52 protein-coding genes (2 of these 52 only partly in view) are annotated in these 57,266 nt (G+C 65.5%); 31 read left to right on the top strand and 21 right to left on the bottom strand.

Annotation, left to right across the window (positions count from 1 at the left end):
- From EPN59_RS12545 to purN, 4 genes are all read right to left on the bottom strand, one after another.
- Positions 1-481, bottom strand: the start of a protein-coding gene (locus tag EPN59_RS12545) for an acyl-CoA desaturase (protein ID WP_293035982.1). The gene continues 716 nt to the left of window position 1, outside the view; only the first 481 of its 1,197 coding nucleotides appear in the window; the start codon lies at positions 479-481; the stop codon falls past the left edge of the window.
- A gap of 191 nt (positions 482-672) precedes the next feature.
- Complete coding sequence (locus EPN59_RS12540; protein ID WP_293036055.1) at positions 673-2,016, bottom strand: mechanosensitive ion channel domain-containing protein; 1,344 nt, start codon at positions 2,014-2,016, stop codon at positions 673-675.
- 201 nt (positions 2,017-2,217) lie between these two features.
- Positions 2,218-3,603 (bottom strand): RsmB/NOP family class I SAM-dependent RNA methyltransferase, encoded by a 1,386-nt coding sequence (locus EPN59_RS12535; RefSeq protein WP_293035984.1) that lies wholly within the window; start codon positions 3,601-3,603, stop codon positions 2,218-2,220.
- Complete coding sequence (gene purN / locus EPN59_RS12530) at positions 3,600-4,289, bottom strand: phosphoribosylglycinamide formyltransferase (protein ID WP_293035986.1); 690 nt, start codon at positions 4,287-4,289, stop codon at positions 3,600-3,602. The genes EPN59_RS12535 and purN overlap by 4 nt, the downstream gene beginning before the upstream one ends.
- 170 nt (positions 4,290-4,459) lie before the next feature.
- Here purN and EPN59_RS12525 point away from each other — a divergent pair, with 170 nt between their 5' ends.
- The 6 genes from EPN59_RS12525 (at position 4,460) to dut (ending at position 11,821) form a co-directional block, all read left to right on the top strand.
- Positions 4,460-5,449, top strand: coding sequence for a bifunctional riboflavin kinase/FAD synthetase (locus EPN59_RS12525; RefSeq protein WP_293035988.1), 990 nt, complete (start codon positions 4,460-4,462; stop codon positions 5,447-5,449).
- Between the two features lie 149 nt (positions 5,450-5,598).
- Positions 5,599-8,451 carry an isoleucine--tRNA ligase gene (gene ileS, locus EPN59_RS12520; protein ID WP_293035990.1) on the top strand — a complete coding sequence of 951 codons (2,853 nt, stop codon included), beginning with the start codon at positions 5,599-5,601 and terminating at the stop codon, positions 8,449-8,451.
- The gene (gene lspA / locus EPN59_RS12515) at positions 8,451-8,957 is read left to right on the top strand and encodes a signal peptidase II (protein ID WP_293035992.1); all 507 of its coding nucleotides are present in this window, start codon (positions 8,451-8,453) and stop codon (positions 8,955-8,957) included. The genes ileS and lspA overlap by 1 nt, the downstream gene beginning before the upstream one ends.
- 88 nt (positions 8,958-9,045) lie before the next feature.
- Positions 9,046-10,275 carry a bifunctional phosphopantothenoylcysteine decarboxylase/phosphopantothenate--cysteine ligase CoaBC gene (gene coaBC / locus EPN59_RS12510; RefSeq protein ID WP_293035994.1) on the top strand — a complete coding sequence of 410 codons (1,230 nt, stop codon included), beginning with the start codon at positions 9,046-9,048 and terminating at the stop codon, positions 10,273-10,275.
- Between the two features lie 68 nt (positions 10,276-10,343).
- Entirely contained in the window at positions 10,344-11,348 is a 1,005-nt protein-coding gene (locus tag EPN59_RS12505) for an LLM class flavin-dependent oxidoreductase (protein ID WP_293035996.1), read from the top strand.
- Positions 11,349-11,374: 26 nt separating this feature from the next.
- Positions 11,375-11,821, top strand: coding sequence for a dUTP diphosphatase (gene dut / locus EPN59_RS12500; protein WP_293035998.1), 447 nt, complete (start codon positions 11,375-11,377; stop codon positions 11,819-11,821).
- 119 nt (positions 11,822-11,940) lie between these two features.
- Here the strand turns inward: dut and EPN59_RS12495 are convergent, their stop codons facing one another.
- The 3 genes from EPN59_RS12495 to clpS form a co-directional block, all read right to left on the bottom strand.
- Positions 11,941-13,257: an amino acid permease gene (locus tag EPN59_RS12495; protein WP_293036057.1), complete on the bottom strand. Its 1,317-nt coding sequence runs from the start codon at positions 13,255-13,257 to the stop codon at positions 11,941-11,943.
- A gap of 218 nt (positions 13,258-13,475) precedes the next feature.
- Positions 13,476-15,773, bottom strand: a complete 2,298-nt coding sequence (clpA, locus tag EPN59_RS12490; RefSeq protein ID WP_293036000.1) for an ATP-dependent Clp protease ATP-binding subunit ClpA — start codon at positions 15,771-15,773, stop codon at positions 13,476-13,478.
- Positions 15,770-16,084: an ATP-dependent Clp protease adapter ClpS gene (gene clpS / locus EPN59_RS12485; protein ID WP_028213389.1), complete on the bottom strand. Its 315-nt coding sequence runs from the start codon at positions 16,082-16,084 to the stop codon at positions 15,770-15,772. Before clpS ends, clpA begins: the two co-directional genes overlap by 4 nt.
- Before the next feature lie 603 nt (positions 16,085-16,687).
- On the opposite strand from clpS, the gene cspD reads away from it, so the two are divergent.
- Entirely contained in the window at positions 16,688-16,894 is a 207-nt protein-coding gene (gene cspD, locus EPN59_RS12480) for a cold shock domain-containing protein CspD (RefSeq protein ID WP_017776809.1), read from the top strand.
- A gap of 469 nt (positions 16,895-17,363) precedes the next feature.
- Here the strand turns inward: cspD and icd are convergent, their stop codons facing one another.
- Positions 17,364-18,620: an NADP-dependent isocitrate dehydrogenase gene (icd, locus tag EPN59_RS12475; protein ID WP_293036043.1), complete on the bottom strand. Its 1,257-nt coding sequence runs from the start codon at positions 18,618-18,620 to the stop codon at positions 17,364-17,366.
- A 504-nt stretch (positions 18,621-19,124) separates the two neighbouring features.
- Here icd and EPN59_RS12470 point away from each other — a divergent pair.
- From EPN59_RS12470 to EPN59_RS12435, 8 genes are all read left to right on the top strand, one after another.
- The gene (locus EPN59_RS12470) at positions 19,125-19,712 is read left to right on the top strand and encodes a pseudouridine synthase (protein WP_293036046.1); all 588 of its coding nucleotides are present in this window, start codon (positions 19,125-19,127) and stop codon (positions 19,710-19,712) included.
- A 346-nt stretch (positions 19,713-20,058) separates the two neighbouring features.
- Complete coding sequence (locus tag EPN59_RS12465; RefSeq protein WP_293036048.1) at positions 20,059-20,256, top strand: hypothetical protein; 198 nt, start codon at positions 20,059-20,061, stop codon at positions 20,254-20,256.
- Positions 20,257-20,469: 213 nt separating this feature from the next.
- Positions 20,470-20,985 carry a DUF192 domain-containing protein gene (locus tag EPN59_RS12460; protein ID WP_293036050.1) on the top strand — a complete coding sequence of 172 codons (516 nt, stop codon included), beginning with the start codon at positions 20,470-20,472 and terminating at the stop codon, positions 20,983-20,985.
- A 387-nt stretch (positions 20,986-21,372) separates the two neighbouring features.
- On the top strand, positions 21,373-23,481 hold the full coding sequence (fusA, locus tag EPN59_RS12455) for an elongation factor G (RefSeq protein ID WP_293046104.1): 2,109 nt from the start codon (positions 21,373-21,375) through the stop codon (positions 23,479-23,481).
- 267 nt (positions 23,482-23,748) lie between these two features.
- Positions 23,749-25,413 (top strand): ABC transporter substrate-binding protein, encoded by a 1,665-nt coding sequence (locus EPN59_RS12450; protein WP_293042971.1) that lies wholly within the window; start codon positions 23,749-23,751, stop codon positions 25,411-25,413.
- Positions 25,414-25,455: 42 nt separating this feature from the next.
- Entirely contained in the window at positions 25,456-26,457 is a 1,002-nt protein-coding gene (locus EPN59_RS12445; RefSeq protein ID WP_293042974.1) for an ABC transporter permease, read from the top strand.
- A complete protein-coding gene (locus EPN59_RS12440; RefSeq protein ID WP_293042977.1) occupies positions 26,454-27,344 on the top strand; it encodes an ABC transporter permease in 891 nt (296 codons plus the stop codon). Before EPN59_RS12445 ends, EPN59_RS12440 begins: the two co-directional genes overlap by 4 nt.
- 36 nt (positions 27,345-27,380) lie before the next feature.
- Positions 27,381-29,474, top strand: a complete 2,094-nt coding sequence (locus tag EPN59_RS12435) for an ABC transporter ATP-binding protein (protein WP_293042979.1) — start codon at positions 27,381-27,383, stop codon at positions 29,472-29,474.
- Between the two features lie 931 nt (positions 29,475-30,405).
- Here the strand turns inward: EPN59_RS12435 and EPN59_RS12430 are convergent.
- Complete coding sequence (locus EPN59_RS12430; protein ID WP_293042982.1) at positions 30,406-31,251, bottom strand: aldo/keto reductase; 846 nt, start codon at positions 31,249-31,251, stop codon at positions 30,406-30,408.
- A 240-nt stretch (positions 31,252-31,491) separates the two neighbouring features.
- On the opposite strand from EPN59_RS12430, the gene EPN59_RS12425 reads away from it, so the two are divergent.
- The 3 genes from EPN59_RS12425 (at position 31,492) to EPN59_RS12415 (ending at position 35,405) form a co-directional block, all read left to right on the top strand.
- Positions 31,492-32,238: a GntR family transcriptional regulator gene (locus EPN59_RS12425; protein ID WP_293042985.1), complete on the top strand. Its 747-nt coding sequence runs from the start codon at positions 31,492-31,494 to the stop codon at positions 32,236-32,238.
- Between the two features lie 200 nt (positions 32,239-32,438).
- Positions 32,439-33,875, top strand: a complete 1,437-nt coding sequence (mdtD, locus tag EPN59_RS12420) for a multidrug transporter subunit MdtD (RefSeq protein WP_293039108.1) — start codon at positions 32,439-32,441, stop codon at positions 33,873-33,875.
- A gap of 228 nt (positions 33,876-34,103) precedes the next feature.
- Complete coding sequence (locus tag EPN59_RS12415; protein WP_293039105.1) at positions 34,104-35,405, top strand: EAL domain-containing protein; 1,302 nt, start codon at positions 34,104-34,106, stop codon at positions 35,403-35,405.
- Positions 35,406-35,480: 75 nt separating this feature from the next.
- On the opposite strand, the gene EPN59_RS12410 is transcribed toward EPN59_RS12415, so the two are convergent.
- Positions 35,481-36,101: a TetR/AcrR family transcriptional regulator gene (locus EPN59_RS12410; RefSeq protein ID WP_293039102.1), complete on the bottom strand. Its 621-nt coding sequence runs from the start codon at positions 36,099-36,101 to the stop codon at positions 35,481-35,483.
- A gap of 62 nt (positions 36,102-36,163) precedes the next feature.
- On the opposite strand from EPN59_RS12410, the gene EPN59_RS12405 reads away from it, so the two are divergent.
- Positions 36,164-36,739, top strand: a complete 576-nt coding sequence (locus EPN59_RS12405; protein ID WP_293039099.1) for an isochorismatase family protein — start codon at positions 36,164-36,166, stop codon at positions 36,737-36,739.
- Positions 36,740-36,868: 129 nt separating this feature from the next.
- Here EPN59_RS12405 and sodB read toward each other — a convergent pair whose 3' ends face one another.
- Together sodB and xseA are read right to left on the bottom strand one after the other, a co-directional pair.
- On the bottom strand, positions 36,869-37,447 hold the full coding sequence (gene sodB / locus EPN59_RS12400) for a superoxide dismutase [Fe] (protein ID WP_293039096.1): 579 nt from the start codon (positions 37,445-37,447) through the stop codon (positions 36,869-36,871).
- A 301-nt stretch (positions 37,448-37,748) separates the two neighbouring features.
- Positions 37,749-39,128, bottom strand: coding sequence for an exodeoxyribonuclease VII large subunit (gene xseA / locus EPN59_RS12395; RefSeq protein WP_293039093.1), 1,380 nt, complete (start codon positions 39,126-39,128; stop codon positions 37,749-37,751).
- A 594-nt stretch (positions 39,129-39,722) separates the two neighbouring features.
- Between xseA and lpxK the strand changes: the two genes are divergently transcribed.
- The 5 genes from lpxK (at position 39,723) to EPN59_RS12370 (ending at position 43,768) form a co-directional block, all read left to right on the top strand.
- Complete coding sequence (gene lpxK / locus EPN59_RS12390) at positions 39,723-40,787, top strand: tetraacyldisaccharide 4'-kinase (RefSeq protein ID WP_293039090.1); 1,065 nt, start codon at positions 39,723-39,725, stop codon at positions 40,785-40,787.
- Positions 40,768-40,971 (top strand): Trm112 family protein, encoded by a 204-nt coding sequence (locus tag EPN59_RS12385; protein ID WP_293039086.1) that lies wholly within the window; start codon positions 40,768-40,770, stop codon positions 40,969-40,971. The genes lpxK and EPN59_RS12385 overlap by 20 nt, the downstream gene beginning before the upstream one ends.
- Before the next feature lie 108 nt (positions 40,972-41,079).
- Positions 41,080-41,877, top strand: coding sequence for a 3-deoxy-manno-octulosonate cytidylyltransferase (gene kdsB, locus EPN59_RS12380; RefSeq protein WP_293039083.1), 798 nt, complete (start codon positions 41,080-41,082; stop codon positions 41,875-41,877).
- Positions 41,878-42,157: 280 nt separating this feature from the next.
- The gene (gene adk, locus EPN59_RS12375; protein ID WP_293039081.1) at positions 42,158-42,820 is read left to right on the top strand and encodes an adenylate kinase; all 663 of its coding nucleotides are present in this window, start codon (positions 42,158-42,160) and stop codon (positions 42,818-42,820) included.
- A 189-nt stretch (positions 42,821-43,009) separates the two neighbouring features.
- Positions 43,010-43,768: an SDR family NAD(P)-dependent oxidoreductase gene (locus EPN59_RS12370; protein WP_293039078.1), complete on the top strand. Its 759-nt coding sequence runs from the start codon at positions 43,010-43,012 to the stop codon at positions 43,766-43,768.
- 103 nt (positions 43,769-43,871) lie between these two features.
- Here the strand turns inward: EPN59_RS12370 and EPN59_RS12365 are convergent, their stop codons facing one another.
- Together EPN59_RS12365 and murJ are read right to left on the bottom strand one after the other, a co-directional pair.
- A complete protein-coding gene (locus EPN59_RS12365; protein WP_293039075.1) occupies positions 43,872-44,726 on the bottom strand; it encodes a SirB1 family protein in 855 nt (284 codons plus the stop codon).
- Complete coding sequence (gene murJ, locus EPN59_RS12360) at positions 44,723-46,273, bottom strand: murein biosynthesis integral membrane protein MurJ (RefSeq protein ID WP_293039072.1); 1,551 nt, start codon at positions 46,271-46,273, stop codon at positions 44,723-44,725. Before murJ ends, EPN59_RS12365 begins: the two co-directional genes overlap by 4 nt.
- Before the next feature lie 541 nt (positions 46,274-46,814).
- On the opposite strand from murJ, the gene rpsT reads away from it, so the two are divergent.
- A complete protein-coding gene (gene rpsT / locus EPN59_RS12355) occupies positions 46,815-47,090 on the top strand; it encodes a 30S ribosomal protein S20 (RefSeq protein ID WP_293039069.1) in 276 nt (91 codons plus the stop codon).
- Between the two features lie 204 nt (positions 47,091-47,294).
- Here the strand turns inward: rpsT and EPN59_RS12350 are convergent, their stop codons facing one another.
- Positions 47,295-47,642, bottom strand: a complete 348-nt coding sequence (locus EPN59_RS12350; protein WP_293036592.1) for a DUF3579 domain-containing protein — start codon at positions 47,640-47,642, stop codon at positions 47,295-47,297.
- 600 nt (positions 47,643-48,242) lie between these two features.
- Here EPN59_RS12350 and argF point away from each other — a divergent pair.
- Both argF and EPN59_RS12340 read left to right on the top strand, forming a co-directional pair.
- On the top strand, positions 48,243-49,172 hold the full coding sequence (argF, locus tag EPN59_RS12345) for an ornithine carbamoyltransferase (protein WP_293036593.1): 930 nt from the start codon (positions 48,243-48,245) through the stop codon (positions 49,170-49,172).
- Positions 49,173-49,289: 117 nt separating this feature from the next.
- A complete protein-coding gene (locus EPN59_RS12340) occupies positions 49,290-50,519 on the top strand; it encodes an argininosuccinate synthase (RefSeq protein WP_293036595.1) in 1,230 nt (409 codons plus the stop codon).
- Positions 50,520-50,612: 93 nt separating this feature from the next.
- Here EPN59_RS12340 and EPN59_RS12335 read toward each other — a convergent pair whose 3' ends face one another.
- On the bottom strand, positions 50,613-51,416 hold the full coding sequence (locus tag EPN59_RS12335; RefSeq protein WP_293036597.1) for an IclR family transcriptional regulator: 804 nt from the start codon (positions 51,414-51,416) through the stop codon (positions 50,613-50,615).
- A gap of 97 nt (positions 51,417-51,513) precedes the next feature.
- Here EPN59_RS12335 and EPN59_RS12330 point away from each other — a divergent pair, with 97 nt between their 5' ends.
- Positions 51,514-52,704: an acyl-CoA dehydrogenase gene (locus EPN59_RS12330; protein ID WP_293036599.1), complete on the top strand. Its 1,191-nt coding sequence runs from the start codon at positions 51,514-51,516 to the stop codon at positions 52,702-52,704.
- A gap of 97 nt (positions 52,705-52,801) precedes the next feature.
- On the opposite strand, the gene EPN59_RS12325 is transcribed toward EPN59_RS12330, so the two are convergent.
- A complete protein-coding gene (locus EPN59_RS12325) occupies positions 52,802-53,440 on the bottom strand; it encodes a peroxiredoxin (protein WP_293036601.1) in 639 nt (212 codons plus the stop codon).
- A gap of 355 nt (positions 53,441-53,795) precedes the next feature.
- On the opposite strand from EPN59_RS12325, the gene EPN59_RS12320 reads away from it, so the two are divergent.
- From EPN59_RS12320 to EPN59_RS12310, 3 genes are all read left to right on the top strand, one after another.
- Positions 53,796-54,098: a YqjD family protein gene (locus EPN59_RS12320; RefSeq protein WP_293036602.1), complete on the top strand. Its 303-nt coding sequence runs from the start codon at positions 53,796-53,798 to the stop codon at positions 54,096-54,098.
- A gap of 163 nt (positions 54,099-54,261) precedes the next feature.
- On the top strand, positions 54,262-54,648 hold the full coding sequence (locus EPN59_RS12315; RefSeq protein WP_293036604.1) for a phage holin family protein: 387 nt from the start codon (positions 54,262-54,264) through the stop codon (positions 54,646-54,648).
- A 43-nt stretch (positions 54,649-54,691) separates the two neighbouring features.
- Complete coding sequence (locus EPN59_RS12310; protein ID WP_293036606.1) at positions 54,692-55,156, top strand: DUF3318 domain-containing protein; 465 nt, start codon at positions 54,692-54,694, stop codon at positions 55,154-55,156.
- Between the two features lie 46 nt (positions 55,157-55,202).
- On the opposite strand, the gene EPN59_RS12305 is transcribed toward EPN59_RS12310, so the two are convergent.
- The 4 genes in view from EPN59_RS12305 to EPN59_RS12290 are tightly spaced (at most 35 nt apart) and all read right to left on the bottom strand, a layout consistent with a single transcriptional unit that may run on beyond the window.
- Positions 55,203-55,625: a type IV pilin protein gene (locus EPN59_RS12305; RefSeq protein WP_293036608.1), complete on the bottom strand. Its 423-nt coding sequence runs from the start codon at positions 55,623-55,625 to the stop codon at positions 55,203-55,205.
- 35 nt (positions 55,626-55,660) lie between these two features.
- Positions 55,661-56,191 (bottom strand): hypothetical protein, encoded by a 531-nt coding sequence (locus EPN59_RS12300; RefSeq protein ID WP_293036610.1) that lies wholly within the window; start codon positions 56,189-56,191, stop codon positions 55,661-55,663.
- Positions 56,188-56,985, bottom strand: coding sequence for a PilW family protein (locus tag EPN59_RS12295; RefSeq protein ID WP_293036611.1), 798 nt, complete (start codon positions 56,983-56,985; stop codon positions 56,188-56,190). The genes EPN59_RS12300 and EPN59_RS12295 overlap by 4 nt, the downstream gene beginning before the upstream one ends.
- On the bottom strand, positions 56,982-57,266 hold the 3' portion of the coding sequence (locus tag EPN59_RS12290; RefSeq protein ID WP_293036613.1) for a hypothetical protein. Its footprint extends 144 nt past the window's final position; only the last 285 of its 429 coding nucleotides appear in the window; its start codon lies off the right edge, out of view; the stop codon is at positions 56,982-56,984. Before EPN59_RS12290 ends, EPN59_RS12295 begins: the two co-directional genes overlap by 4 nt.

The following is a 57,266-nucleotide window of genomic DNA, read 5'->3' as shown; positions in this document are numbered from 1 at the left end:
GACCGACCGCGCCGAACAGCAGCACGTCGATCACCAGCATGATGCTCACGCCGAGGATCGGATACTTCGTGTAGATGTTGCGTTCGATCCAGTCGTTGGGCGTGCCGTGACTGTAGCGGCGCATCGTTTCTTCGTTCTTCGCTTCGGCGCGATACAGCTCCGCGCCTTCGAGCAGCACTTTCCATAGGCCGCGCGTTTGCGGGCTGTGCGGATCTTCCTCCGTCTCGCATTTCGCGTGGTGCTTGCGGTGGATCGAGGCCCACTGGCCCGTGAGCATGCCGGTGGTCATCCACAGCCAGAAACGGAAGAAATGACTGGCGATGGGATGCATGTCGAGCGCGCGGTGCGCCTGGCAGCGGTGGAGATACACGGTCACGCCGACAATCGTGATGTGCGTGACGACGGCCACGTACAACAGGATCTGCCACCACGAGAAATGCAGCACCCCGTGTGCGAGGAAATCGAGCAGGGAATTCAACAAGGTCTGTACCTGAAAGACGAGTGACTTCAGCCTTACAGCGCCGCCAAAGTCAGGGAAGTGAAAGCAGTGAGAAGCGTTGGACGGCATTCTACGCGAACCGTTCCAAGTGTTTGTAACAAATGAGGATTTTTTTCGATTCCGGCGCGGCCTCACGCGCCGGAGTGCGCGCTCGCGCACAGTTGCGGCACCTTTCAGCCGGCGGTGGGCGTCTCTGTGCGGGCACTGCGCTGCACAACACCGGGGATCTCCGCCGCGCCGATGATGCGGACCTCGCGCTGCGCAAACGGAATCGAGATGCCGTGCTCGCCGAAGAGGCGCCAGATATTGACGTTCACGGCCGAGCGCACGCCCGCGGTACCCGTGGCTGCGTCGGCCACCCAGAAGCCCAGTTCGAGGTCGATGCCGTCCGAGCCGAAACTCACGAGATACGGGGTCGGAGCCGGATCGGCCAGCACGCGGTCCACGCCCTGTGCCGCACGCGCGAGCAGCGCCATCGCGAAGTCGAGGTCCGTGTCGTAGGCCACCTGCACCGCCGCTTTGACGTAGCCGCGCGTGAGGTACGACGACCGGTTCTGCACGACATCGGTGATGAGCTTTTCGTTCGGGATCAGCGTCTCGACGCCGTCGAGTCCGCGCACGACCGTGTAGCGCGTGCGGATCTGCGTGACCTTGCCCGCGAGGCCGCTGACGTCGATCGTGTCGCCGAGGTGCAGCGAGCGGTCGATCAGGATGATGAAGCCGGACACGTAGTTGCTCGCGATCTTCTGCAGCCCGAAGCCGAGGCCGACGCCGAGCGCGCCGCCGAACACGCCGAGCACCGTGATGTCGATGCCGACGATCGAGAGGCTGAAAAGCACCGCCGCGAACACGAGCAGCGCGCGCCCGACGCGCGCGAGCACGACGCGCAGGTTGGCGTCGAGCGTGGTGGCGCGCATGAGGCGGTCTTCGAGCGCCGAGCCCGCCCAGATCGCGACGACCATCGTCACGCAGACCCACGACACGGCATTCGCGAGCGAGAGCAGGCTGATGTGCGAGGTGCCGATGCGAAAGCGCACGCTCGCCATCCAGTCGAGCGCGTCGTCCTGGATGCCGAGCACGGTCAGGACCATGACGACCCAGACGATCAGCGAAACGAGCTTCTCGATGATCGAGAGCCACGCATGCGTCGAGCCCTTGCCGCCGAACACGCGGCGCGCGAAGAAGAACGCAATGTAGATGAGGCCGATGCCGAACAGCGGCACGAGCGCGAGATTGAGGAGCGACGTGTGGAAGAAGTTGCTGGCGACCGCGCGCGCCACCCAGACGCAGCCTGCGCCGATCAGCGGAAAGAGCGCCTTGGTGAGGCTTTCCGCGCCAAAGGGCCGCGCCTCGCGGCGCGCCTTGCGGCGCGCTTCGATCCCGCGCCGCAAGAGCTGCGCGAGCACGAAGGCCACGATGAGCGCGCCGATCAGCACGCCGATCTGCCAGAGCATGACCGGCTGGCCGAAGTCGCGGATCACGCCGCCCAGCATGTGAGTCAGCAAACGGTTTTCGATCATGGTGCGTATTGGCGCACGACGCGTGCGGCATGGGCGACGCGCGCGGCAGGCACGCGCGGGGCGGGCCGTCCGGCGCTCTCCGTCCAACCCGCCGCGCCGCGCATGCGCGCCTGCGACCCGCTCGCGCAGGCGCGGTCGTGAACCCGGTTATAAGCCTGGTTATAAGCCTGGTTGTAAGCCCGGTTTTGAGCGCGGGAGTTACTCAGCGACATTCGGCTCGTCGGCGGTTTCGCTGGCCCGCGCAATCGCATCGGCCGCTTGCTGCTGCGCTGCCGATTCGTCCGGCGCGGTCGCTGCCTGCGCCTGCTGCTTCGACGGCCCCGCGTCGCCGCGGCGCTCCAGCACGGCGGCGAAGAAGCCGTCGGTCGCGTGGCGGTGCGGCCACAGCGACAGGTAGTCGCCCGTATCGAGGCCCACGCGCTGCTCCGCCAGCACGTCGCGCGCGCTCACGAGCACGAAATCCGGATGTGCGTCCAGGAACTGCTTCACGACCGCTTCGTTCTCGGCTTCGAGGATGCTGCAGGTCGCGTAGACAAGACGGCCGCCGCGCTTGAGCAAACGCGCGGCGCTCGTGAGGATCGACAGTTGCTTGGGGGCGAGTTCGGCGACCGACTCGGGCGTCTGACGCCACTTGAGGTCGGGGTTGCGGCGCAGCGTGCCGAGGCCGGAGCACGGCGCATCGACGAGCACGCGGTCGATCTTGCCGACGAGCCGCTTGATCTTCGAGTCGTGCTCGCTGTCGATCAGCACCGGATTGACGTTCGAAAGCCCGCTGCGCGCGAGGCGCGGCTTGAGCTTCGCGAGGCGGCGCTCGGAGATGTCGAACGCGTAGAGACGCCCCGACGAGCGCATCATCGCGCCGAGCGCGAGCGTCTTGCCGCCCGCGCCCGCGCAGAAATCGACGATCATCTCGCCGCGGCGCGGTGCGAGCAGCGAGCACAGCAGCTGGCTGCCCTCGTCCTGCACTTCGAACCAGCCTTCCTTGAACGGATCGAGCTTCGAAAGCGCGGGTTTGCCGACCACGCGCACGCCGAACGGCGCGAACGGCGTCTCGCCAGCCTCGATGCCGGCCTCGCCGAGCGCGCGCAGCAGCGCCTCGCGGCTCGCCTTGATGGGGTTCGCACGCAGATCGAGCGGCGCCGGATAGTTCAGCGCCGAGGCCAGTTGCGCGAGTTCGGCGGGCTCGAAGCGCTGCTGGAGCGCGTTCATGATCCACTCGGGCAGGTTCAGCTGCACGCGCTGCGGCAGGCTCGCCGGATCGATCTTCGAGACGTGTTCGAGCCAGCCCGCCTCGGCATCCGACACGAACGGGCGCACCGCCGCGCGGCCCGCCGTCGCCATCAGACCGAGCAGCGCAAGGCGCCGCGTCGGGCTGCCGCTGCCGCTCTCGGCCAGATGCGCGAACTCCATGCGGCGGCGCAGGACCGCGAACACGGCTTCGGCGATCACGCCGCGCTCGCCGTGGCCGAGCTTCGGATGCTCGCGGAAGAACCGGCTCGTGACCGCGTCGGCGGGGCCGGTGAACTTGAGGACGTCGGCGAGCAACGTTTCGGTTTGTCCGATCAGGAATCCATGCAGCCTCATGCGCCCTCCCCGGCGGCTTGTGCGTCGGCGTTCAGGTTCGCGTTCGCGTTGGTGTCGTCAAGGAAAAGCCACTGCGGCTCGGGCGGCGCGAGCGTCACGCGTTCGCCGTCGAGCGCAAGCCGCCCTTCGACGAACCAGCGCACCGCGCGCGGGTAGATCACATGCTCGGTCTTCAGGATGCGCGCGGCGAGCGCCGCGGCGTCGTCGCCCGTGCGCACGGGCACGACCGACTGCGCGACGATCGGGCCATGATCGAGCGCGGGCGTGACGAAGTGGACCGTGGCGCCGTGCACGCGGCAGCCGGCGTCGAGCGCCTGCTGATGCGTGTGCAGGCCCGGAAAGCTCGGCAGCAGCGACGGATGGATATTCAGCATCCGACCCGTATAGTGCGCGACGAACGGCTCGGTCAGGACGCGCATGAAGCCGGCGAGAATGACGAGGTCCGGCTGATGGCCGTCGATCACCTGCGCAAGCGCCGCGTCGAACGCGGCGCGATCAGGAAACTGGCGGTGATCGACCACAGCCGTGGCAATGCCGTGCGAAGCCGCGAACGCGAGCCCCGCGGCATCCGGACGGTTGGCAATCACGGCGGCGACGCGCGCCGGCCACGCTTCGTGCGCGCACGCGCGCACAATGGCTTCCATGTTGCTGCCCCGTCCCGAGATCAGGATGACGAGATTTTTCATCCGCGGATTTTATCATCGAGGGCTACGTGCGACGCAGCAACGGCGGCGATTCCCCGTTGCAGCGTTTATAATCGTCTGTTTCGTCGCGGCGGCCGGCTGCGACGCCTCTCGCCACATTGATCACGCTTTGGCCACGCTTTGGCCACACATTAACGGTCCGTTCCGCTATCGTGAGAGTCTTCCGCGGTCTTCCCAACGCCGAAAGCCGCGCGCCCTGCGCGCTCACCATCGGCAACTTCGACGGTGTCCACCGCGGACATCAGGCGTTGCTCGCGCGCGTGCGCGAAGCCGCCCGCGCACGCGGCCTGCCCGTCTGCGTGATGACCTTCGAACCCCACCCGCGCGAGTTCTTCAATCCGGCCGGCGCGCCGCCGCGCATCGCCATGCTGCGCGACAAGCTCGAAGCGCTGCGCGACAACGGCGTGGACCGCGTGGTCGTCGAGCACTTCAACCACACGTTCGCGAGCCAGTCGCCCGACGCGTTCGTCGAGCGCATCATCGTGCACGGCCTGCACACGCGCTGGATGATGATCGGCGACGATTTCCGCTACGGCGCGAAGCGCGCGGGCGATTTCGCCTCGCTCAAGGCGGCCGGCGAGCAGCACGGCTTCGAAGTCGAGCAGATGGCGACCGTGGCCGACCCGTCCGGCGCGCGCATTTCGAGCTCGGGCGTGCGCGCCGCGCTCGCCGCGGGCGACCTCGATGCCGCGCGCGCCGCACTCGGCTGCGGCTACGCGATCAGCGGCCACGTCGTGCACGGCCTGAAACTCGGCCGCGACCTCGGTTTCCCGACGATGAACCTGCCGATCGGCCACAAGCGGCCGGCGCTCAAGGGCGTGTTCGTCGTGCAGGTGCACGGCATCGCTGAGCACCCGCTGCCGGGCGTGGCGAGCCTCGGCGTGCGGCCCACCGTCGACGACTCGGGCCGCGTGCTGCTCGAAGTGCATCTGCTCGACTGGCACGGCAGCGCCTATGGCCAGCTCGTGCGCGTCGAATTCCTGAAGAAGCTGCGCGACGAGGAGAAGTTCGCCGACCTCGAAACGCTCACGTCGGCCATTGCGCGCGACGTGGCCGACGCCCGTGCGTGGTTCGCAGCCGCTCACGCGCCGGGCAGCCGTTCCACCGGCTTCGCCACCTCGGCCACCGACCGAATTAGGTAGTCCGCGGCCCGTGCGCGCGATCGAGCCGCACGGGTTGCCCGCCCCCGGCGCCGCGTCGCAGGCAGGCGACTGGCTCGCGAGGCGACGGTCGAGCGGCGAGGCCGCAGAGTCCGGCGCCGTGCATCCCCTGAATTCACCGTGATTTCACCATGAGCGACAAGAAAGCATCCTCCGGCAAGCCCGCGCAGAAGACCGAATCGAAATACCCCGTCAACCTGCTGGACACTCCGTTCCCGATGCGCGGCGATCTGCCGAAGCGCGAGCCCCAGTGGGTCAAGGAATGGCAGGACAGGGAGATCTACCAGAAGATCCGCGCGGCCTCGAAGGGCCGCAAGAAGTTCATCCTGCACGACGGCCCGCCGTATGCGAACGGCGACATCCACCTCGGCCATGCGGTGAACAAGATTCTCAAGGACATGATCGTCAAGGCGCGCAATCTCGCGGGCTACGACGCGGTCTACGTGCCGGGCTGGGATTGCCACGGCATGCCGATCGAGATCCAGATCGAAAAGCAGTTCGGCAAATCGCTGCCCGCGACCGAAGTCATGCAGAAGGCGCGCGCCTACGCAGCGGGCCAGATCGAGACGCAAAAGGCCGGCTTCCGTCGCCTTGGCGTGCTCGGCGACTGGGACAACCCGTACAAGACCATGAACTTCGCGAATGAGGCCGGCGAAATCCGCGCGCTCGCGAAGATCCTCGAAAAAGGCTATGTGTTCCGCGGCCTGAAGCCCGTGAACTGGTGCTTCGACTGCGGCTCGGCGCTCGCCGAGGCGGAAGTCGAGTACAAGGACAAGACCGATCCGACCATCGACGTGATGTTCCCGTTCGCGCAGCCAGCGGAGACGGCCGCGGCGTTCGGCCTGGCCGCCCTGCCGCGCGAGGAAGGCGGCGTCGTGATCTGGACCACCACGCCGTGGACGATTCCCGCCAACCAGGCGCTGAACGTCCATCCGGAAGTGATCTACGCGCTCGTCGATACGCAGCGCGGCCTGCTGATTCTCGCCGAAGAGCGTGTCGAAGCCTGCATGAAGGACTTCGAGCTCGACGGCCGCGTGATCGCCACGGCGCCGGGCGCGAAGCTCGCGCATCTGCGCTTCCATCACCCGCTCGCAGTGGCGCATCCGGGCTACAAGCGCACGTCGCCCATCTATCCCGGCGACTACGTGACGACCGACACCGGCACGGGCATCGTGCACTCGGCACCGGCCTACGGCGTGGAAGACTTTGCCTCGTGCAAGGCCCACAACATGGCCGATTCGGACATCATCAGCCCGGTCATGGGCGACGGCCGCTACATCGAATCGCTGCCGCTCTTCGGCGGCCTCGCGATCTGGGCGGCGAACCCGAAGATCGTCGAAGCGCTCGACAACGCGGGCACGCTCCTGCGCAGCGAGAAATACCTGCACAGCTACATGCACTGCTGGCGTCACAAGACGCCGATCATCTACCGCGCCACGTCGCAGTGGTTCGCGGGCATGGACGTGAAGCCGAACGACGGCAGCAAGACGCTGCGCGAAACCGCGCTCGAAGGCATCGAGGCGACCGCGTTCTATCCGTCGTGGGGCAAGCAGCGCCTGTACGCGATGATCGCGAACCGCCCGGACTGGACGCTCTCGCGTCAGCGCCAATGGGGCGTGCCGATGGCGTTCTTCGTCCACAAGGAAACGGGCGAACTGCATCCGCGCACGCTGGAGCTGCTCGAAGAAGTCGCCAGGCGCGTCGAAAAGAGCGGCATCGAAGCGTGGCAGGCGCTCGATCCGCGCGAGCTGATCGGCGACGACGCCAATCTGTACGAGAAGAACCGCGACACGCTCGACGTGTGGTTCGACTCCGGCACGACGCACTGGCACGTGCTGCGCGGCTCGCACGAGGACGATCTGCAGTTCCCGGCCGACCTCTATCTGGAAGGATCGGACCAGCATCGCGGCTGGTTCCACTCGTCGCTGCTCACGGCGTCGATGCTCGACGGCCGCCCGCCTTACAACGCGCTGCTCACGCACGGCTTCACCGTCGACGGCGAAGGCCGCAAGATGTCGAAGTCGCTCGGCAACGGCGTCGATCCGCATGAGGTGGCGAACCGCCTCGGCGCGGAAATCATCCGCCTGTGGATCGCGTCGACCGACTACTCGGGCGAGCTCGCGATCTCCGAGGAAATCCTCAAGCGCGTGACGGAAGGCTACCGCCGCATCCGCAACACGCTGCGCTTCCTGCTCTCGAACCTCTCCGACTTCGAGTTCGACAAGCACGCGCTGCCCGCCGCCGAGTGGCTCGAAATCGACCGCTACGCCGTGGCGCTCACGCACACGCTGCAAAACGATGTGCTCGCGCACTACGACCGCTACGAGTTCCACCCGGTCGTCGCGAAGCTGCAGACGTTCTGCTCCGAAGACCTGGGCGGCTTCTATCTCGACGTGCTCAAGGACCGCCTCTACACGAGCGCAGTCGATTCGAAGGCCCGCCGCGCCGCGCAGACCGCGCTCCATCACATCACGCACAGCCTGCTGCGCATCCTCGCACCGTTCCTCTCGTTCACGGCCGAGGAAGCGTGGAAGGTGTTCCAGCCGCACACCGAGACCATCTTCACCGAGACGTTCCACGCGTTCCCGGACATCGAACAAGCTGAAGCGCTGATCGCGCGCTGGACGCTGCTGCGCGAAGTGCGCGGCAACGTGACGAAGGCGCTCGAAGAGGCGCGCGTGGCCAATGCGATCGGTTCGTCGCTACAGGCCGAAGTGCGCATTCTGGCGAGCGGCGCGCGCTACGACGCGCTCGCCTTGCTCGGCGACGACCTCAAGTTCGTGCTGATCACCTCGGCGGCCGAGGTCGTCAAGGTCGAGAGCGAGGCGGACGAAGGCGTCGAGGTCATCACCTCGAAGTACCTCAAGTGCGAGCGCTGCTGGCACTACCGCGAGGACGTCGGCACGAACGCCGAACACCCCGGGCTGTGCGGCCGCTGCGTCGCCAATCTCTTCGGTAACGGCGAAACACGGAGCGCGGCATAATGGCGAAATCCAGGCCGTTGCAGTCCCGCGCGAGCGGCGCGCTTGCACCGTGGCTCGGCATCGCGGTGGTCGTGATCCTGTGCGACCAGCTCACGAAGATCGCCATCGCCCGGCTGTTCAGCTACGGCGAAAGCCGCGCGGTCACGTCGTTCTTCAACCTCGTGCTCGTGTACAACAAGGGCGCCGCGTTCAGCTTTCTCGCCGCGGCGGGCGGCTGGCAGCGCTGGGCGTTCACGGCGCTCGGCGTGGCGGCGGCACTCGTGATCAGCTATCTGCTCAAGCGCCACGCGGGGCAGCGCATGTTCTGCACGGCGCTTGCGCTGATTCTCGGCGGCGCGCTCGGCAATGTGCTCGACCGGCTGATGTACGGCCACGTGATCGACTTCCTCGACTTCCATGTGGGCGGGTGGCACTGGCCAGCGTTCAACGTCGCGGACAGCGCAATTACGATCGGCGCGGTGCTGCTGGTGATCGACGAGCTGCGGCGCGTGCGCGGCGCACGCTGAGCGGACGTCGTGCACGGGATCGGAGGCAGGGCCGAAGCGCCAACTCCGATCGACCGCTTTGCGTGTGACCGGAGTAAGGAGACTGGACTTGAACACCGCTGCTGCCAACCCGGGCGAACTCGCCGGCAAGCACCTCGTCATCGGCATGACCGGCGGCATCGCCTGCTACAAGATCGCCGAGCTCACGCGCCTTCTGACCAGGGCTGGCGCAACCGTGCAGGTCGTCATGACCGAAGCGGCAACGCAGTTCATCACGCCCGTCACGATGCAGGCGCTTTCGGGCCAGCCCGTCTACACCAGCCAGTGGGACGCGCGCATGTCCAACAACATGGCGCACATCGACCTCTCGCGCGGTGCCGACGCCATCGTCATCGCCCCCGCCTCCACCGACTTTCTCGCCAAACTCGCGCACGGTTTCGCCGACGACCTGCTCTCCACACTGTGCGTCGCCCGCGACTGCCCGTTGCTGGTCGTTCCGGCCATGAACCGGCAGATGTGGAATAACCCGGCCACGCAGCGCAACGTCGCCCAACTGCGCGCGGACGGCATCGAAACGCTCGGCCCCGATTCCGGTCCGCAGGCCTGCGGCGAAGTCGGCGACGGCCGCATGCTGGAACCGGAAGCCGTCTACGCAGCGATCGTCTCGTTCTTCGCGCCGAAGGTGCTCGCGCACCGCCGCGTGCTGATCACCGCCGGGCCGACCTTCGAGCCGCTCGACCCGGTGCGCGGCATCACGAACCGTTCAAGCGGCAAAATGGGCTTCGCGCTCGCGCGGGCGGCGCAGCAAGCCGGCGCCGACGTCCATCTCGTCGCGGGCCCGGTCACGCTCGAAACGCCGTGGGGCGTCTATCGCGAAGACGTGCAGACGGCCCAGCAGATGTACGACGCGGTCATGCGCGCCGTGCCCGACTACGACGTGTTCATCGGCGTGGCGGCGGTGGCCGACTGGCGCGTCGATCACATCGCGACGCAGAAGATCAAGAAAACCGCCGAGGGGCAGGTTCCCGGCTTCAGGTTCGTCGAGAATCCCGACATCCTCGCTTCGGTCGCCAGGCTGCCGCATCCGCCGTATTGCGTCGGCTTCGCGGCAGAAAGCGGCGACCTCGACGTCCATGCCGAGCAAAAGCGCGTGCGCAAGAACGTACCGCTCCTGATCGGCAATCTCGGCCCGCAGACCTTCGGACTCGACGACAACGAAGTCGTCCTCTTCGAAGCTGCCGGGAGCACGAAGCTGCCACGCGCGGCCAAGCAGGCGCTCGCGCAGACGCTGATCGCCGAGATCGCGCGCCGCCTGCCCGACCAGAGCATCATCTCGTGACGCGCGCGGCGCCGTCGGCGGACAACGCCGAGGCGGCGCGCGTCGCGAAAGAAGCAGGGTGAGCCGTCATGACGCTTCTTTCCGTACTCGACCAGTCGCCCGTGATTACCGGGCATACGGCCGCCGACGCCATCGCGGCGACCCTCGAACTCGCGCAGCTCGCCGACGACCTCGGCTACACGCGCTACTGGTGCGCCGAGCACCATGGCCTGCTCGGCGTGTGCAATCCCTGCCCGGAGATCATGCTGGCGCGGCTCGGCAGCGTGACGAAGCGCATCCGCATCGGTTCGGGCGGCGTGATGCTTCCCTACTACAGCCCGTTCAAGATCGCCGAGCAGTTCATGATGCTGGAGGCGCTCTATCCGAACCGCGTCGATCTCGGCGTGGGGCGCGCGCCCGGCGGCGACATGCGCACGGCGCAGGCCGTCGCGGCCGGTTTTTACAGCCGCGGCGAACAGTTCGCCGACCAGGTGCGCGATCTGGTCGGACTCATGGACGGCACGCTGCCGGACGACCACATCGCGAGCGGCACGCTCCTGCAGCCGCAGATCGAAACGCGGCCGCAACTGTGGGTGCTCGGTTCGAGCGACTTCGGCGGCGCGCTCGCCGCGCGGCTCGGTCTGCGCTTTTCGTTCGCGCATTTCATCAACGCGCATTTCGGGCACCTGGTGGCGAACGCCTATCGGGACCGCTTCCAGGCCGGTCACGAGGCGACGCCGTACCTGGCCTGCGCGGTGTTCGTCATTTGCGCGGATACCGAACGGGAAGCCGCCGACCTCGAAAAGGCCGTCGATCTGCGCCGCGTGCAGATGGCGCTCGGCCTGAACGCGCCGATCCCGACCGTCGAGCAAGGACTCGCACAGGAATACGGCGAGCGCGAGCAACTCGTGATCGACCGCGAGAAGCCGCGCAGCATCGTCGGCACGCCCGACAGCGTCACGGAGCGCCTGCGCCTGCTGCAAGAGCGCTTCGCCGCCGACGAACTGATCGTGCTCACCATCGCCGGAAGCTACGCGGCGCGGCTGCGCTCCTATGAACTGCTGGCCGAAGCGTTCGCGCTCTCTCGCCTCTGATTCCTACGCCAACCCAACCTTCACTCATGAATATCGACATCAAGATCCTGAACGAACGCATGCGCGACCAGTTGCCCCAATACGCGACGCCCGGCAGCGCGGGGCTCGACCTGCGCGCGTGCATCGAGACGCCGCTCACGCTCGAACCGGGCGAAACGAAGCTCGTGCCGACAGGGCTCGCGATCCACGTCGCCGATCCGGGCTATGCGGCGCTGATCCTGCCGCGCTCGAGGCTTGGCCACAAGCACGGCATCGTGCTCGGCAACCTCGTGGGGCTGATCGATTCGGACTACCAGGGCGAACTCATGATTTCGACGTGGAACCGCGGCCATACGACGTTCATGCTCAATCCGCTCGAGCGCCTCGCGCAGCTCGTGATCGTGCCGGTCGTGCAGGCGCACTTCAATATCGTCGACGACTTCGAAACGAGCGAGCGCGGCGCGGGCGGTTTCGGCAGCACCGGCAAGCACTGATCGCGCACGCAGCGCACGAACAGGCGAAAGCCGCGCAAACATGAAAAAAGCACGCCGGAGCGTGCTTTTTTCATTTCTGACGCCTCGATCAGCAGGCGTCTTGCCAGCGGGGCCGAAGCTTAAGCGGCTTCGCCTGCCGCTTCGAGACGCCGCCGATACCAGAGCCAATACACGGCCACCAGCGCGACGAGGAACGCGAGGCCGTACACGAGCGTCATGGCGAACTCGCGCGTGAACGCGGTCGTGACGAGAATGCCGGCCATCAGCAGCGCACCGAGCACGCTCGTGAACGGATATCCCCACATGCGAAAGGCCGGCGTGGGACCCGCGTGGCGCGCGCGGAAAAAGAGGTGCGTGACGAAGATCATCAGCCACGTGAACATCGCACCGAACATCGCAATCGACATCATCAGCGTGAAGGCCGTTTGCGGCCACAGCGCGTTGAGCACGGCCGCCACGGCGATGCCGATGGTCGAGAGCGAGAGGGCAGCGGCGGGCACGCCATGGCGCGAAAGACGTCCGAATACGGCGCTCGCGTAGCCTGCGCGCGAGAGGCTGAACATCATGCGCGTGGTGATGTAGAGCTGACTGTTCATCGCCGACAACGCGGCCACGAGCACGATGAAGTTGATCGCCCCCGCCGCGTACGGAACGCCCGTTGCGGCCATCACTTTCACGAACGGGCTCTCGTTCGCACCGGCTTCGGTCCACGGCACGATTGCGAGCATCAGCGCGAGCGTCAGCAGATAGAACAGCACGAGGCGCAGCATGGTCCCGCGAAACGCACGCGTGACCGCGCGCTGCGGATCGCGCGCCTCGGCTGCCGCAACGGCGATGGTCTCGACGCCCAGATAGCTGAAGAGCGCGACGATCGTGCCGACCCACACGCCCCACCAGCCTTTCGGCAGCAGGCCGCCGTGCGCGGTGTAGTTCGCAAAGCCGACCCCCGAGCTTGCGGGCGCACGCCACACGAACCATGCGCCGAGCACGATGAACGCGACGATTGCGGCAATTTTCAGGCTGGAAAAAACATATTCGATGCTGCCGTACGCGCGCACGCTCATTGCGTTCACAACGATCAGCGCCGCTGAAAACCCGATGATCCAGTAAAGTCCCGGCACCTGAGGGAACCAGAACTTCATGTAGACGGCGATGGCGGCCACCTCTGTGCCGACGGCGAGCACGTAGGCCGACCAGTACGCGTAGCGCACGACGAAGCCCGCCAGCGGGCCGATATAGTGCTCTGCGTAGGCGCCGAACGAGCCGGACGTGGGATGCGCGACGGTCATTTCCGCGAGTGCGCCCATCAGCAGCAGCGCGACCAGCGCGCCAATCGCATACGAGACGAGGACGCCCGGCCCCGCAAAGCTGATCGCGAAACCGCTACCGAGGAAGAGCCCGGTGCCGACCGCGCCGCCGATCGCAATCATCGTCATCTGGGCGGCGGACAAGCCGCGCCGCAAACCGCGCTCGCGCTCGACGATCGAATCGAACGCGCCATTTTTATCTGCTGCCAAAACTTCCCCCTGCTGCGCACGTTCAAACGGTACGTGCAAAAACAAAACGGCGCGGGCTCGGGCGCCCACGCCGTTTACCTCATTTCAAAGCGCCAACTACGTAGCAACTATGTGGCAACTACATGGCAACTGCGCGCTTATTCTACTTCGACGGCCTCCGGGTTCGGATTACGCGGCGCCGGATGCTCGTCGAACGTGAGCTGCACCTTGTCTTCGGCATCGATGTCGACGGTCACGCGGCCGCCGTTCATCAGCTTGCCGAACAGCAGTTCGTCGGCCAGCGCACGGCGGATCGTGTCCTGAATCAGGCGCTGCATCGGCCGCGCGCCCATGAGCGGGTCGAAGCCGTGCTTTGCGAGATGCTTGCGCAGCGCATCGGTGAAGAGCGCATCGACCTTCTTCTCGTGCAACTGGTCTTCCAGCTGCATGAGGAACTTGTCGACGACGCGCATGATGATCTCTTCATCGAGCGAGCGGAAGCTGATCGTCGCATCGAGCCGGTTGCGGAACTCGGGCGTGAACATGCGCTTGATGTCGGCCATTTCGTCGCCCTGCTCGCGGCGGCTCGTGAAGCCGATGGTCGACTTGTTCATCGCCTCGGCGCCCGCATTCGTCGTCATGACGATGATGACGTTGCGGAAATCCGCCTTGCGGCCGTTGTTGTCGGTCAGCGTGCCGTGGTCCATCACCTGCAGCAGCACGTTGAAGATGTCCGGGTGCGCCTTTTCGATTTCGTCGAGCAGCAGCACGCAGTGCGGCTTCTTCGTGACGGCTTCGGTAAGCAGACCGCCCTGGTCGAAGCCGACATAGCCCGGCGGCGCGCCGATCAGGCGGCTCACCGCGTGACGCTCCATATACTCGGACATGTCGAAGCGGATCAGCTCGATGCCGAGCGTGAACGCGAGCTGGCGCGCCACTTCGGTCTTGCCGACGCCAGTCGGCCCCGAGAACAGGAACGAGCCGATCGGCTTGTCGGTCTTGCCGAGCCCCGCGCGCGCCATCTTGATCGAAGCGGACAGCGCGTCGATGGCCGGATCCTGGCCGAACACGACGGACTTCAGATCGCGGTCGAGCGTCTGGAGCTTGCTGCGGTCGTCCTGCGACACGCTTTGCGCCGGCACGCGCGCGATCTTCGAGATGATCTCTTCGATCTCGCTCTTGCCGATGGTTTTCTTCTGCTTCGACTTCGGCAGGATGCGCTGCGCGGCGCCCGCTTCGTCGATCACGTCGATCGCCTTGTCGGGCAGATGACGGTCGGTGATGAAGCGCGCGGACAGCTCGGCCGCCGCATTGAGCGCGCCCGAGGAGTACTTCACGCCATGGTGCTCTTCGAAACGGGATTTCAGCCCGCGCAGGATCGCGACGGTCTGCTCGACGGTCGGCTCGACCACGTCGATCTTCTGGAAGCGCCGCGAGAGCGCCGCGTCCTTTTCGAAGATGCCGCGATATTCGGTGAAGGTCGTCGCGCCGATGCACTTGAGCGTGCCCGACGAAAGCGCAGGCTTGAGCAGGTTCGACGCATCGAGCGTGCCGCCCGACGCGGCGCCCGCGCCGATCAGCGTATGAATCTCGTCGATGAAGAGAATCGCGTGCGGACGCTCCTTGAGCTCCTTGAGCACGGTCTTCAGACGCTGCTCGAAGTCGCCGCGATACTTGGTGCCCGCCAGCAGCGCGCCCATGTCGAGCGAATAGACCTGCGCGTCGGCCAGGATATCCGGCACTTCGCCGCGCGTGATGCGCCACGCGAGCCCTTCCGCGATAGCGGTCTTGCCCACGCCCGCTTCGCCCACGAGCAGCGGATTGTTCTTGCGGCGGCGGCACAGCACCTGCACGACGCGCTCGACTTCCAGCTCGCGCCCGATCAGCGGATCGATGCGGCCGTCCTTCGCCATCTGGTTCAGGTTCTGCGTGAACTGCGCGAGCGGCGTTTCCTTCTGGCTGGCGGCGTCCTCGGCTTCGGCGTTCGCATCGCTTGCCTTGGCGGCTTCGCCGCTGCTGGTCTTCGCGATGCCGTGCGAAATGAAGTTCACCACGTCGAGACGCGTGACGCCCTGCTGCTGCAGATAGTACACCGCGTGCGAGTCCTTCTCGCCGAAGATCGCGACGAGCACGTTCGCGCCCGTCACTTCCTTCTTGCCGTTCGAGGTGGACTGGACGTGCATGATCGCGCGCTGGATCACGCGCTGAAATCCGAGCGTGGGCTGCGTATCGACGTCGTCCGTGCCTGGAACCGTGGGGGTGTTGTCGTGAATGAAGTTGCGCAGGTTCTGACGCAGGTCTTCGATATTCGCGGCACACGCGCGCAACACTTCAGCCGCCGTTGGATTGTCCAACAGCGCCAGCAGTAGATGCTCGACTGTTATGAACTCGTGCCGTGCCTGACGTGCTTCCATGAACGCCATATGCAGGCTGACTTCCAGTTCCTGGGCAATCATGCTTCCTCCATCACACACTGCAGCGGATGCCCTGCCTGCCGTGCGTGGGTAACGACTTGCTCAACCTTGGTCGACGCGATATCCCGCGTATAGACCCCACAAACTCCCCTGCCTTCGCGATGGACCTTCAGCATGATCTGCGTCGCGGTCTCGCGGTCCTTATTGAAATACTCCTGAACGACCATCACGACGAATTCCATCGGCGTGTAGTCGTCGTTCATCAAGACGACCTTGTACATGGAGGGCGGTTTGACCTTTTGCTCCTGCCGCTCCAGTACGGTTGAATCCTGCTTGTCCGGGATAATCGCCATACACCCATTCTAAACAACTCGGACAGGCCCGCAATCCTGCCGCGAAACCCGACCGGACGGCCGGTAAAACCGCCGCGCGCGCGCCCTGCGCCGCGCGCCCTCCCCGTCCAGCCACTACCGGCTGCGGGGCCGGTTCGAGACACGCAAGGCGCACGCCATGCGTGCGCCGAATCTGCCCCTTTCCTGCTGCCGGCAGCCTTTACGCCGCCGGTCGATTTGAGTATCGCACAACCCGCGCGGCGCCGTTGGTGCGCACTGTAAGGGGCCGCACCAAGCGGGGGAATTTCTGCACCGCAGCGCGGCGTGTGTCCGCCGATTATGCGTGTTTTCAGGGATTACCGCCCGCCGTGATGCTGCACTTGGGAAAAGCAGTAAAAACCCTGGCAATGTTCTCTTTACAACGCGTCATACAACGTCTCAAAATATTCTTGACAGCAGAATAAAGAGCCTCAACAATCAAGCTGGCACTTTTTTCAACCGTTTCATATTCGAAAAAATGCCGTTGGTGAGCTTGTTTGTGAGGAGGGGGCGATCGCATTACGTGGTCGTTTGGCTTTTCGAACTGCTCGTGTGGTAGTGACATGAGTTACAGGGGAAGTAGGTATGGCAACCGGTACGGTCAAGTGGTTTAACGACGCGAAGGGTTTCGGATTCATTACGCCTGACGAAGGCGGCGAGGATCTGTTCGCTCACTTCTCGGCCATCCAGATGAATGGCTTCAAGACCCTCAAAGAAGGTCAAAAGGTGAGCTTCGAGGTCGTGCAAGGCCCGAAAGGCAAACAGGCATCGAACATTCAGGCAGCAGCCTGATCTGTTCGATTCCCGTACCTTGGAAACCCGGCTTCGGCCGGGTTTCCTTTTTGTAGCGCCCTTTTCTGCATTTACTGTGGAAAACAGGGTCAAGTTTTACCGCGCCATCGCGCGGCACCTGCGACAGCGCACCGCATCCGTATTCCGGCTGGATAAAACGACAGCGGTAAAAGCCGCGCCGCGAAATAAATACGCCCAGCGCCTGAACGGTTCGATTCAAGCCCGAATATTTAAATGGCATAACCAGGCAAAATCGAGCCGATTTATACGCTGCCATTGCGGATGAAGTTCGCATTGGCGGTCTGTGTCAACGGCCGGTGCCCAATGAGGCACTTCGCCACACCGCCCGGATCCCGTTCGATACGACCGGAGAACACACACTTTCCCCGGCACCTGAAAGACAAAAACCCCGGCGACACGTCGTGTCCACCGGGGCTTTCGAGCATGACGCCGGACGCGCCAGCGCAACTTACATGTTTTCGATCATCACCTGCCCGAACGCCGAGCACGAAACCTGCGTCGCGCCTTCCATCAGCCGCGCGAAGTCGTACGTCACGCGCTTTTGCTGAATCGACTTTTCCATCGACGCGATGATGAGATCGGCAGCCTCGGTCCAGCCGAGGTGGCGCAGCATCATCTCCGCCGAAAGAATCTCGGAGCCCGGATTCACGTAGTCCTTGCCCGCGTACTTCGGCGCCGTGCCGTGCGTCGCTTCGAACATCGCCACCGAATCGGACATGTTCGCGCCCGGCGCGATGCCGATGCCGCCGACCTGCGCCGCCAGCGCATCCGAGAGGTAGTCGCCGTTCAGGTTCAGCGTCGCGATCACGTCGTATTCCGCGGGGCGCAGCAGGATCTGCTGAAGGAACGCATCGGCGATCACGTCCTTCACGACGATGTCGTTACCGGTTTTCGGATTCTTGAACTTCATCCACGGACCGTCGTCGATCAGCTCCGCACCGAATTCGCGCTGTGCGAGCGCATAGCCGTAGTCGCGGAACGCGCCTTCGGTGTACTTCATGATGTTGCCCTTGTGCACGAGCGTCACCGAGCGGCGATCGTTGTCGATCGCATACTGCAGCGCCTTGCGCACGAGGCGCTCGGTGCCCTCGCGCGAGACCGGCTTGATGCCGATGCCCGACGTTTCCGGGAAACGGATCTTCGATACGCCCATCTCTTCGCGCAGGAACCGGATGACCTTCTTCGCCGCTTCCGATTCGGCGGGCCACTCGATGCCCGCGTAGATGTCCTCCGAGTTCTCGCGGAAGATCACCATGTTGACCTTCTCGGGCGCACGCACCGGAGACGGCACGCCCTTGAAATACTGCACCGGGCGCAGGCACACGTAGAGATCGAGCTGCTGGCGCATCGCCACGTTGAGCGAACGGATGCCGCCGCCAACCGGCGTCGTGAGCGGCCCCTTGATCGACACGACGTAATCCTTCACGACCTCCAGCGTTTCGTCGGGCAGCCAGACATCAGGACCGTAGATGCGCGTGGCCTTCTCGCCCGCATAGATCTCCATCCAGTGGAGCTTGCGCTTGCCGCCGTAGGCTTTTTCCACCGCCGCGTCGACCACCTTGATCATCACCGGCGTGATATCGACGCCCGTGCCGTCACCCTCGATGTACGGGATGATCGGCTGATCCGAGACGTTGAGCGAAAAATCCGCGTTGACGGTGATCTTCTCACCGCTCGTCGGAACCTTGATGTGCTGATACGGCATGATCGACTCCAGTTGAGGACTTGGCTGGTGGTAGCGGGTAATGCACAGTGCAAGCGGATCCGGCGAAGTGTGCGCGCGAAACATGCGCGGCCTCGCAGCACCCGTTGCGCTCAATGCTTGCGGACTGGCTCGCGGCTGCACGATGGCGCTGCGAACGGCCCGTCCGCGTAACAGACTGAATGGACTGGCTGGTATTCTAGCCCACGCCCCGTCGCTGCATGCCACCCGTTCCGACGGCGCACAGGGCGCGCGACGCCACGCCTGGCGGCCCACCTGACAGCACCCGCGCGCGCCACGAATAGAACAGCCCGCGCGGGCGCGTCGAACGGGGCACCCGAACCAGGCACCCGAACCAGGCACCGGCAGGACGCCCTGCGTGGGAGCCGGTCCATGACATCCGGCCCGGCGTCCTGCCCGATGCTTTAACATCTCGCCGCATCACGACACAACTTCGACGCAACGTCGACTCAACCTCGGCGAAACCTCTTTTCTCACCCGGCTCTCATGCGTTTAATCGCCCTTAACAAACCGTTCGGCACGATTTGCCAGTTCTCGCCGCACGAAACACGCGCTTCTCTAGCGGACTGGGTCAAGGTGCCGGGCGTCTATCCAGCGGGCCGTCTCGATTCGGACAGCGAGGGCCTGCTGCTGCTGACCGACGACGGCGCACTGCAGGCGCGCATCGCCGAGCCGCGCCGCAAACTCGTGAAGCGCTACTGGGCCCAGGTCGAAGGCGAGCCCGGCGCCGACGCGCTCGCCGCACTGGAGCGCGGCGTCGATCTCGGCGATTTCGTGACCCAGCCGTGCCGCGCAAAAACGATCGCACCGCCCGAACATCTCTGGCCGCGCAATCCGCCGATCCGCTATCGCGCCTCGATTCCGACCACCTGGGTCGAACTCGCGATCAGCGAAGGCAAGAATCGCCAGGTACGGCGCATGACCGCCGCGGTCGGCTTTCCCACACTGCGGCTCGTGCGCGTAGCAATTGGCGTGCTCGATATTTTTTCGCTCGCGATTGCACCCGGCGAAAGCATCGACATTCCGGCCGATGCGCCATGGCAACCTATAAATCCCGCACGCCGATCAGGGTAAAGGTTGCATTTGCATTTTTTGATCATCGTCAATAGGTGCGGTATCAACGCGTCTTTAAAGCGCGAGACATGGCGAAGTAAATGAAATTTTCCCGTCAACCGCCGCATTACACGATGCGTTAAACGACGCAGATGCCGCACGAAGCTATCCGGCATTCAGCCTTCAGGTACCCGCCTTGCGCGCGCAAGCCGCGATGATGGATTACCGACCGCTGGCAGATGCATTCGTAAACTTCTTCGAATTTTTCGAATGTGACTGTCAACCGAAAGGTGGATGGCACCGTTTACCGACCTGACTCCAAAAACCGGGTCACTTGGTTAATTAACTCAAGCTGAGGATTTACAACATGAACAAGCTCATCGCTGCTCTGGTCGCTGGCCTCTTCGCAACGGCTGCTTTCGCACAAGCTTCGGCTCCGGAAGCTGCTCCGGCTGCTGCTGCTTCGGCTGCTGCTCCGAAGGCTAAGGCTGCTCACAAGAAGGCTCACAAGAAGGCTCACAAGAAGGCCGCCAAGGCTGAAGCCGCTTCGGCAGCTTCGGAGTAAGCTTGTTGTAAGGCGAAATGTCGATCGGCATTCATTGTCGATCTTCATCGCGATAAAAGGCAGACCGTCGCAAGGCGTTCTGCCTTTTTGTTTTTTTAATGCCTTTTCAGGCATTTATCGCCTGCTGTCACGGTTCGTGTCCGACACGCTTTGACCCGCTTCGATCTCCTCGCGTAACATGCGCGGGTTATATCTCAAGCAAGGAGTCCAGTCGTGCGATTTTCCCTGCGCCCGCTTTTAGCGCTCGCCATGCCGCTCGCCATGTCGCTCACTGCGGCAGCGGCCCTGACGCTCACGACGCTCGCCATGCCCGGCGTGGCACACGCCCAGCAATTGCCGCCCGGCGCGAAGCAGCCGAACGCCTTTCCGCGTGCGAAGCTGACCGCCGGGATGTATGTGATCGACGCCGCGGTCGCCGCCAATGACGCCGACCGCGAGCAAGGCCTCATGTATCGCTCGCAGCTTGGGCCCAACGAAGGCATGCTGTTCGTGTTCGGCGAAAACGCCGTGCATTGCTTCTGGATGAAGAACACGCTGATCCCGCTGTCCATCGCCTTCATGCGCACGGACGGCACGATCACCGACATCGACGAGATGCAGGCTGAAACGACCAACAACCACTGTCCGCGCAATAACGGCGTCTTCGCGCTCGAAATGAGCAAGGGCTGGTTCGCGTCGAAGGGCATCAAGCCCGGCATGCAGATCCAGGGGCTGCCGCCGCTGCAGTAACGCACGGCGAAGCCCGCGCTCTCTGCCGCGCTCACGCACCACCTCACGCGCCGCCCGCAGCGAATGCTGCAAGGCGCACAGCCGAAACGCCCCGTAAGCCGGTCCCGCTCCGAGCGGCGCCGGCTTTATTGCGCCTGTGCGGCCGCCGTCCAGCACACACCGGCACACACCAGCGCACACCGGCACATACCTGCACATACCCGAAGCCCCCCGTCGCCCGCGCAAAACCCGCGCCGCTGCGCGCACCCTGCAAAAGCGCGTAGCAAGCGCTATGCTACTAATCCGGCACCCGCGCATATCGGGCACCGCGCGTGGCGAGAGGCGACGCGCAACCCGCGCCGCACGTCGTCCGGCTTCCTTCACGGCGCGTATTCCAAGGAGATCATCGTGCCTCGCAAGACTCCCATCGAGCGCTATCGCAACATCGGGATCAGCGCTCACATCGATGCCGGCAAAACCACCACGACCGAACGCATCCTGTTCTACACCGGCGTGAATCACAAGCTCGGGGAGGTTCACGACGGCGCGGCGACCATGGACTGGATGGAACAGGAGCAGGAACGCGGCATCACGATCACGTCGGCCGCGACCACCGCGTTCTGGAAAGGCATGGCCGGCAATTATCCCGAGCACCGCATCAACATCATCGACACCCCGGGGCACGTCGACTTCACGATCGAAGTCGAGCGCTCCATGCGCGTGCTCGACGGCGCGTGCATGGTGTACGACTCGGTGGGCGGCGTGCAGCCGCAGTCCGAAACGGTGTGGCGGCAGGCGAACAAGTACAAGGTGCCGCGCATTGCGTTCGTCAACAAGATGGACCGCGTCGGCGCGGACTTCTTCCGCGTGCAGCGGCAGATCGGCGAGCGCCTCAAGGGTGTGGCCATCCCGATCCAGATCCCGGTCGGCGCCGAGGACCATTTTCAGGGCGTGGTCGATCTCGTGAAAATGAAGGCGATCGTCTGGGACGACGAGAGCCAGGGCGTGAAATTCCTCTATGAGGACATCCCGGCGAATCTCGTCGAACTCGCGCAGGAGTGGCGCGAAAAGATGGTCGAAGCCGCCGCCGAAGCCGACGAGGAACTGCTCGAAAAGTACCTCGACGATCACGAGAGCCTGACCGAAGACGAAATCAAGCGCGCGCTGCGCAAGCGCACGATCGCGGGCGAAATCGTGCCGATGCTGTGCGGCAGCGCGTTCAAGAACAAGGGCGTGCAGGCGATGCTCGACGCGGTGATCGACTATCTGCCCTCGCCTGTCGACGTGCCCGCGATTCTCGGCCACGACCTCCACGACAAGGAAATCGAGCGCCATCCGAGCGACGAAGAGCCCTTCTCGGCGCTCGCGTTCAAGATCATGACCGACCCGTTCGTCGGCCAGCTGATCTTCTTCCGCGTCTATTCGGGCGTCGTCGAATCGGGCGACACCGTGCTCAACGCGACGAAGGACAAGAAGGAGCGTCTTGGCCGCATCCTGCAGATGCACGCGAACGAGCGCAAGGAAATCAAGGAGGTGCGCGCGGGCGACATCGCGGCGGCAGTCGGCCTGAAGGAAGCGACGACCGGCGACACGCTCTGCGATCCGGCGCACGCCATCGTGCTCGAAAAGATGATTTTCCCCGAGCCGGTGATCTCGCAGGCCGTCGAGCCGAAAACGAAAGGCGACCAGGAAAAGATGGGCATCGCGCTCAACCGGCTCGCGCAGGAAGATCCGTCGTTCCGTGTGCAGACCGACGAGGAGTCCGGGCAGACCATCATCTCCGGCATGGGCGAGCTGCACCTGGAAATTCTTGTCGACCGCATGCGGCGCGAGTTCGGCGTCGAGGCGACCGTCGGCAAGCCGCAGGTGGCGTACCGGGAAACCGTGCGCAACAAGGCCGAGGGCGTCGAAGGCAAGTTCGTCAAGCAGTCGGGCGGGCGCGGCCAGTACGGCCACGCGGTCATCACGCTCGAACCGCAGCCGCCGGGCAAGGGCTACGAGTTCGTCGACGCGATCAAGGGCGGCGTGATTCCGCGCGAATTCATTCCGGCCGTCGACAAGGGCATCCAGGAAACGCTCAAGGCTGGCGTGCTCGCGGGCTACCCGGTGGTCGACACGAAGGTCACGCTCACGTTCGGGTCGTATCACGATGTCGACTCGAACGAAAACGCGTTCCGCATGGCCGGTTCGATGGCGTTCAAGGAAGCGATGCGGCGCGCAAAGCCCGTGCTGCTGGAACCGATGATGGCCGTCGAAGTGGAAACGCCCGAGGAGTTCATGGGCAACGTGATGGGCGACCTGTCGAGCCGGCGCGGCATCGTGCAGGGCATGGAGGATATCGCGGGCGGCGGCGGCAAGATCGTGCGCGCCGAAGTGCCGCTCTCGGAGATGTTCGGCTACTCCACGTCGCTGCGCTCGCTCACGCAGGGCCGCGCGACCTACACGATGGAGTTCAAGCACTACGCGGAAACGCCGCAGAACGTGGCCGAAGCGGTCATCAACGCGAAGAAGCAATAAGCCCGCAACAAGCCTGCAAAAAGCGAGTAAAAATCGCGTCGCGTTTCCCGAAGCCCGTTCCGTTGCCGGAACGGGCTTTTTCATTGGCGCGCCCGCCGCTGCTCCACTCCCGCCACTCCCGCCGTCCTGTCCACGGCCTTCGCCCGCGTCGCCGAATCGCTTAAACTGGATCCGAATTCGTCGTCTGCCGCACCGCCTGCCGCTGTCGCGACTGTCCTGCAGGACACGCCGCGACCACTCAAGGAACTGCACGGAAAACCCGCACCGATGAAACACCCGCAGTCTGCCGCCTCCGCTCCCCTCCTCGACCTCGACTTGCTGCGTCGCGACGCTGGCGACTACGGCAATCACGCCATCGACGAATATCTGGCCGGCCGTCTCACCCGCCGCGAGTTGCTGCGCTACGCGGGCATGCTCGGCCTCGCGCTTGCGGGCAGCGGGCTCGCTACGCCGCGCCGCGCGCGGGCCCAGCAACCGACGAACCAGACCATCCGCGTTGCGCACCTGATGCCCGCAGGCGCCGTCGATCCGCTCACGGTGACCGATGCAGGCGGCCTGAGTCTGTTGAACCAGACCGGCGAATTCCTCCTCGACGACGACGCCACCGGCCAGCTCCGGCCCGCGCTCGCGCTCTCGTGGCAGCCGAACAGCAAAGCGGACGTCTGGACCTTCAAGCTGCGTCCGAACGTGAAATTTCACGACGGCCAGCCGTTCGGCGCGCGCGACGTGGTGGCGACGTTCGACCGTCTCGCCGATCCCGCGAGCGGCTCGGCGGCGCTTTCGGTGCTCAAGGGCGTGCTGTCGAAAGGCGGCACGAAAATGGTCGACGAGCACACCGTCGCATTTCATCTCGATGCGCCGAACGGCAACTTCCCGTACTACGTTTCATCCGACAACTACAACGCCATACTGTTGCCCGCCAACTATGCGGGCCGTTACGAAAAGAGTTTCATCGGCACAGGGCCGTTCAAGTTCGAGAGCTTTCGGCCGCGCCAGGGCGCGAGCTTCGTTCGCAATCCCGATTACTGGGGCGACAAGGCGCTGCCCGCGCGCGTGCAGTTCGCGTTCTACGCCGACCAGCAGGCGCAGATCCTCGCGCTCCAGGGCCGCCAGGCCGACGTGATGGGCACGTTTACCGTGCAGGGCGGCATCGGCATCCTGAACAATCCCGGCTTCAAGGTGATCGGCGTGCGCTCGAGCGCGCATCGCCAGATCCACATGCGCAACGATGCGCCCATGTTCAAGGACAAGCGCGTACGCCAGGCACTGGCGCTCGCCCTCGACCGCGACGTCATGGTGCGCGGTCTGTTCAAGGGCCGCGCCGTGGTCGGCAACGACAGCCCGTTCGCGCCCATCTTTCCTTCGAGCCCGGCGGGCGTGCCGCAGCGCAGGATCGACGTCGCGAAGGCACGCCAGTTGCTCGCGCAGGCAGGCGTGGCGAACGGCTTCGACGTGACGCTCACCACCGAGAAGTACATGGAGATTCCGGATCTGGCCGTCGTGGTGCAGAACGCCGCGAAGGCGATCGGCGTGCGCATCGCGCTCAAGGTCGAAAGCCAGGGGCAGTACTACGGCGCGGGCACGTACGGCAAATCGGACTGGCTCGACGCGCCGCTCGGCATCACCGACTACGGTCATCGCGGCGTGCCGAACGTGTTCCTCGACGCGCCGCTCACGAGCGGCGGCACGTGGAATGCAGCACACTTTCGCAACGCGCAGTACGACGCGCTGGTTGCGCAGTTCGTCGCGACGCTCGACGTGGCCGCGCAAAAACGGCTCGCCGCGCAAATCGCAACGCTGCTGCTCGACGAAACGCCCGTGATCATCCCGTACTTCTACGACCAGTTGATCGCGCAACGAACGGCGCTGCAGGGCATGCGCTTCACGGCGCTCGCGCAGCTCTACTTCGACCGCGCCACGCTCGCGGCTTGACGCCACATAACGCACGCCGCAACGCACGCACACAGGAGCACGATGGCTACTCCGCTGACGAGTCCGCCTCAACCGGCCTACGCCGCGCCCGCGGTTCGCTTCATCGCGCGCCGCGCGGCATGGGCGCTCTTCACGTTGTGGCTGCTCTCGGTTCTCGTTTTCGCAGGCGGGCAACTGCTGCCCGGCGACATCGGCCGCGCGGTGCTCGGCCCGCTTGCCGATGCGCGCGCCGTCGCGGCACTCAATCATCAGCTCGGCGCTGACCGCCCCGCGCTCGAACAATACGTCGCGTGGATTGCGCACGCGCTGCGCGGCGACTTCGGTGAATCGTGGAGCTATCGCGAGCCAGTCGCGCCGTTCATCGGCGCAGCGCTGCTGCAATCCGCCAAACTCGGGCTGCTCGCGTTCGTTGTCGTGGTGCCGCTCGGCATCGGTGGCGGCGTGTGGGCCGCGCTGCATGCGGGCCGTCCGCTCGACCGCGCGATCAGCACTGGCGGACTGTGCGCGAGCGCCGTGCCCGAGTTCGTCTCCGCCATCGTGCTCATTCTCGTCTTCGGCGTGTGGCTGCGCTGGCTGCCGACCGAAGCCGTCGCACCGCCCGGTTCGGGCGTGGCCGAACAGTTGCGGCATCTGGCGCTGCCGGTGCTGCCGCTCGTCTTCGCGTTCTTCGGCTATCTCGCGCGCATGGCGCGTGCAGGCATGCTCGGCGCGCTCGACGCCGACTACACGCGCACCGCGATCCTCAAGGGCCTGCCGCAGCGCGTCGTCATCGTGCGGCACGTGCTGCGCAATGCACTCCTGCCCACCGTGACCGTCGCGGCGACGCAGCTCGGCTATCTGATCGGCGGACTCGTGGTCGTGGAGACGCTGTTCCGCTATCCGGGCATCGGCTCGCTGATCTACAACGCGGCGAAGGCGAAGGACTTTCCGATGCTCGAAGCGGGCGTGCTCGCGATCGGCGCGGTGTACACGCTCGCCAATTTCGCGGCCGATCTGCTGCACGCGCGGCTCGATCCGAGGCTGCGCACGACGGGAGGCTCATGAGCGACAGCAGCGCCGGTCCAGTAGATGCATCGGCTGAAAGCGAGAACCAAAGCGTGAACGACGCGCGCTTTCACGTGCTGCGCACCCTGCTGCGCTCGCCCGCGTTTCTCGTGAGCGCTGCAATCCTGCTGTGGTGGATCGCCTGCGCGCTCGCGGGGCACGCGTTCGTTCCGTTCGACCCTTACGCTTCCGATCCGCTCAACTCGCTGACGCCGCCCGATCACACGCACTGGTGCGGCACCGATCAGCTGGGCCGCGACGTGTGCTCACGCGTGATCGCGGGCGCGCGCGACATCCTCACGATCGCGCCGCTCGCCACGCTCGCCGGTACGCTCGCAGGCACGGTACTCGGCCTCATCACCGGCTACTTCGAGGGCTTTGCGGGCAGCCTCGTCGCGCGCACGCTCGACGCGGTGCTCGCGCTGCCGCTCGTGATCGTCGCGCTGCTCGTGCTCGCGGCGGTGGGCGCGTCGAATCTCGCGGTCGTGCTCGTGATCGGCATCACGTTCGCGCCGATGATCGCCCGCACGGTGCGCGCAGCCGTGCTCGCGGAGCGCCATCTCGACTACGTCGCCGCCGCTCAACTGCGCGGCGAGCGCGCGCCGTACGTGATGTTCGCGGAGATTCTGCCGAACGTGTGGCCGCCGGTCGTCGTTGAAGCGACCGTGCGGCTCGGCTACGCCATCTTCGCGGTCGCGACGCTCTCGTTTCTCGGCTTCGGCATCCAGCCGCCTTCCGCCGACTGGGGGCTTGCACTCGGCGAGTCCTATGCGCTGCTCGCGGGCGGCGCGTGGTGGACCGTCGCATTCGATGCGCTCGCAATCGCCTCGCTCGTCGTCGCCGTGAATCTGATCGCCGACTGCCTGCGCGAAGCGCTCGAATCATGAACCCGCGCACGAATCCATAACGATGAGCCCGCAACGATGAGCCCACAGCGCGCCGCCCCGCTCGCGACATTCGACGCCCCGCACGGCGGCGACGACGATGCGCTCATGCTCGTCGGTCTCACCGTCGCGTACCGCACGCGGGGCCGCGAGCGCGATGTGCTGACCGACGTTTCGCTGCGCATCCGGCGCGGCGAGACGTACGGGCTCGTCGGCGAATCGGGCTGCGGCAAGTCGACGGTGGCGCTCGCGGCGCTGCGCTATCTCGCGCGCAATGGCCGCGTGAAAGCCGGACGCATCGTCATTGCCGGGCAGGACGTGCTCGCGCTCGACCAGGAGCGCTTGCGCGCTTTGCGGGCCAACACGGTGTCGATGGTCTATCAGGATCCGGCCAGCGCGCTCAATCCGTCACTCACGATCGCGCGCCAGTTGAGCGAGGCATTCGAGGCTGCTGGCGCGAGCGCCGACGAAGCGCTCGCGCGCGTGCCGGAGATGCTCGAGCGCGTGCGCATAGCCGTTCCCGCCCGCGTGATGGCGAGCTACCCGCATCAGCTTTCGGGCGGCATGCAGCAACGCGTCGTGATTGCGATGGCGCTGGCGTCGCGCCCCGCGCTCCTGATCCTCGACGAACCGACGACCGGGCTCGACGCCACCGTCGAAGCCGAAGTGCTCGCACTGATTGCGCAACTGCGCACGGAATTCGGCATGGCGGTGCTGCTGATCAGCCACGACCTCGGCGTGATCGGGCAGATGTGCGATCGGGTCGGCGTGCTGTATGCCGGTCGTCTCATCGAAGAAGGCGCGACGCGCGACGTGTTCGAACGCGCGCGGCATCCGTACACGGTCGGGCTGCTGCGCTGCCTGCCCGCGCGCGGACGCAGCAAGGCCATCGGCCCGCTCGACACGATTCCCGGCGAGCTGCCGGCGCCTGGCACGCTCCTGCGCGGCTGCATCTATGCGCCGCGCTGCCGTCTCGCCGACGCGCGCTGCCGCGAACAGGCACCGCCGCCGCATCGCATGGAAGCGCCGCACGGCGAGCGCATGGCGCGCTGCCATTATCACGAGCGCGCCATCGGGCTGCCGCTCGCCGAGCCCGCGCAGGCGGGCGCGCAAGCCGCGGTGGTGGCCGATCCGGCGGCCGATCCCGCCGTGGTGCTGCGCGCCATCGACGTATCGCGCACCTTCGGACGCGGCGCACGTGCCGTGCGCGCGCTCGACGGCGTCTCGATCGAACTGCGCGCGGGCGAGACGCTCGGGCTCGTCGGCGAATCGGGCAGCGGCAAGACCACGCTCGCGAAACTGCTGCTCGGCCTGTACGCGCCAAACGCGGGCGGGCGCGTCGAACTGGACGGCGAGCCGCTGCCTGCCCGCGTCGGGCGGCGCAGCGCGAAGCAACTCGAAGCGCTGCGGCTCGTGTTCCAGCACCCGGACGCCTCGCTCAATCGTGCGCTGCCGGTAAAGCGGTTGATCGCTCGTGCGCTCGCCCGCACTGGCGCATCTCGTAGGAACGAGCCCACGAACAAGACCACGAACCCGCCCACGCGGCTCGAAGCGCTGCTTGACGCCGTGCGCGTGCCCGCGCGCTATCTCACGGCGCGCGCACACCAGCTCTCGGGCGGGCTCAAGCAACGCGTCGCCATTGCGCAGGCATTCGCGGGCGAGCCGCGCGTCGTCGTCTGCGACGAGCCGACTTCGGCGCTCGATGTCTCCGTGCAGGCGGCGATCCTGAACCTGCTCGCGCGATTGCAGCGCGAGCGCGGCGTGAGCTATCTGTTCATCTCCCACGACCTCGACGTGGTGCGCTATCTCGCCGATCGCGTGATGGTGCTCTACGCGGGCCAGGTCGTGGAAACCGGTCCTGCCGATGCGCTCTTCGGCGGCCCCTGCCATCCGTACACGGAAACACTGCTCGCCGCGCAGACACTGCGTGCGAGCGACAGGATAGATGCGCGCGCATCGAACGCGGGCTGCATCTTCAGCGCGCGCTGCCCGCGCCGCATCGGCGCGATCTGCGACGAACAGGCGCCGCCGTTCGCCGAAGCGGGCAGCGGCCATCGCATACGCTGCCACATTCCCGTGGTCGAACTGCGCACGCTGCAGGCCGCGGCGAACACGTCGCGCGCAAACGTCTGATGTTCGCGCGTCGCGTGAGACGTGAGACGTACTGCGTGCCTGCCGTGCTGAACGCCGGAAATATGCGCCGTGCGTTTCATCGTCGATACGTTTTTGGCGGGTTTTGCGTCGCGCACACGCCATGCAGATCGCCGGATGCCGCTGCGAAGCGGCACGGCGTCCAATGGCACATAACTCGCTAGATCAAGACCAGGCATCCGGGCGCTGGCCTGCCGCGTCATAAGGCGGGTAATCACGCGAGGCCAGCGGACCACCTGGCGCATCGCGCACTTGTTTGCCGCCGCCCGCCCCCGCGGGCGGCGGCAATCGGCAAGTCGCCGTGCTTGTTCCGGCTTTCCGACGCCTCGTTGACCGGATGCCTGCCAAACCGCCTGCATCGGCTCCCATGCGCTTGACGACGCACCGTGGCGGTGACCTGACGGGGATCGGCGTGCGTGCACGACAGCATGTCACCGGACATCAGGCGCACGAGAGGCGTCGGCGCGATTACGCCAGCGCTTCCCGGGGGAAAGACCATGAAAAACTCGATATGCGATCAGCAGTACTGTTTATTAATACGGGGTTGGTCGATACGGGGTGTGGCGATGTATGCGATCGGGACAGGCTTGCTGTTGCCGGGGATCGCGGCCTGCGATCCGGCGAACGATCCTGCGACCGGCCCCGGCGGCGGGCACGGAGGCGGCCATGGCAACAATCATTGAATTCGCCCCGCAAAGCGCCCGCGCCGCCCGTGCCGCCACAGCCAGCACGAGCCGGCACGACGGCCGTTCGCGTCAGGCACGGCATCGGCGGCGGCATCCCGGTCCCACGCTCGGGCAGCGCCGCCGGGGGCCGGACCTCGGTTTCCCCTGCTGCATCTTCGCGTCGCGAATTCCGCTTTGACGCAACGGTGCTGCATCCGTGTCCAGCAGACAGGCGCACATTAGCAACGTCAGAGCATCTCCAGCGGCTGCCTGGCGCGCGGCGGCCTGAAGTACGCGTCGAGCGCCGCGTGTTCCTCCGCACTCAGTTCGAGATCGAGCGCCGCATGGTTGTCGCGCACGTGCTCGATGCGCGCGGCCTTCGGAATCGCGCACACGCCCGGCTGACGCAGCACCCACGCCATCGCCACCCGATAGACCGACACGCCGCGCGCGTGCGCGATGCCGTCGAGTGGCGAGCGCCTTGGCAGCCGCGCGTGATCGACCGGGCTGTAGGCCATCACCGGCATGTGATGGCGCGCGCACCACGGCAGCAAATCGAATTCGGGCCCGCGCCGCACGACGTTGTAGAGGATCTGGTTCGTCGCGCAGCCCTTGCCGCACGACACGGCGAAGAGTTCCTCCATATCGCCGGTGTCGAAGTTGCTCACGCCCCAGTGGCGAATCTTGCCCGCGCGCACAAGCGCCTCGAAGCTCTCCACCGTCTCTGCCAACGGCACGCTCCCGCGCCAGTGCAGCAGGTAGAGGTCGAGCCGGTCGGTGCCGAGACGTTTCAGGCTCGCCTCGCACGCCGCCTGCATGCCGCGCCGGCTCGCATGGTGCGGATACACCTTGCTCACGAGAAACACTTCGTCGCGCAGTCCGCGCAACGCTTCGCCCACGAGCCGTTCGGTCGCGCCGTCACCGTACATTTCGGCGGTGTCGATGAGCGTCATGCCGAGCGCAACCCCCTCGCGCAGGGCTGCAATCTCCTCGGCGCGGCGCACGGCGCGCTCGCCCATCTCCCACGTGCCCTGGCCGAGCTTCGGAACAGGCTCGCCGTCGGGCAGCGTAACGCGGGGGATTCCGGTCGTCATGATGGCTGGCTCCTTGCGCCGTAGCAGGTTCGATGTGCGTTGTGCGTTGCACGTTGTGCGGATCCGGCAATCGTCGGCGATAAACATGACGAAAGATCGTAAAACATCGCAAAACGTCACGAAAATGCCAATGTATCGTTCCGCACGGCGCGCTTTTCGTGAGGGCACCGGGGCGTTGCCGATGGCGTCTTCACAGGCGTCTGTCATAAAATCGGCGTTCGCCTTTCATGCCCGCTTCCCATGAACGCATCCACGGAAGACCGCTGGCGCAATCTGCGCCCGGACCCGGAAAACGATACGCCACTCTATCTGCAGCTCGCGCGCAAGCTGAGCAGCGCAATCCACGAGAACCGCTGGAACGCCGGGGAGGCACTGCCTTCCGAGCGCGTGCTCGCCGATGCGCTCGGCGTCTCGCGCATCACCGCGCGCAAGGCCATTGCGCTGCTCGTCGAACAGGGGCTGATCCGCCGCACGCAGGGCGCGGGCAGCTTCATCACGCCGCGCTACGAAGATCCGCTCTCGCGTCTCACGAGCTTCAGCGAAATGCTGCGCCAGCGCGGCTTCACGCCGAGTTCGCGCTGGCTCTCGCGCGAAATCCAGCCCGCGAGCCGCGATGAAGTGATCCAGCTCGGCCTCTCGCCCGCCTCCGCGGTGACGCGGCTCAAGCGTCTGCGGCTCGCGGACGGCATCGTGATGGCCGTCGAGAATTCCACCTTTCCGGCCGCGCTGATTCCCGATCCGGAAGCCATCGGCGACTCGCTCTACAGCTTCCTCGAACAGCGCGGGCTCGCGATCGTGCGCGCGCTGCAACACTTTCGCGCGGTGAACGCGAGCGAAGAAATCGCCCGGCAGATGAGCATCGCCCCCAACGAAGCGCTGCTGCTGATCACGCGCGTGGGCTACACCGCCGACCACCGCGCAATCGAGTTGACCGATACCTACTGCCGCAACGACTACTACGACTTCGTCGCGGAATTGCGCAAGTAGCGCTCGCGTGGGTCATGCGGGCCGCGTGGGCCGTGCAGGCCGCGTGGTCCGTGCGAGGCCGTTCGCGCCGTTCGTGCCATTCGTGCCCATCAGCGCCGATGGTCGCGCGAGCCGCGCCGTGTCGCCAGCGAACGCCGCTGCGCCGTTTTCCCTAGAATGACGGCTGCCCGCCACGCGCCCGCGCGCTCCAGCCCTCGCCCATGTCCGTCCCTAGCCTGTCATCCGCGCCGCCGCGCCGCTCGTTGTCCGTGCTGCTGTGGCTCGTCGCCACCGGCTTTTTCATGCAGACCCTCGATTCGACCATCGTCAACACGGCGCTGCCCGCGATGGCGACGAGCCTCGGCGAGCGTCCGCTCAGCATGCAGTCGGTCGTGATCGCGTACTCGCTGACGATGGCCGTGATGATCCCGGTCTCCGGCTGGCTCGCTGACAGACTCGGCACGCGCCGCGTGTTCCTCGGCGCGATTCTGGTGTTCACGATCGGCTCGGTGCTCTGCGCGAGCGCGCCCACGCTCGACCAGCTCGTGCTCTCGCGCATCGTGCAGGGCGTGGGCGGCGCGATGCTGCTGCCGGTCGGCCGGCTCGCGGTGCTGCGCACGTTCCCCGCCGAACGCTATTTGCCCGCGCTCTCATTCGTCGCGATTCCGGGCCTGATCGGCCCGCTGATCGGGCCGACGCTCGGCGGCTGGCTCGTGCAGATCGCATCGTGGCACTGGATCTTCCTCATCAACGTGCCGGTGGGCATCGTCGGCTGCATCGCGACGTTCATCTTCATGCCCGACAGCCGCAATCCCGACACGCCCCGCTTCGACTTGCGCGGCTACCTGATGCTCGTCGCGGCGATGGTGACGATCACGTTCGCGCTCGACGGCCGCACCGAACTCGGCATCCAGCATGCCACCGTGCTCGTGTTGCTGATCCTCTCGCTCGCCGCGTTCGTCGCTTACGGGCTGCATGCGGTGCGCACGCCCCGGCCGATCTTTTCGCTCGAACTGTTCAAGATCGACACGTTCAGCGTGGGCCTGCTCGGCAACCTGTTCGCGCGGATCGGCAGCGGCGCCATGCCCTATCTGATTCCGCTCTTGCTGCAGGTGGCGCTCGGGTACACGCCGTTCCAGGCGGGCCTCATGATGCTGCCCACGGCCGCCGCGGCCATGTTCTCGAAGCGGCTCATCACGTACCTCATCATGCGCTACGGCTACCGGCGCGTGCTCGTGACGAACACGGTGCTCGTGGGTCTCGCGATGGCGAGCTTCGCGCTTTCGACGCCCAGCGAGCCGCTCTGGCTGCGCATCGTGCAACTGGCGATCTTCGGCGCGGTGAACTCGATGCAGTTCACCGCGATGAACACGCTCACGCTGAAGGATCTCGGCACGGGCGGCGCGAGCAGCGGCAACAGCCTGTTCTCGCTCGTGCAGATGCTTTCGATGAGTCTCGGCGTGACCGTCGCGGGCGCGCTGCTCACCACCTTCACGGGGGTCATCGGGCACCACACGGGTTCGAGCGTGATCCCCGCCTTCCACGCGACGTTTATCTGCGTGGGCATCATCACCGCAGGCACGTCGTGGATCTTCGGGCAGCTTTCGCCCGATCTGCGCCATACCGCGCAGAAAACCGACCCTTCCGAGCGCACGTAACCGCGCCCGACCATACCGCACCGCACCGCGGCAGTGCACACCGCCACCGCGCGGTGCGCGCGCGCTCGCCGGATGCACCGCGAGCGCCGGGTGCGCCGGACGTCACACGCAGCAGGCTGCAGCGAAACGCGCCCGCGCGCTGTGTTCCCGGACTCGCATACTTTTTGCTGACCTATCCTGTAAACTTGTCGCCTATGCGCGGCATCTGCCACGCGCGCACCCATCGATATGACGAGCATGATCGAACTCGATCCCCCCGGCTTCCAGTCGCGCCCCGTCGCCGGCGAGCAGGGCGCCCGGCGCACCGTGCTGTACGGCAGCTACACCATCTTCAGCGTATTCCAGCCGGTGTTTTCGGTCGCGCACCGCCGCGCGATCGGCTACCACGCGTCGCTGCGCGCGCACGACGAGCACGGCCAGCAAGTCCCCTCACAGGAAGTCTTCACGCAGGCAGCGCGCCGCGGCGACCTGCTGGAACTCGGCCGCCTCGCCGAATCGCTGCACCTCGGCAACTTCAACGCCTTCGATTCGCATGACGAATGGCTTTTCCTGAGCCTGCATCCCGCCGCGCTCATGGACACGAGCTACGGCGACGCGCTGCTCGCCGCCATCAAGGCGCTCGGGCTGCAGCCGCAGCGCGTCGTGCTCGAAGTGTCGGAACAGGCGGGCGGCGAGAATCTGCGCTTCGCGGAGATCATCGACGGGCTGCGCAAAAGCGGCTTCGTGATCGCACTGGACGGCTTCGGCGCGAAACATTCGAACATCGACCGCGTGTGGCAACTGCGCCCCGATATCGTCACGCTCGACCGCAGCCTGCTCGCGCAGGCAAGCCGCCACGCGCATATCGAACGCGTGCTGCCGGGGCTCGTCTCGATGCTGCACGAGTCCGGGCAGCTCGTGCTGGTGGGCGGCCTCGCGACCGAACGCGACGCGCTCATTGCGCTGGAGAGCAACGCTGATTTCGTGCAGGGCGCCTACTTCGCGCGGCCCGACGTCGAGCCGGTGCCGCCCGCCACCGCGTCGAAGCTGATGGACGATCTCTCGGCGCGCCTGCGCGGGTGCATCAGCGCGCGCGAGCGCGCGCAGTCGACCCGTCTCGCGCCGTACATGGGCGCGCTCGAAACCGCGGGCGCACAGCTCGGCGAGGGCGTGCCCATGGCCGAAGCCACGCAGCCGCTGCTCAGCCTGCACGAGACGGCGCGCTGCTTCCTGCTCGACGCGTCGGGCCGCCAGATCGGCGACAACGTGCTGCCCGTCGCGCGCGCGACGCAGCGCGCCAAGCGATTTCGCCCGCTCCTGCATTCGGAAGGCGCAAGCTGGGAACGCAGGCCGTATTTCATCGGTGCAATGCGCACGCCGGGCCGCGTTCACGTCACGCCGCCCTATCTGTCGATCAACGAGGCGCACCTGTGCGTGACCGCGTCGATCGCCGCGCAAACGCCGCACGGTTTGCAGGTGCTGTGCGTCGACATCAACTGGGAAGTGGCCGCGTATCGCCGTGAGGAAACCGGCGCAGCAGGCAGCAAGTAGAGGCAAGGCAGCACGTAGGAGTGAGAGCACTCACCTGCCTTCGCGCGGCGCGCAAGGCGCACCGTGCATGCAGCGTCAGCCGAGCCGCGCGGCCAGCCACGTCGAAAGCACGCTCTTGTACTCGGCGACGAGCAGCTTGCGCTCTTTCGGCTTCGCCGCCGCATAGAGCGGATTGAGGCTCTTGATGACCTCCAGCATCACTTCGGCGATACGAAACGCCTCACCGGCGCCGAGCGCTGCGTTGTAGCGCCGGAAGAGCGCGGCGAAGCGCTCGCGCAGCCGGTTGCGCGTGGCGGCGTCGCGGCGGAACCCGAGCGGCACCGAAAGCAGCGGCAGATACGCCGGATAGTCCGCCATCAATTCGACCATCAGATCGAACAGCCGCCCGGCCAGTTCCGCGAGCGGCAGCGCGGCATCATCGGCTTCGATCAGCGCGCTCCAGCGCGCGTCGATCTCGTCGCCATAGCGCTTGCGCAGCGCGAACGCGACCGCCTCCTTATTCGGAAAGTACTGATACGCCGCGCCGATCGACACGCCGGCCTGCTGGGCGATCTGCGTCATCGTCGCGCCTTCGAAGCCGTGTTCGGCGATGGCGTCGCCCGCCGCCGCCAGCAGCGCCTCGACCGTTCGCGCCGCGCGCTCCTGACGCGGCACGCGTCGCGAGGCGGCCGGATCGTCTGCTGCGGCCCGCGCCATACCTGAACCCTCCCTCACATTCCGTACGATAATGTGAGTTCATCCTCACATATTGGCGATCCATGACGCAAGCCCTTTCCCTCGACCCGCGCACCACGGCGCTCGTGATGATCGATCTGCAGCACGGCATCGTGGGCCGTCCGGTCGCACCGCACAGCGGCACAGAAGTCGTCGCGCGCGCGAAGCAGCTGGCCGACACGATGCGCGCGAAAGGCGCGGCGATCGTGTGGGTGCGCGTACTGCTCAACGAACTGCACCTGCCGTCGGCCGATGCGCCCTTGCGCGCGCCCGACGCGCCGCCCGCCCCGGCCGAAGCGTCCGAACTCGTGCCCGAAACCGGTCTGCAGGCGGGCGACGTGATCGTCTCGAAGCGCCAGTGGGGTGCGTTCTACGGCACCGACCTCGAACTGCAACTGCGCCGCCGCGGGATCAAGACGATCGTGCTCGGCGGCATCGCGACGAACTTCGGCGTCGAATCGACGGCCCGCGCGGCATTCGACCAGGGCTTCGGCCTGGTGTTCGTCGAAGACGCCACGTCGAGCCTGAACGAGGAAATGCACCACCTCACCTTCAGCAAGCTGTTCCCGCACATGGGTCACGTCCGTTCGACGCAGCAGGTGATCGACGTGCTGGAATAAGTGCTGGAATAAGCGCTGGCGTAAGCGCTCGCATACGTTGCAGGCAATAAAAAACCCTCGACCTTAAAAATCGAGGGTTTTTTGCAGGCGCGCCGCGCGATGCGGCGCATGCGCGGCAGGCGCTGTCGCTCAGGCGAAATTCTTCGCGGCGAAGTCCCAGTTCACGATGTTCCAGTACGCTTCGACGAACTTCGGACGCGCATTGCGGTAGTCGATGTAATACGCGTGTTCCCAGACGTCGATCGTGACGAGCGGCTTCGCGTCGGTGGTGAGCGGCGTGGCGGCGTTGCTGGTCGAGACGATGTCGAGCGAGCCATCCGCCTTCTTCACGAGCCACGTCCAGCCCGAGCCGAAGTTGCCGACTGCGGCCTTCGAGAACGCTTCCTTGAACGCGTCGAACGAACCCCACTTCGCGTTGATCGCGTCGCCGAGCGCACCGGCCGGCGCGCCGCCGCCCTGCGGCGACAGGCTGTTCCAGAAGAACGTGTGATTCCAGATCTGGGCTGCGTTGTTGAACACGCCACCCGACGACTTCTTGATGATCTCTTCGAGCGAGAGCTTTTCGAACTCGGTGCCCGGGATCAGGTTGTTCAGGTTGGTGACGTAAGCCTGGTGATGCTTGCCGTAGTGGAACTCGAGCGTTTCTTCCGACATGTGCGGAACAAGAGCGTTTTTCGCGAACGGCAGCTGCGGGAGCGTAAATGACATGATGCGGTTCCTTCGTCGTGTTATGGGGAGTTCTGCGGGATAACCGGCATGGAGCTTGAGATTGTAGTTGACTTGAATCAACCCCACAAATCAGAGGGCTTTATCAAGAATATCGTATGTGTTTGGGTTTCGCGCTGCGCGTGCGCGATGCCGTGACACGGCATGCGAAGCGCGCATTTCATGCGCGTCACGATACGCATCAGACGATATGCGACAGATGAACGGACGCCATGCCGGATCGCGCAAGTGCAGCTAGCACAGCAAACCGCGCGCCCGCAGCGGTCGATGATGCGCCAGTGCGTCAGAAGCTATCGGCAAGGCGCGGCTGAACGTCGGCAAGCGCGACATCGGCACTGCCCTGCGCGAGATGCACGGTCAGGCGTTTGCCGGGCTTGAGCGCCGAAGGCGAGCGCACGGCAGCGCCGCTTTGCGCGTCGAGCAGCGCCGCGTAGCCGCGCTCCAGCGTGCGCTGCGGACTGAGCACGTCGAGCCGCGCCGTCAATTCCGAAACGCGCGCCGCCTCGCGTTCGCGCCGCCGCGCGAACGCAGCGTCGAGCCGCCGGCCAAGCGTCTCCACATGGACCGCCTGCGACGCGGCGTCGGGCCGCACGCGCTGCCAGCGCATCTGCAGGACGTTGAAACGCGCGCGGGCATCGGCCGTTGCGCGCGAGCCCGCCGAGGCGAGCCGGATCGCCAGTTGCCGCAGATGCGCGCGCTGCTGCTCGAGCCGCTGTGCGGGCGACACAAGACGCCGTGCGAGCCAGTCGAGTTGCTGCGCGCGCCGCTCCATCTGCCGGCCAAAGCCGCGTGCCAGCAGCGCATGGCGCTGATCGAGCTCGCGCAGCAGCAGTGCGCGCTGGGGACTCACGAGTTCGGCGGCGCCTGTCGGCGTCGGCGCGCGCATATCGGCGGCGAAATCGGCGATCGTGAAGTCGGTTTCATGGCCCACGCCGCTCACCACGGGAATCGCGCTCGCCGCAATCGCACGCGCGAGCGCCTCGTCGTTGAACGACCAGAGATCCTCGATCGAGCCGCCGCCGCGGCACAGCACCAGCACGTCCACTTCGGCGCGCGCATTCGCGATTTCGAGCATCGCCGTGAGCTTCCCGGCCGACCCCGCGCCCTGCACGGGCGCCGGATAGACGATCACCGGCACGTGCGGCGCACGGCGGCAGAGCGTGGTGAGCACGTCGCGCAACGCGGCAGCCTGCATCGACGTGATCACGCCGATGGCGCGCGGGTGCGTCGGCGGCGTGCGCTTGCGCGCGGCGTCGAAGAGTCCTTCGGCCTCCAGTTGCGCCTTCAGGCGCAGGAACGCTTCGTAAAGCCGCCCCTGCCCGGTGCGCCGGATCGCCTCGACGTTCAGCTGCAGCTCGCCACGCGGCTCGTACATCGTGACGAGCGCGCGCACCTCGATACGGTCGCCTTCGCGCGGCGTGAACTCGGCGTACTGGGCGCGTCCGCGAAACATCACGCAGCGGATCTGCGCCTGGGCATCCTTGATCGAGAAATACCAGTGGCCACTCGCGGCACGCGTGAAATTCGACACCTCGCCCGAAATCCACGCGAGCGGAAACGATCGTTCGAGCATCGAAGCAATCGCGCGGTTGAGCGCCGAAACCGGCACGACAGCATCGCCGCCCGAAGCGAAGGGAGAAGCGGAAAATCGATCGGAATTCATGGGGGGAATGTGCGAAAAACCAGGCCGGACAGACGATAGACCGATCGGCACGGCTGCGTCCAGCACGAACTTCTAAGGGCGCCAGGCAGGGTGAAGTTTCCACATGATTTCAATCAGGTGCGCGGCACGCAAACGCCGCCCGGGAGACGTCGCAATTACGCCGTACACGGTTGATTTTGTGTAGATTTTTATCGGAACAGCCGAGCTGGCCGCCGATGAAACATAGTACTAATGGGCCTTCCAGCCCGTCAGACCGGGGCTTGTCCACAAAGTTATCCACAGGTGGCCGCGCGCCTGGATGCGAGCTTGGCCGCGGCTTGATCGCGGGTTGGTCGCGGCTTGGTCATATATCCGGGCCGTGAAAGCGGCGAGGCAGGCAGCTTGCCGCGTGGCGGGCACACGCGCTAGAGTCCCGGGTTCACAGTGGTCTCTCGGCCACTGCGGGCCAGGTGGCGCGGCGGCACGTCGAACGTCGCGTCATGCGTCGCCGAGCACCTTGCCCGCCCCGTTCGTTCACGCTCCGGAGAACCGCCCGATGCCAGTCCCGCCCGTCCTGCTTTCACGCGCGCACCGGTCGCGCCGGTTCCTGTGCCGATGAGCGGCCTCGCTTCGCGCATCGAGAGCCGGCTGGCACGCGAGTGGCAGCGGCGCGGCCCGCTCGCGTGGGCGCTCACGCCGCTTGCAGCCGTGTTCGCCGCGATAAGCGGCGCGCGGCGCGCCGCTTACGCGCTCGGCTGGCTCAAGACCGTGCACGTCGGCGTGCCCGTCGTCGTGGTCGGCAACGTGACCGTGGGCGGCACCGGCAAGACGCCGACCGTGATCGCGCTCGTCGACGCGCTGCGCGCCGCTGGCTTCACGCCGGGCGTCATCTCGCGCGGCTACGGCGCGAAAGTCGAACGGCCGACGCCCGTCACGTCGGCTACGCCTGCGCGCGTCGCGGGCGACGAACCCCTTCTGATCGCCCGCCGCACCGGTGCGCCCGTGTGGGTTTCGCCCGATCGCGTCGCCGCCGCGCAGGCGTTGCGCGCCGCGCACCACGACGTCGACGTGATCATCAGCGACGACGGCCTCCAGCACTACCGTCTTGAGCGCGACGTCGAACTCGTCGTGTTCGATCACCGGCTGGGCGGCAACGGCTTCCTGCTGCCCGCCGGGCCGCTGCGCGAGACGCTCTCGCGCCGCCGCGACGCGACGCTCATCAACAATCCGTTCGAGCGTGCGCTGCCGCCCTGGCCCAATACGTTCGCGCTGAAGCTCGAACCCGGCGAAGCGTGGCATCTGTCCAGTCCCGCGCTGCGCCGTCCGCTCGCGCAGTTCGCGAGCGCGCCGGACAAACAATCCGCTCAACCCGGCCAGCCTGGCCAGCCCGCCCAGTGCATCGTGGCGGCGGCCGGCATCGGCTCGCCCGAGCGGTTTTTCGCGACGCTGCGCGGCGCCGGGCTCGCCCCGCAAACCATGCCGCTGCCCGATCACTACGCATTCGCGACCAATCCGTTCGCCGACGTCAAGGCCGACACGATCCTGGTCACCGAAAAGGATGCAGTAAAATTGGCGGCCTGGAACGATGCGCGCATCTGGGTCGTCCCGGTCGTTGCCGCGCTCGATCATCGTCTTATTACCCTGGTTGTGGAGAAACTACGTGGACGCCCGTCTGCTTGAAATCCTGGTCTGCCCGATCTGCAAGGGCCCGCTCACCTACGACCGCGCAGCGCAGGAGCTGATCTGCAACGCCGACAAGCTCGCCTTCCCGATCCGCGACGGCATTCCCGTGATGCTCGTCGACGAGGCGCGCCAGACGGTCGAGGGCACGCCGGTCGATCCGGCCGGTCCTGGCGCCGCCTGAGATCCCGCGGCGCTCGTGCGTCGCGAGGCGCGCCCGCCCGACTCCGTTGCTTTGCCCATGCGCGCCGCCTGCGGCGCGTTTTCGTTTTCCGCCCTCCCCGAACTGGCCATGACCGTACCCGTGCAACCCTTCATCGCCGTCGTCCCGGCGCGTCTCGCGTCGACGCGGCTGCCGAACAAGCCGCTCGCCGACATCGGCGGCAAGCCGATGGTGGTGCGCGTAGCCGAGCGCGCAAAGGCCTCCGGCGCGCAGCAGGTGCTGATCGCCTCCGACGCCCGGAGCGTGCTCGACGCCGCCCGCGATCACGGCTTCGAAGCCGTGCTCACGCGCGCGGACCATCCGTCGGGCACCGACCGTCTCGCGGAAGTCGCGACGCAGTACGGCTGGAGCGATGACACGATCGTCGTCAACGTGCAGGGCGACGAGCCGCTGATCGATCCGGCGCTCGTATGCGACGTTGCGTCGCATCTCGCCGCGCACCCCGAATGCGCGATTGCGACGGCAGCGCATCCGATCACCGCTCCGGAGGAGATCTTCAGCCCGAATGTGGTGAAGGTCGTGCTCGATGCACGCGGCGTGGCGCTCTACTTCTCGCGCGCGCCCATTCCGTGGGCCCGCGACGCATGGCAGCCGCACTGGTCGCCCGCGCGCCTCGATCTGGCCGCCATGCCCGCACCGGGCGCAACCGTCTACCGCCACATCGGCCTGTACGCGTATCGCGCGAAATTCCTGCGCAGCTACCCGACGCTCGAACACTCGCCCATCGAGCAAGTCGAAGCGCTCGAACAACTGCGCGCAATGTGGCATGGCGAGCGCATTGCCGTGCTCGTAACGGCCGAAGCACCGGCGCCAGGCGTCGATACGCCAGCCGATCTCGCACGCGTGCAGGCGCTATACCGACCTTAATTCCGGCCGTAGGGCCAAAATCCCGTGGCATAATCAGTCGTTCGTGCGCGCCATCAAAGCCCTTGTGCGTCGGGGTTTTCCCCATTGCTCACCGATCTCGCCCTGCTGCGCCGTCCGCGCCAAAAACTGCGGATGTTGCCGCGCAGGACGTGCCAGCAACCCGCAGGCACGGTCGAAAACGGCATGCGCGCGAACGGGGGAGACACACGACCGCCGCCGATGCTGCCCACATGGGGCACGCCGCGCCGCAAGAATTCACATAGCTTTGGAGATTGTTGATATGCGTTTGATCCTGTTGGGCGCCCCGGGCGCGGGTAAGGGAACCCAGGCAAACTTCATCAAGGAGAAGTTCGGCATCCCGCAAATCTCGACCGGCGACATGCTGCGCGCGGCCGTGAAAGCCGGCACGCCACTCGGCATCGAAGCGAAACGCTTCATGGATGCGGGCGAACTCGTAACCGACGAGCTGATCATCAACCTCGTGAAGGAACGCCTTCAGCAACCCGATTGCGCAAACGGCTACCTGTTCGACGGTTTCCCGCGCACGCTGCCGCAAGCCGAAGCCATGAAGCAGGCCGGCGTGGCGATCGACTACGTGCTTGAGATCGACGTTCCGTTCGACGAAATCATCACGCGCATGAGCGGCCGCCGCGTGCACCCGGCATCGGGCCGCACGTACCACGTCAAGTTCAATCCGCCGAAAGAGCAAATGAAGGACGACGTGACCGGCGAGGCGCTCGTCCAGCGCGACGACGACCAGGAAGAGACCGTGCGCAAGCGTCTCGACGTGTACGTCGCGCAGACCAAGCCGCTCATCGCCTACTACAGCGACTGGGCGCAGCGCGGCGAGGAAAACGGGCTGAAGGCGCCGCAGTACCGGGCCATTTCGGGCCTTGGCGGCGTCGACGAAATTCGCGCCCGCGTATTCGACGTGCTCAAGTAAGCCACTCGACGCCGGCCAGCCGGGGAAGACCGGCGTGGCCGGCTTCCCCAGTCATGCTTTAGCCGGCCTTGCTCGGATCTTGCTGGTTTGCCTGCGGGCCGGCTGGCGTCGCGCCACAAGTGCGACGCCGGGCGGCCCGTTTTTCATGCGTGCCGCCCGCATCCCACCCATAACAAATGGAGAAGAGACATGCAGATCCGCGACAACGTATTCCTCATCACCGGCGGTGCGTCGGGCCTCGGTACAGCGACGGCACGCCTGATTGCGGCCGAAGGCGGCAAGCCCGTCATCGCCGACCTCAATGAAGACGCAGGCGTTGCGCTCGCGAAGGAACTGGGCGGCGTGTTCGTGAAGTGCAACGTCGCGGGCGAAGAAGACGGCGCCCGCGCCGTGGCAGCGGCGACGGCGCTCGGCACGCTGCGCGGTCTCGTCAACTGCGCGGGCATCGCCCCCGCCGTGAAGACGGTCGGCAAGGACGGTCCGCACCCGCTCGACATATTCGCGAAGACCATTTCGGTCAATCTGATCGGCACGTTCAACATGATCCGTCTCGCGGCTGCCGCGATTGCGCAGACCGCGCCCGCGGAAGGCGGCGAGCGCGGCGTGATCGTCAACACGGCGTCGGTCGCGGCCTACGACGGCCAGATCGGCCAGGCAGCCTATGCGGCTTCGAAAGGGGGGATCGTCGGCATGACGCTGCCGGTCGCGCGCGATCTCTCGCGCAGCGGCATCCGCGTAATGACGATCGCGCCCGGCATCTTCGAAACGCCGATGCTGCTCGGCATGCCCAAGGAAGTGCAGGACGCGCTCGGTGCGATGGTGCCGTTCCCGTCGCGCCTTGGCAAACCGGCCGAGTACGCGATGCTCGTCAAGCAGATATTCGAGAATCCGATGCTCAACGGCGAAGTGATCCGGCTCGACGGCGCGATCCGCATGCAGCCGAAGTGATTCCGTACGGCGCCTGCCGTCAATGAAAATAAACCGCGACGACACGTCGCGGTTTATTTATCTGCGCGCGGTCACGCGCGAAGTCGCGTTCAGCCCGGCTCGCTCAGTCCTGTTCGTTGTCGAGCACGCGCTGACGTAAATCCTGCAACTGCAATTCGACGACCATCGCGTCGTCGGCGTCGGGACGCTCGTCGAGATAATGTTCGAGATCTTCGAGCGCCGGACGCAGGTAATCGAGCCGCGAATACGCGAAGCCGCGGTCGCGCACTTCCTCGATGTCGAACGGCAGCAGGATCACGAGCCGCTGCTGGATCGCGAGCAGGCGCTGCCAGCGTTCCGTCTGCAGATAGATCGATTTCAGGTTGCGCAGCATGCGCGCGACGATCTCGCGGCGCGTCGCCGGTTCGAGCAGCATGCGCAGCGCCCGGGCGACCGAATCGCCCGCCTTCGCCACGAAGGGCTCCAGCAATTCGACCATGTCCGACTCCGACAGCGTGTGGCCCGTCGTGGGGTCGAGCATCGCGTCGCCTTCGGGCAGCGACGCGCGCAGCAGGAAATGCCCCGGAAACGCCACGCCCTGCACCGGCAGATCCAGTTGCTGGGCGATCTCCAGATACAGCACCGCGAGCGAAATGGGAATGCCGCGCCGGCGCGTGAGCACGGCGTTCAGATGGCTGTTGTCGGGATCGTAATAGTCGTTGAGGTTGGCGGCGAAGCCGAACTCGCGGAAGAAGCACTGGTTCAGGGTCGCGATCTGCTCGCGAACACCCGCGCCTTCGGGCACGCGGCGGCGCACGCGCATGGCGAGTTCGTCGATTTCGGCGAGCGTGCCCTGCATGTCGAGATCGGGGTACGCGTCCTGCGCGATCGACAGCGCCGCTTCGGTGAGCGGCAGGCTGTCGTCATCGGCGACGAGCGCGCTGAAATAATCGAGAACCCGCGTGCTGATCGTGGTCACTTCGCCCGCCTCTTGAAGTACGCGTACTTGAAGCCCATGAGCCAAAGCATACCGAAATATAGCGCGGCGAACAGCACAAGGCAGGCGCCGAGCAGCGCGATGCGCGCGAGCGGCGCGTGGCGCAGGCCGATCCAGTCGTAGGCGTTCGCGCTCCAGTGCATTGCACCCGCCAGCACGAGGCATGCCCCGAGCAACTGCACGAAGAACTTCGCCCAGCCCGACGATGGCGTGTAGATGCCGCGCCGGCGCAGGCCGATGAAGAGCAGAAGCGCGTTGATGCACGCGCCGAGCCCGACCGACAGCGTCAGGCCCGCATGCGCCAGGATCGGCACGAAGATGTAGTTGCTGATCTGCGTGGCGACGAGCACGCCCACGCCGATCTTCACGGGCGTCTTGATGTCCTGGCGCGCATAGAAGCCGGGCGCGAGGATCTTGATGAGAATGAGGCCGATCAGGCCCACGCCGTACGCGGAAAGCGCGCGCCCCACCATGACGACCGAATGCGCGTCGAACTTGCCGTAGTGGAAGAGCGTCGCGGTGAGCGGCTCGGCGAAGAAAAAGAGCGCAATCGCCGAAGGCGCGGCGAGCAGGAAGGTCACGCGCAAGCCCCAGTCGAGCAGCGCGGAATATTCGTGCGCATCGGCGTCGACGTGCGCCTTCGAGAGACTCGGCAGCAGGATCGTGCCGAGCGCGACGCCGAGCAGCGCGGTCGGGAACTCCATGAGCCGGTCGGCGAAGTTGATCCACGAAACCGCGCCCGGGCCAAGGCGCGACGCGATGTTGGTGTTGATGATGAGGCTGATCTGCGCGACCGAGACGGCGAACATCGCGGGCACCATCTTCGCGAGCACGCGCTTCACGCCGCGGTGCGCGAGCGCCTTGAGCGGGTTCCAGCCGAAGCGCGGCGTCATGTCGATGCGCTTGAGGCCCGGCAACTGCACGAAGAACTGCAGCACGCCGCCGGCGATCACGGCCCACGCGAGCGCATACACCGGCTGCTTCAGGTGCGGCGCGACGACCACGGCCGCGAAGATGAACGCGACGTTGAGCAGGACCGGCGCGAACGCGGGCAGCGAGAACTGCTTGTACGTGTTGAGCACGCCGGACGCGAGCGACGTCAGCGAAATGAACACGATGTACGGAAACATGATGCGCGTCATCGCGACCGCTAGCGTGAACGCATGACCGTCGGTCTTGAGCCCTCCCGCGACGACCGTCACGACGAACGACGCGCCGAAAATGCCTAACACCGACAGGATGGCGAGCGCCCAGGCGAGCACCGTCGACATGGCGTCGACGAGATCGCGGGTCGCGTCATGGCCCTTCTGGTTCTTGAACTCGGCGAGGATCGGCACGAAGGCCTGCGAAAACGCGCCTTCCGCCGAAATCCGGCGCAGCAGATTGGGGATGCGGAACGCGACGTAGAAGGCGTCGGTGAACTGGCTCGCGCCAAAAGCACGTGCAATCAGGGTTTCGCGCGCCAGGCCGGTCACGCGCGACAGCAGCGTGAAGCCGCTGACCGTCAACAGGGCTCGGAATAGATTCATGGGGCGCTTATTATACGGGTCGCACGCGGCGCGCCGTCGAAGCGCCTCGGCTGCATTGACCGCATCGGCGGCATAGGCCAGTTCGGCCGCTTCGGCCGCATCAGCCCGCCAGTGTCTCGCGGCTTGCCGCCAACGCGCGCCGCAGTTGCCACGCCCCTGATTATGTTGCTATAATTTGCAGTTTCGAAGCTCACCTGCCTTCGGGATATAAAAATTCGTCTTCTGCTTTGGCGTCTTTTTTCGCGCGGTTTGCGTGGTTCGCGGGAGTCAACCCCAGTCGAACCGATAAACCAATCGCGCTGACGCCCTCAGCACCAAGGCAGTCGCTGCGCCAGTGGATAATCGAACGGTAGAACGGTGCCCAAGGTACCCAAACCGGAAAAAAACACCAGGCGCACCCGGCCAAACACGTTTTGCGCTTTCGGACAAACACTTTGCCGGAAGTTCGGATCAAGGCAAGTCAAGGCAAAAGCAGTACCACCCAGTCTGACTGATTGTCAGCGGGTCGGCACTGGAAACAGGAACAGGACAAGGAACCGTAATGGCTAACTCCGCACAAGCACGCAAGCGCGCCCGTCAGGCCGCGAAGGCAAACTCGCACAACTCGGCGCTGCGCTCGAAGTTCCGCACCGCCATCAAGGCTGTTCGCAAGGCTATCGACGCTGGCGACAAGGCCGCGGCCGCTGAAATCTTCAAGGCATCGGCAAAGACGCTCGACATCATCGCCGACAAGAAAATCGTTCACAAGAACAAGGCTGCTCGCCAGAAGAGCCGCCTGTCTGCCGCCCTCAAGGCGATGCAGGCCAGCGCGCAGTAAATCCCGGCTAGCCCGCTTCGGCGGGCTGCTTCCTGTTTCCGCTGCGCTTCATGAAAACCCGCTTCGGCGGGTTTTTTTGTACGCGGCGGAACGGGGCTCAGACGACACCCGGCGCGCAGGCGCAAAAAAACCCGCCTCGGCGGGTTCTTTTTTTAGGGCTTGCGCGAGCGCCTTATGTGTTCACAGCGGTGCTCACAGCGGCACTCAGCGGCTTGCGCCCTTCTGCGTCGCGTGGTCGAGCGGAAGTTCGCACGCTTCGGTCACGACGAGATCGTTGTCTTTCGCGAAATTCAGGACGAAGTTGAATGCCATCGGCTCGATGTCCTTCAAGCGCGAATCGAGCACCACACACTTGAGATCGCCGATCATCGTCGGCCGGACATACAGCGAGTACCCCAGGTAGGCATTCGGCCCTCGCGCGTTCATTGCAGCCTTGGGTCCGAAGCTGGACATCACGCCCGCCAGGCGCTCCGACCAGTCGCTGGGGCGAAATTTCTTCCCCTTCGAAGTGATGCCTTGAATGAAGTATTCGGTTGAGGCTTCGTCGGCCATTTACGGTACCTGTGTGACTGCACGCTGCAGCACGAAACATCGGCACGCTCGCGCCACCCGCGCGTTGCCGCCGGGTTACGGGCCGCCGGCCAAAGCCTTGCGACCTCGCGCGCGCATACAGTCCGATGGACAGGGCGCGGCCGTCCGCACACTGGTCAGCGCTCCGCGCCGCATCGAGATCGTCGAATTTGCAGCGCACAGCCACCAGCGTATAAGCCGCTGCCGCGAGCCGCCCGATATGCCTGCGATATAACCGCTGATATGCCTGCGCTATATGCCTGGATACCCGCCGGGCTCGCTGTCGTGCCTGAGGGAAAACCCCGTGATTATAGCCTACCCAGGGGTATTCCGCACGGCACACAAGGTGCGCGAAAGCAAACTGCAGGCCGTTCTCGCGCGCTTTGCATTTGCGCCGCAGCATCGTGAAATACCCGTCCCAAACGGGTGACAAAACCCGCGGCAAAGCGCTCGCCGGGCTGCAAGTGGCTCGTCAAACCGGACAAAATCCTTTATGCTGCATTGACTTACCACCACAACCGCAGCGGCGTCGTCGGCCCGATCGTGCAGTTTCGAGGCCGGATCCGGCGCCGTTTTCGTTTCATGACCTCCCGGACCATTCGCCATTACCTGCAGTTCAAGGATTTCTCTCTTGACGAGTATGAATATGTGCTCGAGCGCGCCCGCATTCTGAAGCGCAAATTCAAGAGCTACGAGACCTACCATCCGCTGCACGACCGTACGCTCGCGATGATCTTCGAGAAGAACTCGACGCGCACGCGCCTTTCCTTCGAAGCCGGCATCTTCCAGCTCGGCGGGCACGCCGTATTCATGAGCACGCGCGACACGCAGCTCGGCCGCGGCGAGCCGATCGAAGACGCGGCGCAGGTGATCTCGCGCATGGTCGACATCATCATGATCCGGACGTTCGGCCAGGACATCCTGACGCGCTTCGCGCAGAATTCGCGCGTGCCGGTCATCAACGGCCTGACGAACGAATATCACCCCTGCCAGGTGCTGGCCGACATCTTCACGTACTACGAGCACCGCGGGCCTATCCGCGGCAAGACCGTCGCCTGGGTCGGCGACGCGAACAACATGCTCTATACGTGGATCGAGGCGGCGCAGATCCTCGACTTCAAGCTGCGCATCTCGACGCCGCCGGGCTATCAGCTTGATCCGCTACTCGTCGCGCCGGAAAGCACGCCGTTCTTCTCGATATTCGACGATCCGAACGAAGCGTGCGACGGCGCCGACCTCGTCACCACCGACGTCTGGACCAGCATGGGCTTCGAGGCCGAGAACGAAGTCCGCAAGAAGGCGTTCGCCGACTGGTGCGTCGACGCCGAAATGATGGCGCGCGGCAAACCCGACGCGCTCTTCATGCACTGCCTGCCGGCGCATCGCGGCGAGGAAGTGAGCGCGGAAGTCATCGACGGGCCGCAGAGCGTGGTCTGGGACGAGGCGGAAAACCGTCTGCACGTCCAGAAGGCGCTGATGGAATTTCTGATGCTCGGTCGCCTGAACCACTGATCCGGGCCCGGCGCGCCGCCCAAAAAGCGCGGCGCGCTGACAGATTGGTGTCAAAATATTGTTTTCCGCGCGTCGGGGCCGCCCGCGCGCACAGATCTCACCCGTTACGGACTCACCATGAGCGATATCAATAAAGTCGTGCTCGCCTACTCGGGCGGCCTCGATACCTCGGTCATCCTGAAGTGGCTGCAGGACAACTACGACGCAGAAGTCGTGACCTTCACCGCCGACATCGGCCAGGGCGAAGAACTTGAGCCGGCACGCAAAAAGGCGCTGCAGCTCGGCATCAAGCAAGAGAACATCTTCATCGACGACCTGCGCGAAGAGTTCGTCCGCGATTTCGTGTTCCCGATGTTCCGCGCCAACGCGCTGTATGAAGGCGAGTATCTGCTCGGCACGTCGATCGCGCGTCCGCTGATCGCCAAGCGCCAGATCGAGATCGCACGCGCGACCGGCGCACAGGCCGTTTCGCACGGCGCAACCGGCAAGGGCAACGACCAGGTCCGCTTCGAACTCGGCTACTACGCACTCGAGCCGGGCATCAAGGTGATCGCCCCGTGGCGCGAGTGGGATCTGCTGTCGCGCGAGAAGCTGCTCGCCTACGCCGAAAGCGCCGGCATTCCCATCGACATGAAGCACCGCCAGGGCGGCGCGCCCTACTCGATGGACGCCAACCTGCTGCACATCTCGTTCGAAGGCCGTCACCTCGAAGACCCGAAGGCGGAAGCCGAGGAAGACATGTGGCGCTGGACGGTTTCGCCCGAACAAGCGCCGGACGCAGCCGAATACGTCGATATCGAGTACGAACACGGCGATCCGGTCGCCATCAACGGCAAGCGCGTCACGCCGGCTGAAGCACTGACCGAACTGAACCGCCTCGGCAGCAAGCACGGCATCGGGCGTCTGGATCTCGTCGAAAACCGTTACGTCGGCATGAAGTCGCGCGGCTGCTATGAAACCCCTGGCGGCACGATCATGCTCAAGGCGCACCGCGGCATCGAGTCGATCACGCTCGACCGCGAAGTCGCCCACCTGAAGGACGACCTGCTCGCCCGCTACGCCTCGCTGATTTACAACGGCTACTGGTGGAGCCCGGAGCGCCGTGCAATCCAGGTGCTGATCGACCACACGCAGCAGAACGTCAACGGCTGGGTGCGCGTGAAGCTGTACAAGGGCGGCGTCTCGGTCGTCTCGCGCGACTCGAAGGACACGCTGTTCGACAAGACCATCGCGACCTTCGACGACGACCACGGCGCCTACAACCAGGCCGACGCCGGCGGCTTCATCAAACTCAACGCGCTGCGTATGCGTATTGCTGAGAACGCGCGTCGCCAGCGCGGCAAATAAGCGGCAAGTAAGCGGATTCAGGCACGCAGGCAGTCACCAAGCCGGGACGATGTCCCGGCTTTTCAATTCCCCCATCGCAGCGCGGTACGCGGCTCAGACCGTCTCCCCAAGCCGCCGCGCGAGCGACTTGAGCAGCGGCGCGACGCGCTCGCGAAACACGTCGGGTCCCATCGACGATGCCGGTCCGCTGCAGCTCAACACGAGCCAGCGGCGCTCGCGCGGCTCGCGAAACGGCACTGCCACGGCATTCACGTCGTCGTGCCAGTCGCGAAACGAGTAACAGCACCCTTCCTGCGCGAATATCGCGATCTCGCGCTGCGCCGCCGCGGCCAGTGCCGGACCCCGGTCGCCCGCGGCTTTCTCCAGGTCGGCCAGCAGCGCCGCACGCGCGTCGTGCGGCAGCACCGCCAGATAGGCGCGCCCCATCGAACTCGTGAGCATCGACAGCCTTGAACCCGATGCGAGACCGAGCGTCAGCGCCGTTTCGCTGCGGATCGTCTCCAGATAAACCATGTCGAGCCCGTCGCGGCAGCCGAGCGATACGGCCGCCCCCACCTCGCGCGCAAACGCCCGCAGATGCGGGCGTGCGAGTTCGAGCATATCGGTGCCCGAGAGCATCGTGAAACCCAGCGAGAGCACGCCCGCGTCGAGCGCGTATTTGCCGAGCGCCTCGTCGAAGCGCAGGTAGCCGAGCACGCTCAGCGTATACGCGAGCCGGTTCACGGTCGCCTTGGGCAAGCCCGTGCGCTCGACGAAATCGCGGTTGCCGAGCAGCGTCTCGCCGGGGCGGAACGCGCGCAGCAGTTCGAGGCCCCGTGCGAGCGCAACGACGAACTTGCGTTCGTCGATCGTTCCGTCGGGCTGCGAGGCAAGTAACGGTAATCCGGATGCAGACATAAGCGGGCAAGTGGTACACTGGATCAAATTGCAAAACATTGTTCCGCACAGCGGAACTTCTGTCAAGTACCTGATCCCCAATCCGAGGAGACACATCATGGTCGAGCACGTCCATTTTCATTGGGACGATCCGCTGCTGCTGAACCAGCAACTCACCGACGACGAACGCATGGTGCGTGACGCCGCTGCCGCGTACGCGCAGGACAAGCTCGCACCGCGCGTACTCGAAGCGTTCCGCGATGAAAAGACCGACGCGTCGATCTTCCGCGAAATGGGCGAACTGGGCCTGCTCGGCCCGACGATTCCCGAGCAGTACGGCGGCCCCGGCCTCAACTACGTGAGCTACGGCCTGATCGCGCGCGAAGTGGAGCGCGTGGACTCAGGCTACCGCTCGATGATGTCGGTACAGTCGTCGCTCGTGATGGTGCCGATCTACGAATTCGGCTCGGATGCGCAAAAAGAGAAGTACCTGCCGAAGCTCGCGAGCGGCGCATGGATCGGCTGCTTCGGCCTGACCGAGCCGAACTACGGCTCCGATCCGGGCAGCATGGTCACGCGCGCGAAGAAGGTCAGCGGCGGCTATTCGCTCTCGGGCGCGAAGATGTGGATCACGAATTCGCCGATCGCCGACGTGTTCGTCGTCTGGGCGAAGCTCGAAGAGAACGGCCAGGACGATATCCGCGGTTTCATCCTCGAGAAGGGCTGGAAGGGTCTGTCGGCGCCGGCGATCCACGGCAAGGTCGGGCTGCGCGCGTCGATCACGGGCGAAATCGTACTCGACGAAGTGTTCGTCCCGGAAGAGAACATCATGCCGGGCGTGAAGGGGCTGCGCGGCCCGTTCACGTGCCTGAACTCGGCGCGCTACGGCATCGCCTGGGGCGCGCTCGGCGCGGCTGAAGCATGCTGGCACACGGCGCGCCAGTATGTGCTGGACCGCAAGCAGTTCGGTCGCCCGCTCGCCGCCAATCAGCTGATCCAGAAAAAGCTGGCCGATATGCAGACGGAAATCACGCTCGGCCTGCAAGGCTGCCTGCGTCTTGGCCGCATGAAGGACGAAGGCACGGCCGCCGTCGAAATCACCTCGATGATGAAGCGCAACTCGTGCGGCAAGTCGCTCGACGTCGCGCGTCTCGCGCGCGACATGCTGGGCGGCAACGGCATCTCCGATGAATTCGGCGTTGCGCGTCACCTCGTGAACCTCGAAGTGGTCAACACCTACGAGGGCACGCATGACATTCACGCGCTGATTCTCGGCCGCGCGCAGACGGGCATTCAGGCGTTCTTCTGATCGCCCGGCGTGCCTTGCACGTCTGCAATGGCCCCCGGCAAAAAAAGCGCTGCACGATGTGCGGCGCTTTTTTCGCCAGAGAGCCGGGCCGGGCGCCTTATTTGCCCGGCTGCGGCGTGAGGCGCAGATACGGGCGCAGCGCCTTGTAGCCCTTCGGGAATTTCTGCTTGATGAGCGCTTCGTCCTTCAGCGACGGCACGATCACGACGTCGTCGCCCTGCTTCCAGTTACCGGGCGTGGCGACCTGATGGTTATCGGTGAGCTGCAGCGAGTCGATCACGCGCAGCACTTCGTCGAAGTTGCGCCCCGTGCTGGCCGGATAGGTGATGATGAGACGCACCTTCTTCTTCGGATCGATCACAAAAAGCGAACGCACAGTGAGCGTTTCGTTCGCATTCGGGTGGATCATGTCGTAAAGCTCCGACACCTTGCGGTCATCGTCCGCGAGAATCGGAAAGCCGACGCTCGTGACCTGCGTCTCGTTGATGTCCTTGATCCACTCTTTGTGCGATTCGGCGCTGTCGACGGACAGGGCGATCGGTTTGACGTTGCGTTTCGCGAATTCATCCTTCAGCTTTGCCGTCAGACCGAGTTCCGTGGTGCAGACCGGCGTGAAATCGGCGGGATGCGAGAACAGCACGCCCCAACTCTCTCCAAGCCAGTCATGAAACTTGATGCGGCCGATGCTCGAATCCTGCTCGAAGTCGGGTGCGGTATCGCCAAGACGTAGACTCATGTTCGATGTCCTTGAATGAAGGGTGGCCGGGCGCGCCGCAAACCTGGACCGTGCGTGCAAAGGTAAGCGGGCGTTGAAGACAAGGATACGGGAGCCGTATCGCAGAAAGAACGAATATCGCTTCACACCTTCATGAGTTTTCGTAATTTTGAGCGCACCCACGAAACTTTACGTGCCAGATCAACTCCATGGGTGTGGACAGCAATTCGCCATGCATGCCCGTCATCGCACCGCAACGACGTAGCGGTAACAGGCGGTTCGTGACTCGCAGGCGCTCGACGCGGCGCGCCGCGCTTGCCAGTGTCCGTTTCTTTGTTACGATTTACGCGTGGCGAAACACGAAGGGAGCCAGTCAATGTCAGAAGTCAACAAGGAGAGGCTAATGTCGGATATCAAGAACGTCCTCGCGGACGCCGAGGACCTGCTGAAGCAGGCTGCGAGCGCCACCGGCGAACGCGCGTCCGAACTGCGCGAAACGGCACTCTCGCGCCTGAAACAGGCAAAAGAAAAAGCCGCCGACGTGCAGGTCGTCGTGGTCGAAAAAGGCAAAAAAGCAGCACGCGCCACCGACGACTACGTTCACGAGCACCCGTGGACCTCGATCGGCATCGCCGCAGGCGTGGGTGTGTTGATCGGCCTCCTGATCAATCGCAAGTAATCCGCGAATAACCCGCATGTAACCGTACCGCGGGCGCCCGGTCTGTTTCTGCACGACGGCGCGGGCGCACCGCGCGGCTCCGCTGCGCCCGCGGCTCCGCCAACCGGCGCGCCGTGACGGCCCGCATCTTCTCGTGCATCAGCATGCACCACCCGCTCTCGCCATGACGACAGACACCGAATCGCCACGACATGATCATGGACCGCTGCGCCGCCTGCTCGGCTCCGCGTTCGCGATGCTGCAGACCAGGCTGGAACTGATCGGCATCGAGCTGTCCGAAGAGAAGGACCGCCTGATGGCCGTGCTGTTCCTCGGCGTGGCCGCGATGATGCTCGCCGCGATGGCGCTTATGGCGCTTACCGCGCTGATCGCGATTGCGTTCTGGGACACGTGGCGCCTGCAGGCGCTCGCCGGTATCACGATCGTCTACGCGCTCGCCGCACTGTTCTGCGCCATGAAGGCGCGCAGCGGCCTGCGCAATGCACCGATGGTGTTCCAGGCGACCCTCGACGAGTTCGAGAAGGATCGCGAAATCCTTCGCAAGCACTAGCCGGGGAATCTTTAGCCGCCCAGCCAACCGCCCAATCGACACTATGAGCCGACCCCGACCGGATACCGCCTTTCGCCCCGCCCGCCCGCGTTCGCGCGATTTGTCGACGCCGCAACTACGTGCGCTGCGCAAGGAGTTGCTGATCGTGCGTGCGAGCGTCGAGCGCGCCGAGATCGCCGGGGCCATTGGCGAACTGCGCGACAGCGTCACGCGTTTTAGCTGGCTGCGTTTTCTCGTTCCGGGCGCTGGCCGCTCGCACGGCCGCGGCCTGGGCGCAGGACTCAGCAACCTTCTCAAGCAATATCCGCTGCTGAGTTCGCTCGTCTCACTGATCCTCGCCAAGCCGCTGCGCAGCAGAGTCTTCTCTGCGCTGCGCCCCGTGATCAAGTGGGGCGGCCTCGCATTCACCGCGTGGGAAGCCTGGCGCCTGTTTCAGCAGGCCCGGCGACAAGGCGACCAGACTGCGGGCAGCGCATCGCCCGAGACGACGGACGATGCGGGCTACTGAAGCAAGCTATTGAAGCGGGCTGCGGAAGCGCCCTCCTCCTTGCGAATCAGCGGCCGCGCCAGCATTCCCCGGTTCCAGGCGCCGCCGCGCCGCCCGTCTCATTGCCCCGTGTGCCCGTAGCGTCGAGCGTGAAGGTTCCGCAAGCGTCGTCGCGCATTGGACCGGACTCCACCGGCGCAGCCGCGATCACATACCCGCCATTCGATTCGTCGCCTGGCAGGAGCTTGAGCCGATAGACGGCCACGCCCGTCGGCGGCACTCGATCCATGCCCGCCGGCAGCACGGTCCTCGTGGGCGTTTGCAGGTCCACGAACTGCGCCGCTCGATAGAGCGCCGTCATGGCGTCGATGCGGTGGGCTCGCGCGATCTGGCTATGCCAGGCCGGCATTGCAAACGACGCGATGATCGCCATCGCAGCAAGCGCCATCGCGAGTTCCAGTAACGTGAACGCCTTGCGCCTGATCCTCATCGCTTCCCCTTGCGTGCTGGTGGCTGTCTGCCAGGTCAGAACGGACGCGCGACGACGCGCCGCCAGTGACGTTCGACACGTGTCCCCTCGAATACGATCTGAGCCTGCAGCCAGCTCTGCGTGTCATCGTCCACGCCGAACCCGCGTGCCGTGACGACGAACGCGCGCGCCGCCGGACGACTGTCGATCCGCCAGGCTTCGACGAGACACTGTGGCAACCGGGCCGAACCAGGCCACGTGACAACGGGCACGACCGCCTGTGCTTCGAACGTGCCTTTCTGCCGCCAGCCGGCAGGCTCGCCGGGCTGCAGTGGCGCCGATGGCGCGAACATCGAGCCGTTCACGAGTGCGCGCGTGCACAGCGAAAGCGCACCGTCTGCGGCATGGAAGGCCTGAAGGCGATCGGTTATGAGACTCGCGTTGCGGGCTTCGAGCAGCGACGCCTCGAACCACGCCGCCGATGTGACGAGCATCATCGACGCGATCACCAGCACGACCGGCAGCGCAACACCGCGAGGCGCGGCGTATCGGCCACGGCGATAAACGCGATAACGGATGGCGCTCATGACGGAGAGCCCTGCTGGTTTCGCAGCGCGAGATGCCGCCAGAAAGTCTGGCGGGCACGACCATCGGTTGCGATCTTCGAGGCGCCGTCACAGTCGACATAGCTCGCCTTCCGAGGAAATGGCGCACCGCGCACCTGGACGCACAGATCCACGGCAATCACCGACGACCACTGCTCACGCGCGAGCGCCGACGCACTCACGGGCCGCGTGGCGTCGTGCAGCCAGTAACGCAAGTGCAAAGCTTCGACACCCTCCACGAGCGGCTGTGCTGCCCCGGCCTTTCCCGAGCCTTCGCAGTACAGTTCAGGCTCGCCGGTGGAACTGCTTGCCTTCGCGTGATAGCGGTTGACCACCGTGACGCCCGCCGCGCCGACCGCCTGACCGAGGCAGTCGGTTACCTGACCGCCCGACGACGGCCAGGTCGATACCGTGTCGCCGGCATAACGTACGGCGATGCCATCGGATCCATTGGCCAGCGACGCGCAGGTGAGATTGTCTTGCGCAGCAATCGGACGGCCCGCTGCGCAGCCGAACACCGCAGGCCCGGCGAGACTTCGGGGTGCATCTGCCGAGGCAAATCCAGCGATCTGGATCTGCTCGCCGACAAGCGTCAGCGCGTTCATACCGGCTTCGTGAATGCGCGCGGTGTCGGTTGCGAGAACGAACGCCTGATGCTGCGCGCGATACGCGGCGACAGCGCCCGCTACGATGACCAGGCCGAGTGCCACGGCGACAGTCAGTTCCAGCAGCGTGTGGCCGGTGCCGCCGATCAGTCGAACGTGCCGGCGCTTCATCGTGCAAACGTGATGGCAACGCAATCGCGCCCGGACGCGACGGGCGCACCATTGCAGTTCGATGGCGGCACGACGGCACCCGACGCGAATGCGTAGCCGGTAAATGCCCACGTCACCCTTGCAATCGACACCTCGACGCTCTGGCTCGGGATTGCGGCGAGGCCGTCCGGCACGATCGTCCGGGCGCGCGCTTTCCAGGCGTCGACGGCTGCACCATCCGTAAACGTCGAGGACTCCACGATCGCATCGGCGGCAAACGCGGCACGCTCGCGCACCGCCGC

The organism is Paraburkholderia sp., assembly GCF_004298475.1.
Lineage (GTDB): Bacteria > Pseudomonadota > Gammaproteobacteria > Burkholderiales > Burkholderiaceae > Paraburkholderia > Paraburkholderia denitrificans.
This window is presented reverse-complemented; position numbering and strand designations above follow the sequence as displayed.

Excerpts from the sequence above, each read along its gene's own strand:
- clpS (WP_028213389.1), bottom strand. The coding sequence starts at position 16,084 with ATGGCGATTATCCCGGACAAGCAGGATTCAACCGTACTGGAGCGGCAG.
- EPN59_RS12340 (WP_293036595.1), top strand. The coding sequence starts at position 49,290 with ATGAGCGATATCAATAAAGTCGTGCTCGCCTACTCGGGCGGCCTCGAT.
- EPN59_RS12405 (WP_293039099.1), top strand. The coding sequence starts at position 36,164 with ATGACGCAAGCCCTTTCCCTCGACCCGCGCACCACGGCGCTCGTGATG.
- EPN59_RS12495 (WP_293036057.1), bottom strand. The coding sequence starts at position 13,257 with ATGACGATGATTGCGATCGGCGGCGCGGTCGGCACCGGGCTCTTCCTC.
- EPN59_RS12440 (WP_293042977.1), top strand. The coding sequence starts at position 26,454 with ATGAGCGACAGCAGCGCCGGTCCAGTAGATGCATCGGCTGAAAGCGAG.
- EPN59_RS12295 (WP_293036611.1), bottom strand. The coding sequence starts at position 56,985 with ATGAAGCGCCGGCACGTTCGACTGATCGGCGGCACCGGCCACACGCTG.
- EPN59_RS12465 (WP_293036048.1), top strand. The coding sequence starts at position 20,059 with ATGAACAAGCTCATCGCTGCTCTGGTCGCTGGCCTCTTCGCAACGGCT.
- EPN59_RS12450 (WP_293042971.1), top strand. The coding sequence starts at position 23,749 with ATGAAACACCCGCAGTCTGCCGCCTCCGCTCCCCTCCTCGACCTCGAC.
- EPN59_RS12320 (WP_293036602.1), top strand. The coding sequence starts at position 53,796 with ATGTCAGAAGTCAACAAGGAGAGGCTAATGTCGGATATCAAGAACGTC.
- EPN59_RS12370 (WP_293039078.1), top strand. The coding sequence starts at position 43,010 with ATGCAGATCCGCGACAACGTATTCCTCATCACCGGCGGTGCGTCGGGC.
- kdsB (WP_293039083.1), top strand. The coding sequence starts at position 41,080 with ATGACCGTACCCGTGCAACCCTTCATCGCCGTCGTCCCGGCGCGTCTC.
- EPN59_RS12325 (WP_293036601.1), bottom strand. The coding sequence starts at position 53,440 with ATGAGTCTACGTCTTGGCGATACCGCACCCGACTTCGAGCAGGATTCG.
- EPN59_RS12335 (WP_293036597.1), bottom strand. The coding sequence starts at position 51,416 with ATGTCTGCATCCGGATTACCGTTACTTGCCTCGCAGCCCGACGGAACG.
- EPN59_RS12300 (WP_293036610.1), bottom strand. The coding sequence starts at position 56,191 with ATGAGCGCCATCCGTTATCGCGTTTATCGCCGTGGCCGATACGCCGCG.
- lpxK (WP_293039090.1), top strand. The coding sequence starts at position 39,723 with ATGAGCGGCCTCGCTTCGCGCATCGAGAGCCGGCTGGCACGCGAGTGG.
- EPN59_RS12445 (WP_293042974.1), top strand. The coding sequence starts at position 25,456 with ATGGCTACTCCGCTGACGAGTCCGCCTCAACCGGCCTACGCCGCGCCC.
- EPN59_RS12435 (WP_293042979.1), top strand. The coding sequence starts at position 27,381 with ATGAGCCCACAGCGCGCCGCCCCGCTCGCGACATTCGACGCCCCGCAC.
- ileS (WP_293035990.1), top strand. The coding sequence starts at position 5,599 with ATGAGCGACAAGAAAGCATCCTCCGGCAAGCCCGCGCAGAAGACCGAA.
- purN (WP_293035986.1), bottom strand. The coding sequence starts at position 4,289 with ATGAAAAATCTCGTCATCCTGATCTCGGGACGGGGCAGCAACATGGAA.
- EPN59_RS12310 (WP_293036606.1), top strand. The coding sequence starts at position 54,692 with ATGAGCCGACCCCGACCGGATACCGCCTTTCGCCCCGCCCGCCCGCGT.
- EPN59_RS12470 (WP_293036046.1), top strand. The coding sequence starts at position 19,125 with ATGCGTTTAATCGCCCTTAACAAACCGTTCGGCACGATTTGCCAGTTC.
- cspD (WP_017776809.1), top strand. The coding sequence starts at position 16,688 with ATGGCAACCGGTACGGTCAAGTGGTTTAACGACGCGAAGGGTTTCGGA.
- xseA (WP_293039093.1), bottom strand. The coding sequence starts at position 39,128 with ATGAATTCCGATCGATTTTCCGCTTCTCCCTTCGCTTCGGGCGGCGAT.
- EPN59_RS12410 (WP_293039102.1), bottom strand. The coding sequence starts at position 36,101 with ATGGCGCGGGCCGCAGCAGACGATCCGGCCGCCTCGCGACGCGTGCCG.
- EPN59_RS12350 (WP_293036592.1), bottom strand. The coding sequence starts at position 47,642 with ATGGCCGACGAAGCCTCAACCGAATACTTCATTCAAGGCATCACTTCG.
- EPN59_RS12330 (WP_293036599.1), top strand. The coding sequence starts at position 51,514 with ATGGTCGAGCACGTCCATTTTCATTGGGACGATCCGCTGCTGCTGAAC.
- mdtD (WP_293039108.1), top strand. The coding sequence starts at position 32,439 with ATGTCCGTCCCTAGCCTGTCATCCGCGCCGCCGCGCCGCTCGTTGTCC.
- EPN59_RS12305 (WP_293036608.1), bottom strand. The coding sequence starts at position 55,625 with ATGAGGATCAGGCGCAAGGCGTTCACGTTACTGGAACTCGCGATGGCG.
- EPN59_RS12425 (WP_293042985.1), top strand. The coding sequence starts at position 31,492 with ATGAACGCATCCACGGAAGACCGCTGGCGCAATCTGCGCCCGGACCCG.
- murJ (WP_293039072.1), bottom strand. The coding sequence starts at position 46,273 with ATGAATCTATTCCGAGCCCTGTTGACGGTCAGCGGCTTCACGCTGCTG.
- EPN59_RS12430 (WP_293042982.1), bottom strand. The coding sequence starts at position 31,251 with ATGACGACCGGAATCCCCCGCGTTACGCTGCCCGACGGCGAGCCTGTT.
- clpA (WP_293036000.1), bottom strand. The coding sequence starts at position 15,773 with ATGATTGCCCAGGAACTGGAAGTCAGCCTGCATATGGCGTTCATGGAA.
- sodB (WP_293039096.1), bottom strand. The coding sequence starts at position 37,447 with ATGTCATTTACGCTCCCGCAGCTGCCGTTCGCGAAAAACGCTCTTGTT.
- adk (WP_293039081.1), top strand. The coding sequence starts at position 42,158 with ATGCGTTTGATCCTGTTGGGCGCCCCGGGCGCGGGTAAGGGAACCCAG.
- icd (WP_293036043.1), bottom strand. The coding sequence starts at position 18,620 with ATGCCGTATCAGCACATCAAGGTTCCGACGAGCGGTGAGAAGATCACC.
- rpsT (WP_293039069.1), top strand. The coding sequence starts at position 46,815 with ATGGCTAACTCCGCACAAGCACGCAAGCGCGCCCGTCAGGCCGCGAAG.
- dut (WP_293035998.1), top strand. The coding sequence starts at position 11,375 with ATGAATATCGACATCAAGATCCTGAACGAACGCATGCGCGACCAGTTG.
- EPN59_RS12505 (WP_293035996.1), top strand. The coding sequence starts at position 10,344 with ATGACGCTTCTTTCCGTACTCGACCAGTCGCCCGTGATTACCGGGCAT.
- argF (WP_293036593.1), top strand. The coding sequence starts at position 48,243 with ATGACCTCCCGGACCATTCGCCATTACCTGCAGTTCAAGGATTTCTCT.
- EPN59_RS12315 (WP_293036604.1), top strand. The coding sequence starts at position 54,262 with ATGACGACAGACACCGAATCGCCACGACATGATCATGGACCGCTGCGC.
- EPN59_RS12415 (WP_293039105.1), top strand. The coding sequence starts at position 34,104 with ATGACGAGCATGATCGAACTCGATCCCCCCGGCTTCCAGTCGCGCCCC.
- EPN59_RS12535 (WP_293035984.1), bottom strand. The coding sequence starts at position 3,603 with ATGAGGCTGCATGGATTCCTGATCGGACAAACCGAAACGTTGCTCGCC.
- lspA (WP_293035992.1), top strand. The coding sequence starts at position 8,451 with ATGGCGAAATCCAGGCCGTTGCAGTCCCGCGCGAGCGGCGCGCTTGCA.